This is a genomic window from Flavobacterium sp. 11 (assembly GCF_002754315.1).
GTDB lineage: Bacteria > Bacteroidota > Bacteroidia > Flavobacteriales > Flavobacteriaceae > Flavobacterium > Flavobacterium algoritolerans.
In genome coordinates this window covers 2,652,887-2,710,557 of sequence record NZ_PEFE01000001.1, presented here as the reverse complement: position 1 = coordinate 2,710,557, position 57,671 = coordinate 2,652,887, and the positions used below count along the sequence as shown (strand labels likewise).

The 57,671-nt window shown below is 33.1% G+C and carries 62 protein-coding genes, 1 tRNA gene and 2 pseudogenes (2 of these 65 running past the window's edge); 44 read left to right on the top strand and 21 right to left on the bottom strand.

Annotated features, from left to right (window positions below):
* The 4 genes in view from CLV00_RS11825 to CLV00_RS11810 are tightly spaced (at most 29 nt apart) and all read right to left on the bottom strand, a layout consistent with a single transcriptional unit that may run on beyond the window.
* On the bottom strand, positions 1–164 hold the beginning of the coding sequence (locus CLV00_RS11825) for a hypothetical protein (RefSeq protein ID WP_099715385.1). The gene continues 643 nt to the left of window position 1, outside the view; 164 of the gene's 807 nt are visible here — the first part of the coding sequence; its start codon is at positions 162–164; its stop codon lies off the left edge, out of view.
* Between the two features lie 2 nt (positions 165–166).
* Positions 167–694 carry a heavy-metal-associated domain-containing protein gene (locus CLV00_RS11820; protein ID WP_233206898.1) on the bottom strand — a complete coding sequence of 176 codons (528 nt, stop codon included), beginning with the start codon at positions 692–694 and terminating at the stop codon, positions 167–169.
* 1 nt (position 695) lies between these two features.
* Positions 696–1,184, bottom strand: coding sequence for a TlpA disulfide reductase family protein (locus CLV00_RS11815; protein WP_099715383.1), 489 nt, complete (start codon positions 1,182–1,184; stop codon positions 696–698).
* Between the two features lie 29 nt (positions 1,185–1,213).
* On the bottom strand, positions 1,214–1,576 hold the full coding sequence (locus tag CLV00_RS11810) for a heavy-metal-associated domain-containing protein (RefSeq protein ID WP_086452991.1): 363 nt from the start codon (positions 1,574–1,576) through the stop codon (positions 1,214–1,216).
* Positions 1,577–2,827: 1,251 nt separating this feature from the next.
* Here CLV00_RS11810 and CLV00_RS11800 point away from each other — a divergent pair.
* From CLV00_RS11800 to CLV00_RS11695, 23 genes are all read left to right on the top strand, one after another.
* Positions 2,828–3,196, top strand: coding sequence for a hypothetical protein (locus CLV00_RS11800; RefSeq protein ID WP_086452989.1), 369 nt, complete (start codon positions 2,828–2,830; stop codon positions 3,194–3,196).
* Between the two features lie 153 nt (positions 3,197–3,349).
* Positions 3,350–4,195, top strand: coding sequence for a DUF3347 domain-containing protein (locus CLV00_RS11795; RefSeq protein ID WP_099715381.1), 846 nt, complete (start codon positions 3,350–3,352; stop codon positions 4,193–4,195).
* A gap of 28 nt (positions 4,196–4,223) precedes the next feature.
* Positions 4,224–5,276, top strand: coding sequence for a YncE family protein (locus tag CLV00_RS11790; protein ID WP_099715380.1), 1,053 nt, complete (start codon positions 4,224–4,226; stop codon positions 5,274–5,276).
* A 103-nt stretch (positions 5,277–5,379) separates the two neighbouring features.
* Positions 5,380–6,006 carry a heavy metal-binding domain-containing protein gene (locus CLV00_RS11785; RefSeq protein ID WP_099715379.1) on the top strand — a complete coding sequence of 209 codons (627 nt, stop codon included), beginning with the start codon at positions 5,380–5,382 and terminating at the stop codon, positions 6,004–6,006.
* 190 nt (positions 6,007–6,196) lie between these two features.
* Positions 6,197–6,931 (top strand): DUF3347 domain-containing protein, encoded by a 735-nt coding sequence (locus CLV00_RS11780; RefSeq protein ID WP_099716324.1) that lies wholly within the window; start codon positions 6,197–6,199, stop codon positions 6,929–6,931.
* A gap of 1 nt (position 6,932) precedes the next feature.
* Positions 6,933–7,403, top strand: a complete 471-nt coding sequence (locus CLV00_RS11775) for a heme-binding domain-containing protein (RefSeq protein ID WP_086452985.1) — start codon at positions 6,933–6,935, stop codon at positions 7,401–7,403.
* A 5-nt stretch (positions 7,404–7,408) separates the two neighbouring features.
* Positions 7,409–8,707 (top strand): efflux RND transporter permease subunit, encoded by a 1,299-nt coding sequence (locus CLV00_RS11770; RefSeq protein ID WP_099715378.1) that lies wholly within the window; start codon positions 7,409–7,411, stop codon positions 8,705–8,707.
* Complete coding sequence (locus CLV00_RS11765) at positions 8,704–10,641, top strand: efflux RND transporter permease subunit (protein ID WP_099715377.1); 1,938 nt, start codon at positions 8,704–8,706, stop codon at positions 10,639–10,641. The genes CLV00_RS11770 and CLV00_RS11765 overlap by 4 nt, the downstream gene beginning before the upstream one ends.
* On the top strand, positions 10,628–11,881 hold the full coding sequence (locus CLV00_RS11760) for a TolC family protein (RefSeq protein ID WP_099715376.1): 1,254 nt from the start codon (positions 10,628–10,630) through the stop codon (positions 11,879–11,881). The genes CLV00_RS11765 and CLV00_RS11760 overlap by 14 nt, the downstream gene beginning before the upstream one ends.
* A gap of 2 nt (positions 11,882–11,883) precedes the next feature.
* On the top strand, positions 11,884–13,131 hold the full coding sequence (locus CLV00_RS11755) for an efflux RND transporter periplasmic adaptor subunit (protein WP_099715375.1): 1,248 nt from the start codon (positions 11,884–11,886) through the stop codon (positions 13,129–13,131).
* Positions 13,132–13,133: 2 nt separating this feature from the next.
* A complete protein-coding gene (locus tag CLV00_RS11750; protein ID WP_099715374.1) occupies positions 13,134–14,348 on the top strand; it encodes an efflux RND transporter periplasmic adaptor subunit in 1,215 nt (404 codons plus the stop codon).
* A gap of 187 nt (positions 14,349–14,535) precedes the next feature.
* Positions 14,536–15,075 carry an AAA family ATPase gene (locus tag CLV00_RS11745; protein ID WP_099716323.1) on the top strand — a complete coding sequence of 180 codons (540 nt, stop codon included), beginning with the start codon at positions 14,536–14,538 and terminating at the stop codon, positions 15,073–15,075.
* Entirely contained in the window at positions 15,072–17,609 is a 2,538-nt protein-coding gene (locus CLV00_RS11740; protein ID WP_099715373.1) for a heavy metal translocating P-type ATPase, read from the top strand. The genes CLV00_RS11745 and CLV00_RS11740 overlap by 4 nt, the downstream gene beginning before the upstream one ends.
* Before the next feature lie 34 nt (positions 17,610–17,643).
* Complete coding sequence (locus CLV00_RS11735; RefSeq protein ID WP_099715372.1) at positions 17,644–18,888, top strand: hypothetical protein; 1,245 nt, start codon at positions 17,644–17,646, stop codon at positions 18,886–18,888.
* An 11-nt stretch (positions 18,889–18,899) separates the two neighbouring features.
* Positions 18,900–19,964 (top strand): hypothetical protein, encoded by a 1,065-nt coding sequence (locus tag CLV00_RS11730; RefSeq protein ID WP_143394893.1) that lies wholly within the window; start codon positions 18,900–18,902, stop codon positions 19,962–19,964.
* A 112-nt stretch (positions 19,965–20,076) separates the two neighbouring features.
* Positions 20,077–20,787, top strand: coding sequence for a PepSY domain-containing protein (locus tag CLV00_RS11725; RefSeq protein WP_099715370.1), 711 nt, complete (start codon positions 20,077–20,079; stop codon positions 20,785–20,787).
* A gap of 78 nt (positions 20,788–20,865) precedes the next feature.
* Positions 20,866–21,735: a DUF2911 domain-containing protein gene (locus tag CLV00_RS11720; protein WP_099715369.1), complete on the top strand. Its 870-nt coding sequence runs from the start codon at positions 20,866–20,868 to the stop codon at positions 21,733–21,735.
* Between the two features lie 28 nt (positions 21,736–21,763).
* Positions 21,764–22,249, top strand: a complete 486-nt coding sequence (locus CLV00_RS11715; protein ID WP_233206897.1) for a DUF305 domain-containing protein — start codon at positions 21,764–21,766, stop codon at positions 22,247–22,249.
* A 115-nt stretch (positions 22,250–22,364) separates the two neighbouring features.
* Positions 22,365–25,172: a multicopper oxidase domain-containing protein gene (locus CLV00_RS11710; RefSeq protein ID WP_233206896.1), complete on the top strand. Its 2,808-nt coding sequence runs from the start codon at positions 22,365–22,367 to the stop codon at positions 25,170–25,172.
* 205 nt (positions 25,173–25,377) lie between these two features.
* Positions 25,378–25,725 (top strand): four-helix bundle copper-binding protein, encoded by a 348-nt coding sequence (locus CLV00_RS11705; RefSeq protein ID WP_099715367.1) that lies wholly within the window; start codon positions 25,378–25,380, stop codon positions 25,723–25,725.
* Positions 25,726–25,811: 86 nt separating this feature from the next.
* On the top strand, positions 25,812–26,234 hold the full coding sequence (locus CLV00_RS11700) for a membrane or secreted protein (RefSeq protein ID WP_099715366.1): 423 nt from the start codon (positions 25,812–25,814) through the stop codon (positions 26,232–26,234).
* A gap of 33 nt (positions 26,235–26,267) precedes the next feature.
* Positions 26,268–26,375: a heavy metal-binding domain-containing protein gene (locus CLV00_RS16640; protein ID WP_220485219.1), complete on the top strand. Its 108-nt coding sequence runs from the start codon at positions 26,268–26,270 to the stop codon at positions 26,373–26,375.
* The gene (locus CLV00_RS11695; RefSeq protein ID WP_158234602.1) at positions 26,372–26,815 is read left to right on the top strand and encodes a universal stress protein; all 444 of its coding nucleotides are present in this window, start codon (positions 26,372–26,374) and stop codon (positions 26,813–26,815) included. The genes CLV00_RS16640 and CLV00_RS11695 overlap by 4 nt, the downstream gene beginning before the upstream one ends.
* A 169-nt stretch (positions 26,816–26,984) precedes the next feature.
* On the opposite strand, the gene CLV00_RS11690 is transcribed toward CLV00_RS11695, so the two are convergent.
* The 4 genes from CLV00_RS11690 to CLV00_RS11675 form a co-directional block, all read right to left on the bottom strand.
* Positions 26,985–27,359 carry a DUF4136 domain-containing protein gene (locus CLV00_RS11690; protein ID WP_086452971.1) on the bottom strand — a complete coding sequence of 125 codons (375 nt, stop codon included), beginning with the start codon at positions 27,357–27,359 and terminating at the stop codon, positions 26,985–26,987.
* On the bottom strand, positions 27,346–27,618 hold the full coding sequence (locus CLV00_RS11685) for a DUF4136 domain-containing protein (RefSeq protein WP_086452970.1): 273 nt from the start codon (positions 27,616–27,618) through the stop codon (positions 27,346–27,348). The genes CLV00_RS11690 and CLV00_RS11685 overlap by 14 nt, the downstream gene beginning before the upstream one ends.
* Positions 27,619–27,683: 65 nt before the next feature.
* Positions 27,684–28,046, bottom strand: coding sequence for a hypothetical protein (locus CLV00_RS11680; RefSeq protein ID WP_225872941.1), 363 nt, complete (start codon positions 28,044–28,046; stop codon positions 27,684–27,686).
* 285 nt (positions 28,047–28,331) lie between these two features.
* Positions 28,332–28,940 carry a cytochrome c gene (locus CLV00_RS11675; protein WP_086452968.1) on the bottom strand — a complete coding sequence of 203 codons (609 nt, stop codon included), beginning with the start codon at positions 28,938–28,940 and terminating at the stop codon, positions 28,332–28,334.
* A 489-nt stretch (positions 28,941–29,429) separates the two neighbouring features.
* On the opposite strand from CLV00_RS11675, the gene CLV00_RS11670 reads away from it, so the two are divergent.
* From CLV00_RS11670 to CLV00_RS11635, 8 genes and pseudogenes are all read left to right on the top strand, one after another.
* Positions 29,430–29,810, top strand: a complete 381-nt coding sequence (locus tag CLV00_RS11670; protein ID WP_099715364.1) for a metalloregulator ArsR/SmtB family transcription factor — start codon at positions 29,430–29,432, stop codon at positions 29,808–29,810.
* Positions 29,807–30,439 carry a mercuric transport protein MerTP gene (merTP, locus tag CLV00_RS11665; RefSeq protein WP_099715363.1) on the top strand — a complete coding sequence of 211 codons (633 nt, stop codon included), beginning with the start codon at positions 29,807–29,809 and terminating at the stop codon, positions 30,437–30,439. Before CLV00_RS11670 ends, merTP begins: the two co-directional genes overlap by 4 nt.
* An 81-nt stretch (positions 30,440–30,520) precedes the next feature.
* On the top strand, positions 30,521–32,179 hold the full coding sequence (gene merA / locus CLV00_RS11660) for a mercury(II) reductase (RefSeq protein WP_099715362.1): 1,659 nt from the start codon (positions 30,521–30,523) through the stop codon (positions 32,177–32,179).
* A gap of 35 nt (positions 32,180–32,214) precedes the next feature.
* Positions 32,215–32,526: pseudogene (locus CLV00_RS11655) on the top strand (heavy metal translocating P-type ATPase); the annotation flags it as partial.
* Between the two features lie 314 nt (positions 32,527–32,840).
* Entirely contained in the window at positions 32,841–33,164 is a 324-nt protein-coding gene (locus CLV00_RS11650; RefSeq protein ID WP_099715361.1) for a helix-turn-helix domain-containing protein, read from the top strand.
* A gap of 534 nt (positions 33,165–33,698) precedes the next feature.
* Positions 33,699–34,181: a hypothetical protein gene (locus tag CLV00_RS11645; protein WP_099715360.1), complete on the top strand. Its 483-nt coding sequence runs from the start codon at positions 33,699–33,701 to the stop codon at positions 34,179–34,181.
* Between the two features lie 280 nt (positions 34,182–34,461).
* Complete coding sequence (locus tag CLV00_RS11640; RefSeq protein ID WP_099715359.1) at positions 34,462–35,604, top strand: saccharopine dehydrogenase family protein; 1,143 nt, start codon at positions 34,462–34,464, stop codon at positions 35,602–35,604.
* Between the two features lie 10 nt (positions 35,605–35,614).
* Complete coding sequence (locus CLV00_RS11635; protein WP_099715358.1) at positions 35,615–36,175, top strand: 2'-5' RNA ligase family protein; 561 nt, start codon at positions 35,615–35,617, stop codon at positions 36,173–36,175.
* Positions 36,176–36,180: 5 nt separating this feature from the next.
* Here the strand turns inward: CLV00_RS11635 and CLV00_RS11630 are convergent, their stop codons facing one another.
* From CLV00_RS11630 to CLV00_RS16475, 6 genes are all read right to left on the bottom strand, one after another.
* On the bottom strand, positions 36,181–36,774 hold the full coding sequence (locus CLV00_RS11630; protein ID WP_099715357.1) for a 2OG-Fe(II) oxygenase family protein: 594 nt from the start codon (positions 36,772–36,774) through the stop codon (positions 36,181–36,183).
* A 169-nt stretch (positions 36,775–36,943) separates the two neighbouring features.
* Positions 36,944–38,407, bottom strand: a complete 1,464-nt coding sequence (locus CLV00_RS11625; protein WP_099715356.1) for an AAA family ATPase — start codon at positions 38,405–38,407, stop codon at positions 36,944–36,946.
* A gap of 60 nt (positions 38,408–38,467) precedes the next feature.
* Positions 38,468–39,586, bottom strand: coding sequence for a VWA domain-containing protein (locus CLV00_RS11620; RefSeq protein WP_099715355.1), 1,119 nt, complete (start codon positions 39,584–39,586; stop codon positions 38,468–38,470).
* 106 nt (positions 39,587–39,692) lie between these two features.
* On the bottom strand, positions 39,693–40,076 hold the full coding sequence (locus tag CLV00_RS11615) for a YchJ family protein (protein WP_099715354.1): 384 nt from the start codon (positions 40,074–40,076) through the stop codon (positions 39,693–39,695).
* A 30-nt stretch (positions 40,077–40,106) separates the two neighbouring features.
* Positions 40,107–40,337: a hypothetical protein gene (locus tag CLV00_RS11610; protein WP_099715353.1), complete on the bottom strand. Its 231-nt coding sequence runs from the start codon at positions 40,335–40,337 to the stop codon at positions 40,107–40,109.
* Between the two features lie 2 nt (positions 40,338–40,339).
* Complete coding sequence (locus CLV00_RS16475) at positions 40,340–40,492, bottom strand: hypothetical protein (RefSeq protein ID WP_099715352.1); 153 nt, start codon at positions 40,490–40,492, stop codon at positions 40,340–40,342.
* A 368-nt stretch (positions 40,493–40,860) separates the two neighbouring features.
* On the opposite strand from CLV00_RS16475, the gene CLV00_RS11600 reads away from it, so the two are divergent.
* Both CLV00_RS11600 and CLV00_RS11595 read left to right on the top strand, forming a co-directional pair.
* The gene (locus tag CLV00_RS11600; protein ID WP_099715351.1) at positions 40,861–43,704 is read left to right on the top strand and encodes a PAS domain S-box protein; all 2,844 of its coding nucleotides are present in this window, start codon (positions 40,861–40,863) and stop codon (positions 43,702–43,704) included.
* Positions 43,701–44,108: a response regulator gene (locus CLV00_RS11595; RefSeq protein ID WP_099715350.1), complete on the top strand. Its 408-nt coding sequence runs from the start codon at positions 43,701–43,703 to the stop codon at positions 44,106–44,108. The genes CLV00_RS11600 and CLV00_RS11595 overlap by 4 nt, the downstream gene beginning before the upstream one ends.
* Positions 44,109–44,141: 33 nt before the next feature.
* Here CLV00_RS11595 and CLV00_RS11590 read toward each other — a convergent pair whose 3' ends face one another.
* Positions 44,142–44,687: a hypothetical protein gene (locus tag CLV00_RS11590; protein WP_099715349.1), complete on the bottom strand. Its 546-nt coding sequence runs from the start codon at positions 44,685–44,687 to the stop codon at positions 44,142–44,144.
* A 91-nt stretch (positions 44,688–44,778) separates the two neighbouring features.
* On the opposite strand from CLV00_RS11590, the gene CLV00_RS11585 reads away from it, so the two are divergent.
* The 5 genes and pseudogenes from CLV00_RS11585 to CLV00_RS11565 all read left to right on the top strand — a co-directional run bounded on the left by CLV00_RS11585 (position 44,779) and on the right by CLV00_RS11565 (position 47,372).
* Positions 44,779–45,024 carry a hypothetical protein gene (locus CLV00_RS11585; protein ID WP_035672083.1) on the top strand — a complete coding sequence of 82 codons (246 nt, stop codon included), beginning with the start codon at positions 44,779–44,781 and terminating at the stop codon, positions 45,022–45,024.
* A gap of 173 nt (positions 45,025–45,197) precedes the next feature.
* A complete protein-coding gene (locus CLV00_RS11580) occupies positions 45,198–45,638 on the top strand; it encodes a KTSC domain-containing protein (protein WP_099715348.1) in 441 nt (146 codons plus the stop codon).
* Positions 45,639–45,943: 305 nt separating this feature from the next.
* Complete coding sequence (locus tag CLV00_RS11575) at positions 45,944–46,711, top strand: DUF4369 domain-containing protein (protein ID WP_099715347.1); 768 nt, start codon at positions 45,944–45,946, stop codon at positions 46,709–46,711.
* Between the two features lie 18 nt (positions 46,712–46,729).
* Positions 46,730–47,116 (top strand): annotated as a pseudogene (locus tag CLV00_RS16675) (TlpA family protein disulfide reductase); the annotation flags it as partial.
* Between the two features lie 175 nt (positions 47,117–47,291).
* Positions 47,292–47,372 (top strand) — tRNA-Tyr (locus tag CLV00_RS11565).
* 307 nt (positions 47,373–47,679) lie between these two features.
* On the opposite strand, the gene CLV00_RS11560 is transcribed toward CLV00_RS11565, so the two are convergent.
* Entirely contained in the window at positions 47,680–48,369 is a 690-nt protein-coding gene (locus tag CLV00_RS11560; protein WP_099715346.1) for an SIMPL domain-containing protein, read from the bottom strand.
* A 50-nt stretch (positions 48,370–48,419) separates the two neighbouring features.
* Positions 48,420–49,058 (bottom strand): rhomboid family intramembrane serine protease, encoded by a 639-nt coding sequence (locus tag CLV00_RS11555; RefSeq protein WP_099715345.1) that lies wholly within the window; start codon positions 49,056–49,058, stop codon positions 48,420–48,422.
* Positions 49,059–49,173: 115 nt separating this feature from the next.
* Here CLV00_RS11555 and CLV00_RS11550 point away from each other — a divergent pair, with 115 nt between their 5' ends.
* Positions 49,174–50,043, top strand: a complete 870-nt coding sequence (locus tag CLV00_RS11550; RefSeq protein WP_099715344.1) for a lysophospholipid acyltransferase family protein — start codon at positions 49,174–49,176, stop codon at positions 50,041–50,043.
* Positions 50,044–50,136: 93 nt separating this feature from the next.
* Here CLV00_RS11550 and CLV00_RS11545 read toward each other — a convergent pair whose 3' ends face one another.
* Positions 50,137–51,624 (bottom strand): aminotransferase class V-fold PLP-dependent enzyme, encoded by a 1,488-nt coding sequence (locus tag CLV00_RS11545; protein WP_099715343.1) that lies wholly within the window; start codon positions 51,622–51,624, stop codon positions 50,137–50,139.
* A 174-nt stretch (positions 51,625–51,798) separates the two neighbouring features.
* Here CLV00_RS11545 and CLV00_RS11540 point away from each other — a divergent pair, with 174 nt between their 5' ends.
* Together CLV00_RS11540 and CLV00_RS11535 are read left to right on the top strand one after the other, a co-directional pair.
* On the top strand, positions 51,799–52,218 hold the full coding sequence (locus CLV00_RS11540; protein WP_099716320.1) for a DM13 domain-containing protein: 420 nt from the start codon (positions 51,799–51,801) through the stop codon (positions 52,216–52,218).
* 10 nt (positions 52,219–52,228) lie between these two features.
* Positions 52,229–53,125, top strand: coding sequence for a hypothetical protein (locus CLV00_RS11535; RefSeq protein WP_099715342.1), 897 nt, complete (start codon positions 52,229–52,231; stop codon positions 53,123–53,125).
* 90 nt (positions 53,126–53,215) lie between these two features.
* Here CLV00_RS11535 and CLV00_RS11530 read toward each other — a convergent pair whose 3' ends face one another.
* The 3 genes from CLV00_RS11530 to CLV00_RS11520 form a co-directional block, all read right to left on the bottom strand.
* Complete coding sequence (locus tag CLV00_RS11530; protein WP_099715341.1) at positions 53,216–53,797, bottom strand: porin family protein; 582 nt, start codon at positions 53,795–53,797, stop codon at positions 53,216–53,218.
* A gap of 32 nt (positions 53,798–53,829) precedes the next feature.
* Positions 53,830–54,606: a membrane metalloprotease gene (locus tag CLV00_RS11525; protein ID WP_099715340.1), complete on the bottom strand. Its 777-nt coding sequence runs from the start codon at positions 54,604–54,606 to the stop codon at positions 53,830–53,832.
* An 88-nt stretch (positions 54,607–54,694) separates the two neighbouring features.
* Positions 54,695–55,738 carry a hypothetical protein gene (locus CLV00_RS11520; RefSeq protein WP_099715339.1) on the bottom strand — a complete coding sequence of 348 codons (1,044 nt, stop codon included), beginning with the start codon at positions 55,736–55,738 and terminating at the stop codon, positions 54,695–54,697.
* Positions 55,739–55,995: 257 nt separating this feature from the next.
* Here CLV00_RS11520 and CLV00_RS11515 point away from each other — a divergent pair, with 257 nt between their 5' ends.
* From CLV00_RS11515 to CLV00_RS11505, 3 genes are all read left to right on the top strand, one after another.
* Positions 55,996–56,511 carry an RNA polymerase sigma factor gene (locus CLV00_RS11515; protein ID WP_099715338.1) on the top strand — a complete coding sequence of 172 codons (516 nt, stop codon included), beginning with the start codon at positions 55,996–55,998 and terminating at the stop codon, positions 56,509–56,511.
* Positions 56,512–56,572: 61 nt separating this feature from the next.
* The gene (locus CLV00_RS11510; protein WP_099715337.1) at positions 56,573–57,487 is read left to right on the top strand and encodes a FecR family protein; all 915 of its coding nucleotides are present in this window, start codon (positions 56,573–56,575) and stop codon (positions 57,485–57,487) included.
* Positions 57,474–57,671 carry the 5' end (the start) of a carboxypeptidase-like regulatory domain-containing protein gene (locus CLV00_RS11505; RefSeq protein ID WP_099715336.1) on the top strand. The gene runs 2,337 nt beyond the window's last position, so the window shows 198 of its 2,535 coding nt (coding positions 1–198); the start codon lies at positions 57,474–57,476; its stop codon lies beyond the right edge, outside the window. Before CLV00_RS11510 ends, CLV00_RS11505 begins: the two co-directional genes overlap by 14 nt.

Genomic DNA, 57,671 nt, shown 5'->3' with positions numbered 1-57,671 from the left:
TACATAGACCCACTTTCCAGTTGATTTTTCATAAGAGATTGACCAACCCGAACCCCAATAGAACCCGCCGGAACATTACTAGCGGGTTCGGTTACTACAAATAATTCCTGTGCATCTATTTTGAATGAAACAAGTAATAAGAAAACAATTGATAGATATTTCATTTTTATAGGGTCTTTAAATAATAATCATTTTCATTTTCCGTAGCATAACCAGGATATTTTGAATATGATTTAACTAGTTTTTTATACTCTTTTTGGGTTACAAAACCTTTATCCAGAACTCTGTATCTTGTTTCTGCATGAGCTACTGGGGTTTTAATATCAATGAAATTATAAGTTACATCATCAACTTTTAAGGTTGTATTATCCTCAATTGTTGGCGTATGAAACTTTGCAGTCAAAACCATAGAACCTACAAAGAAACCAGCTTTTTCAACAGCGTTTTTTAATACTTTAGGTTGTAATGAGTTATCTTTTTTAAAATAAACGGTAAACGTATTTGTGTTTAAATCAGTACCAATACTATCTACTTCGGTAAAAGATTTTAATTGTTTATTTATCGCATTAGAGCACATAGAACAAGTTAATCCCGTTGCCATTATTTTGACTTTAGTGATTTGAGAATATGATTTTACACCAGTTAATAATACTAAAAGTGCAGCGGCTACGAATTTTATATGTAATGTTTTCATTTTATTTTTTGTTTTTTTTGATTTGAGCAATTATTTGTGATTCGGTTGGGTTTATGGCAATCAGTTTTCCTGATGCATCAAAAAGATAGGTTGCAGGCAGTGCTTCAACTCCAAAAGCCACAGCCGTTTTGGCATCAAAACCTTTCGGGTCGATTAATTGCTGGTGTTTCATTTTGTCTTTTTCAATGGCTTTTAACCATTTTGATTTATCGATATCAATTGAAATTCCAACAATTTCAAAACTCTGACCTTTGTATTGGTCATACATTTTTACCAATTTTTTGTTAGCCATTCGGCAAGGTGCGCACCATGATGCCCAAAAATCTACCAAAACTGTTTTTCCTTTAAAAGTATTTAGTTTAACTGTAGCGTTCTTATTGTTTTGAAGCTGAACATCTGGAAAAGAATCTCCTATTTTTATTTGTGCACTTGCTATAGAAACAGTTGCTATCAGGGAGAGTAATGTGATTATATTTTTTATTTTGAACATGAAATTTAATTTAAATGATTTGATTATGATTACTCCGCTTTTTTAGGACTTGCTTCTCTATCATATTGGCAACATCCGTGCAATTCATCGTAAACAGCATTTGGGGCACTAAATTTTTCATTGTCATATCCAGCATCTGCAACACGTTTTAGTATGGCATCAAGATTGGTTTTCTTAGTATCGTAGGTAACTGTAGCGGTTTTGGTGTTCGTGTCCCAATTTACTTTGGCAACTTTATCAATGTTTGCAGCCGTTTCAATAGTTTTTTTGCACATGCCACAATTACCATTGATTTTTACGGTTTCAGTTGTTTTGTTTTTTATTTGCGCGCTGGCGAAAGTGACTGATAGCAATAGAGTCATTGCCATCAATAATTTTTTTATTGAGTTCATTGTTTTTATAATTTTGAATGAATTAATCCTAAAGCATGACAGAAGCATAGCAAATACAGCTATATCTGAAAATGAATCGGATTAAATATTTTAATAATTTTTAGCCTTAAATAGGCTTTGGAAGAGACAGACTTATGGATGTCAAAAAGGAATCTAGCTTAATTTAGGTGGAAGCCAGATAGAACGGAAATCTGAAGAAATAAAGATTTCTGAATAATAGTGATTTTGTTTTCTTTCAGAAAAACTAAAAAGTGAATTGTTTTCTGTTTGAAAATTAAGAATAGAGCTATAGCCACAGTAAGCAGTTGGGCAACCACAAGAATTACTTAAACAACTAGTATCGCAATTGTGTTCTCTCTTATTAGAATCTTTTTTCTTGCAACAGTCTTTTACTGTAAATTCTTTTTTACAACATGGCATTTCTTTTTTTGTCCCATGCGCATAAGTAAGCGTTGGTCCCAAAAGAAAACCAAGCGTAACGAGTAGCAATATGTAGAACTTTTTTGTCATACTGGGCACAAATCTACAATTTTATTAGCTGACTCGAATGTTAATTTTTTTGTAAATGTTCTATTATAATTGATTCTTCAATTATGTTTAGTGACACCCCGCTGAAATAAAAACAGTTTAATTAATTGATAATCAGTATTTTTGTTTTTAGGACTAAAAGATCGTTTTTAATTTACTGAACACTTGTAACATGTAGATTAGTAATTTTTACAAATTAAAAGAAATATAATTGTTGATTATGAAACCAGTTAATTGATAACGTATCCCAACTGAAGAACTGGAAATTCATCGCTTTTATTCCACAAACGGAAAGAATTGATAAAATTATCGATGGATTTGAATAGTCATATATCTTCCATGAAATCACATTAAAAGCTAGTGAATTCAAATTTCTAACTTTAGATTATGATGAGAAAACTCAAAATTTCGATATAATAGTTTTCCTGAAAAACTAAAATTTATATCAACTGGCTCAAATACCAGATTATAATGAGGAATTAATCCATTTATATGATTTAAAATTTTACATAGATGAGATTAACACTCATAACAAAGATTAAAGTAGTTTAGTCTTCATCTATTTGCTTCATCTATTTGCTTCATCTATTTGCTTCCCTAATAATACTTTTAATGAGAATATAAATCAAAACAAAATAGTAGTGATGAAATTTTTTTAACAAGTCTTTATTGAAAATTAAGATTATTTCTCTAACTTTGTTCAATATTAGATTTTCTATACAAATGAAAAAGTTTCACATTTTATTAATCGTTGTACTTGGCTTCTTCTTGATGCCAATGGTAACTTTTGCGTGTGGAAACAATTCAGAAAAACAATCTTGCAAAAAAGAAATCTCTTCTAAAACAGATAAAAAAGATTGTTGCGAAGGTGATAATCATTCGAAGAATAAAAATCATAAAGGTTGTGGAGGAAAATGCAGCCATTCTAAATGTGGTTGTGCTTCTTCTTGCAACACATCTGTTTCTATTAATGAATTGAACTTTAATAAAAATATTTTTAATTTCTTTTCAGAAAAACAAAATTTTTACAATTACGAAACCTCCATTTCTTCTGGTTTCAATTCTTTATGGCTTATACCAAAAATAGGCTAAATTTTAAATTTGATAGCCATAATTGTGTCAAATCAAAAGCAATTATTGCTTTAAATCATTTACTTTCTCAGTTAATTTCATTTTCAAAAGGCTGGCTTTGTTGTGCTGTCATTTTGTTCTTGTTTAACTAATTCAATTTAAAATTATTTTACAATGAAATCACTAAAAAAAATAGTGATGGCAATAACTCTATTGCTATCATTCACAGTGTCTAATGCGCAAATCAAAAACGCTAAAACTGAAACCGTAAAAATATTCGGGAATTGTGGAATGTGCGAAACCACCATAGAAAAAGCAGGAAGTCTCAAGAAAATTGCCAATGTTGATTGGAATAAAGACACCAAAATGGCTACGCTTACTTATGATGCTAAAAAAACCAATCAGGATGAAATCTTAAAACGTATTGCACTTGCGGGTTATGATAGCGAAAAATTCCTTGCTCCAGATGCTGCATATTCAAAACTTCCGGGATGTTGTCAATACGATCGTGAAGCAAAAGTTGCAGTAAAAACGGAAACAAAATCCGAAGAAACTAAAATGGAAATGAACGACCATTCTACAATGACTGAAAACCAAGGAACAGACCAACTAAAACCAGTTTTCGATAATTATTTTTCATTGAAAGATGCCTTGGTAAAAACAGATAGTAAAACGGCTTCTGCAAAGTCAAAAGATTTTTTAACCGCAATCACTGTCGTAAAAATGGAAACATTGAAAATGGATGTACATATGACTTGGATGAAAGTTTATAAAGATTTAACTGCTGATGCAAAAAATATTTCTGAAACACAGGATATCAAAAAGCAAAGAGAACTTTTCAAATCATTATCTAAAAATACGTATGAGTTGATAAAAGTTTCAAAATTTACTGAACCGGTTTATTATCAATATTGCCCGATGCAAGATGCCAATTGGTTAAGTAAAGAAAATACAGTTAAAAATCCTTACTACGGATCACAAATGTTGAGTTGTGGTAAAACAGTAGAAACAATAAAATAATAAAATAATAAAATTAAAACTTTAAAAAATGAAGAATATATCTTTTACCGCATCAATAATTGGAGCAATACTTTTATCATCTTGTAATAAAGATGATAATATGGATATGACAAATGCAGCATTAAACGTTAATTATCCAGCAGCGTATGTTGTCAATGGTGAAGATGCAACAATTTCAGTAATCAAATTATCAACTAATGAAGTTACAGGAACTATTCCATTGATGGGAACCGGTACAGATATGATAATGTGGCCACACCATATTTCTTCACATTCAAATCATCTTGCAATTGGAGTTCCGGGAATGGATTTAAGCGCAGGACACGCAGTGACAGGAACTATGTCGGGTAAACTTGTTGTTATTGATGCAACAACTGGTTCAATTGTTAAAAAAATGGGTTTACCTGTAATGAACCACAATACTATTTATTCTCCAAATGGTGCAGAAATTTGGGTGCCTCAAATGGATATGAACGGAAAAGTATTGGTGTATGACGCTACAACTTATGCGTTGAAAAGTACAATTACTGTAGGTATGATGCCTGCAGAATTAACTTTCTCTTCGGACGGGACAAAAGCCTATGTTGCTAATGGCGATGATGATAACGTTTCAGTAATCAATGTAGCATCAAAATCAGTAGTTGCAACGGTTACAGTTGGTAACAATCCTGTTGGAGCTTGGACTGGTACAGATGGTAAAATGTATGTTGATAACGAAGACGGACAATCTATTTCTGTTATAAATGTAGCTACAAATGCCGTTGACCAAACTATTATTTTAGGATTTATGCCCGGAATTGCCTCACACAACGGAACAAAAAGCGAATTATGGGTTTCAGATCCAATGAATGGAAAAGTACATTATTGGACTTGGGATGCTGGTATGATGATGTGGATGCACGGTGGCGCTTTTAATACGGGTGCTGGTGCTCACGCAATTTCTTTCACTATGGACGGAAACACTGCCTATGTAACCAACCAAACAGCAAATACAGTTTCTGTTGTAAATGTTACCAATCATACCGTTACTAAAACAATCAATGTTGGTAAAAAACCAAATGGGGTTGTAATAAAAATGTAAACTATTAATTTCTAAAATATCAAATGTAAATTTGATAAACGATTAAAATGGCTTGCAATTGATCAGTGTTAATATTATAAACAATTAATTAAAACTGTAAAAAATGAAAAATCTAATTATCGTACTAAGCGTATTCTTAGCAGTTAGCACAGTAGCATCAGCTCAAGAAGCTACAAAATCTTCGCAAAAGGAAGCTCAAAAAACAACTTATACTTGCCCAATGCATCCAGAAGAAGTGAGTTTAATAGAAGGAAAATGTAGCAAATGTGGAATGACAATGGTAAAAACCACTGAAAAAATAGATACTCACGCTACAAAAGGCAGTCAACCTAAAACTAAAATTGTAACAAAATATGTTTGTCCAATGGACGGCTCAACTTCTGATACCGAAGGGAAATGTTCTAAATGTGGAACTAGGATGGTAAAAATTACCGAAAAGATAGATACTCACGCTACAAAAGGCAGTCAACCTAAAACTAAAATTGTAACAAAATATGTTTGTCCAATGGACGGCTCAACTTCTGATACCGAAGGGAAATGTTCTAAATGTGGAACTGGAATGGTAAAAATTACCGAAAAGATAGATACTCACGCTACAAAAGGCAGTCAACCTAAAACTAAAATTGTAACAAAATATGTTTGTCCAATGGATGGCTCAACTTCTGACAAACCGGGGGAATGTCCTAAATGTGGAATGGAAATGGCTAAAACGGAGGGTAAGAAAAAATAATCCAGTCGCATAAATTTTAAATTTCCTTTTAGTTTAATTCAATGCACATGATACCAATAATAAGGATGCAATGATTTTAATGACCCTATAAAATGAAAAAATTAATTTCTATATAAAAATGGGTTTTCAAAAAAATATTCATCAAAAAATGTTGCAAATACCAACAATATCAATTAAAAAAAATAATAAAATGAAAAATCTAATCCTTTCAGCCATAGCGATGGCATTTGTACTTGTTTCTTGTAATCAAAAAAATAAAGAAGCTGCAACAACTAATTCGGAAACAACAGAGAGTACCTCGCAATTATACGCGTGTCCAATGCACCCAGAGGTTACAGGAAAAAAAGGTGAAAAATGTTCAAAATGTGGAATGGAATTAACCGAACCAGTTGTACAAAATGAAGCAGCTCATGATCATACTGATGGTAGTCATAGTCATAATGATACAACAACAGTTGAAGTTAATACTGAAGCTACATCGGTTACCCAAACAACATTTTCAACAAGCGAAATAATCTCTGGTTATTTAAAACTCAAAAACGCACTCACAAAAGACGATACAAAAGGAGCAGCCAATGCGGGTAAAGCATTATATGCAACTTTCAATAAAGTCAATACTAATGCAATAGATCCAAAATTGAAAACAGAATATATTGATATTGCTGATGATGCTAAAGAACACGCAGAACACATTGGTGATAATGGTGGGAAAATTGACCACCAAAGAGAACATTTTGCGATGTTGAGTAAAGATGTGAATGATTTGATAAAAATATTTGGAGCAAAACAAAAACTATATCAAGATTTTTGTCCTATGTATAATGAAGGAAAAGGGGCTATTTGGATAAGTGAAAGCAAAGAAATAAAAAATCCTTACTACGGTTCGAAAATGCTTACTTGTGGTTCTATGAAAAAACAATTATAAAATGAAAAAAATCATCAAGAAAATACTCATAATCGGGTTTGTTATTTTTTTGTTGATGCAGTTATATCAACCTGCTCGTAATGAAAGTTATGAGCAGGAATTAACTGCAAATTTCACAAAAATGTACGATGTTCCTAAAAATGTTGAAACTATTTTACGGACATCTTGCTACGATTGTCACAGTAACAATACTAATTATCCATTATATTCTTACATTCAGCCAGCACGGTTTTTTATGGAAGAACACATTAAAGATGGTAAGAAGGATTTGAACTTTAATGAATTTGGAAAGTACTCCAAGCGAAAACAAGAAAACAAATTAGAAGCTATCATCAAACAAATAAAATCTGATGAAATGCCCTTAGCGTCCTACACGTTACTTCATAAAAATGCAATAGTAACACCTGCTCAAAAAGAGGAAGTAATCAATTGGATAAATAAAACAAAAGATAGTCTTTCATTAGAAAACTAAACATTATGGTAGAAAAATTAATATCATTTTCACTAAAAAATAGATTTGTTGTTCTTCTCGTCTCAGCTTGCTTATTAGCTTGGGGTATTTATAGCGTGCAACAAAATCCTATAGATGCCATTCCAGATTTATCCGAAAATCAAGTCATTGTCTTCACGGAATGGATGGGAAGAAGCCCGCAGGTTATAGAAGCACAAGTAACCTATCCTTTGGTCTCTAACCTACAAGGTATACCAAAAGTCAAAAATATTCGTGGTGCATCTATGTTTGGGATGAGCTTTGTATATATCATTTTTGAAGATGATGTAGATGTCTATTGGGCAAGAACTCGTGTATTGGAAAGATTAAATTATGCCCAACGATTACTACCTCAAAACGTAGTGCCGACATTAGGCCCAGATGGAACTGGAGTTGGTCACGTCTTTTGGTATCATTTAGAGGCTAACGGTATGGACTTGGGAGAACAAAGAGCTTTACAAGATTGGTACGTGAAATTTGCATTACAAACTGTTCCTGGCGTGGCTGAAGTAGCATCATTTGGTGGTTTTGAAAAACAGTACCAATTAGTGCTAGATCCCTTGAAAATGCAGTACTATAATGTGAGTATGATGGAAGTGATGAATGCAGTCAAAGCAAATAACAATGATGTTGGTGGTCGAAAATTTGAGATGAGTAATATGTCTTACATAGTAAGAGGTTTAGGGTACATAAAAAACATAAAAGATGTAGAAGATATTGCTATTAAAAATTATAATTCCGTTCCAGTAAAGGTAAAAGACATTGGTTCGATACAAATGGGTGGAGATTTACGCTTGGGAATTTTTGATGAAAATGGAACAGGTGAAGTTGTAGGAGGAATTGTAGTCATGCGTTATGGTGAAAATGCAGATAAAGTTATAAAAGCAGTAAAAGAAAAAATGAAAGAAGTTGAAAAAGGATTGCCTGAAGGCGTTTCTTTTAAAACGTCTTATGACCGAAGTGAATTGATAGAAAATGCAATCGCATCTGTTAAAGGAACTTTAATAGAAGAAATGATTGTTGTTTCAATTGTCATACTACTTTTTCTTTTTCATTGGCGAAGTGCTTTAATTATCTTAATACAATTGCCTATATCTGTGGCCATTGGCTTTATTTTGCTTGAAGCATTTGGTATATCATCTAATATCATGTCATTAACGGGTATTGCATTAGCTATAGGTGTTGTCGTCGATGACGGAATTGTAATGGTGGAAAATGCGTATAGGACAATTTCGGAGAAACAGGAAGAGATGGAGAGTAATCAAAATAATTCGGAAATAAAATGAAAGACAAAATAAAAAATATATTCAAAAAAGAACACGACCCGTTATCTTCTGAAGAAAAATTACAACTTATAGAAAGTTCTTCGAAATTAGTTGGCCCAGGTGTTTTTTATTCAACACTCATTGTAATAGCATCTTTTTTACCTGTATTTCTTCTCACAGGTATGGAAGGTAAATTATTCAGCCCATTGGCTTGGACAAAATCGTTTATACTTATAGTAGATGCTTTTTTAGCCATTACACTTACTCCAGTTCTAATTAGTTTTCTGCTTAAAGGTAAACTTCGTCCAGAAAACAAAAATCCAATTAATAAAAAACTGGAAAGCATATATACTCCTATTTTAATTTTTTGTTTAAAATGGAGGAAAACAGTATTAGGTATTAATATAATTGCGCTCCTGATTGGCGTTTTAATGTTTACCCGTTTAGGGACAGAATTTATGCCACCTTTAGATGAAGGTTCCGTGCTTTTTATGCCTGTAACATTGCCAGATGTATCCAATTCTGAAGTGAAACGAATTTTACAAGTGCAAGACAAATTGATAAAATCGATACCCGAAGTAGCACACGTATTGGGAAAAGCAGGAAGGGCTAATACTGCTACCGATAATAGTCCAATTAGCATGATTGAATCTATTGTTTTGCTGAAACCCCAAAACGAATGGAGAGAAGACAAAACGAAAGCCGATATTGTTAATGAAATAAATAATAAACTTCAAATTCCAGGAGTTACGAATGGTTTTACACAGCCCATCATTAATAGGATTAATATGCTTTCTACTGGTATTAGAACCGATGTAGGAATAAAGATTTACGGAGCAAGCTTAGACACTATCAATGTTTTATCTCAAAAAATAAAAAAAGCCCTTGAAGGTACTTCTGGCGTAAAAGATTTATATGCGGAACCGATTACTGGCGGAAAGTACATCGATATCGAGGCAAAAAGAGAGGCCATTGGCAGATACGGACTTACAATAGATGATATAAACAATGTGGTAGAAGCGTCTATTGGTGGAATGAAACTTACTACAACCATTGAGGGAAGACAACGATTTTCTGTAAATGCAAGATATGCTCAAGAATACAGAAATAGTATTGAGGCATTAAAAAAACTCCAAGTGCAAACAATGGAGTTTGGTCCTATTCCATTAGAAGCCGTTGCCGATGTAAAAATAAGCGATGGTCCTCCAATGATAAATAGCGAAAATGCAATGCTACGAGGCAGTGTCCTGTTTAATGTGCGAGAGCGTGATCTAGGAAGTACGGTAAAAGAAGCGCAAAAAAAATTGAATGCAATGATCACTAAAATGCCAAAAGGCTATTATGTGGAGTGGAGCGGACAATGGGAAAACCAAATCAGAGCCAATAAAACATTAAGCATGATTTTACCTATAGTTGTCATCATTATTTTCCTCATTCTGTACTTCACCTATCATTCTATGAAAGAAGCACTGATTACAATGATAACCGTACCGTTTGCTTTGATTGGAGGAATTTTTATGGTCTATTTTTATGGAATAAATTTATCCGTAGCCGTTGCAGTTGGTTTTATAGCATTGTTTGGAATGGCAATCGAAACCGCTATGTTAATGACTATTTATTTGAATGAAGCGATGAACAAAATGGTAGAAAAACACGGGAACAGTGCAGCAACAATCACAGAAGCAATTTTGAAACAGTACATTATTGACGGTTCTGCCAAAAGATTAAGACCAAAATTGATGACCGTTTCCGTTTCCCTATTTGGATTAATCCCTATCCTTTGGGCAACAGGAACTGGAGCCGATGTGATGTTGCCAATTACGGTTCCACTCATTGGGGGTACAATTACCTCAACAATTTATGTATTATTAGTAACTCCTATAGTTTTTGAGATGGTAAAACTTCGAGAATTAAAAACAAAAGGCAAAATAGAACTTATAGATGTTAAAGAATAACTGTTATATCGCAATAAGCTGTTTGATTTTAAGTACTGCTAATATGGCGGCGCAAACACTTTCGTTGGATGCTGTTTTGACGAATATCAAAACAAATAATCCACAACTAAAAATGTATGATGCTGATATTCAAAGTATGGATGCAGCAGCAAAAGGAGCAAAAAGTTGGATGCCTCCGCAAGTGGAAACGGGTTTTTTTATGACGCCTTACAATAGTAAATTATGGAAAGCCGATGAAATGGGGCCTGGTATGGGATCTTACATGGTTGGTGTTACACAAATGATACCGAATGCTAGAAAACTTAAGTCTGATTTCAATTACATGAATGCAATGTCATCTGTTGAAAAAGAGAATAAAGGTTATACAATTAATCAATTAAAGGCACTGGCAAAAACGAATTATTACCAATGGCTGGTATTAAATAAAAAAATAAAAATTGCGGATGATAATTTATTGCTCTTAGACTATATGATAAAAAGTATGGAAATACGCTATCAGTATAATATGGATAAATTGCCAACCTATTACAAAGCAAAATCGCAATACGGTGCATTACAAAGTATGATTGTAATGTTACAAAACGATATTTCCCAGAAGCGAATTATGCTAAATACCTTGATGGCTAGAGATAAAAACACTTTGTTTGAAATAGATGAAACCTATAAATTAAATGATTTTGATACCATAAAAGCAGATACAACCTCACTTTCCCAAAACCGAAGTGATGTTAAAGCTATTGAAAAAACAATGGTATTAAATCAATTAAAAATTGAAACCGAAAAAGCAAAATTATTACCAGAATTTGGTGTCAAATATGACCATATGTTTGCCTTTGGAGAACAGCCAAAACAATTCTCTTTAATGGGAATGATTACTATTCCCATGCCTTGGTCAACAAAAATGAATAAAGCCAATATCAACAGTTTTAAAATCAAGAATGAAGGTCTCAACTGGCAAAAGCAAATGATTTTGAATGAAGCAGCAGGAATGATTTCGGGTATGAATACAGAATTGATAAACCTAAAAAAACAATATGATATTGCTGAAAAAAATATCATTCCTGCCTTAAAACGAAACTATGATACTGCAATATTGGCTTGGCAGAATAATACGGGAGATTTATTTGTAGTATTGGATGCTTGGGAAGCGTTAAATATGGCACAAATTGATGCTCTGGATAAATTGCAAAATATTTTAAGCACACAAGTAGAAATCGAAAAACAACTAGAAATCAAATAATTATGAATAAATATTTAAAATATAGTTTGGTTTTAATCGTAATTTCTAGTATAGGATTTGCTATCTATTTCTTTCCAATAAAATCAGACAATCACTTGGAGAATTTACATCAAAAAGAAGTATACACCTGTTCTATGCATCCCCAAATTATTCGCGACAAACCTGGCAATTGTCCTATTTGCGGAATGACTTTGATAAAAAAAATAACAGAAAGCCAAGCTGAGGAAGACAATTCTATTGATAATCTTTTGAAACCTACTGATAATTTTATCGTCGGGAATTATCAAACTACAACAGCTAAAGACACGACATTAAGCAGTGAGGTAGACTTACCTGGAATAGTGTCTTATGATCCAAATTCATCAGTAAATATTGCTGCTCGAATAAGTGGAAGAATAGAAAAAATGTATGTCAATTATAAGTACCAAAAAGTAGCTAAAGGACAGAAATTATTTGATTTATACAGCCCTGAATTATTGACAGAACAGCAAAATTTTATTTATTTAGTTTCCAATGATTCCGATAATACCTCAATTATTAAAGCCTCAAAGCAAAAATTATTGCTTTATGGAATGACTAAAAATCAGATAAATTCATTGTCTTCCTCCAAAAAAGTAAATCCTCAAGTTTCAATTTACAGTCCAGCTTCTGGAATTATTCAAGGAACAGAAAAAATGGATAATACAAGCAATTCGACGATGCAAAGTACAAGTAATAATACAGAAATATTAAACATAAAGGAAGGTAACTACATAAAAAAGGGAGAAGTCGTTTTTAAATTAGTAAATACAGATAAAGTATGGGGTATCTTTAATGTTAGTCAAGGGTACAATAGTCTAATCAAAACCAATCAAGCTATCAAAATTGCTACAGAATTAGACAAAAATGAATTCATGGATGCAAAAATAAATTTTATTGAAACTCAATTTAATCCAGCAGATAAATCCAATAGAATTAGGGTATACCTAAACAACATTAAACTAAAATTCCCAATAGGTCTGCGATTACAAGGAATTGTGAAAACAAATTCAGTACAAGGGGTTTGGCTGCAAAAACAAGCATTAGTGAGTATTGGCAACAAGAGAATAGTTTTTATAAAAAAGAATAATGGCTTTAAAGCAACTGCAATAAAAGCAGGAATTGAAATAGATGATTTTATTCAAATTATCAGTGGAATTTCCGTTGAGGATACTATTGCTAAAAATGCACAATATTTAATTGATAGCGAAAGCTTTATTAAAACCGAATAATTATGAAAACGATAAATATAATAGGAATTCTATCAATACTACTTACTGTATGTATAGCTTGTAATACTAAAAACAAAGAAGACCATAGCGCACATAAAAGTAAAGAAACTGTTTTTTACACTTGTTCTATGGATCCTCAAGTAAAGGAGGATAAGCCTGGGAAATGTCCCATTTGCCACATGGAGTTAACTCCAATAAAAAGTGACGACACAGCTGCAAACGAGATAAGCTTGAGTAAACAGCAGCTCCAATTGGGGAACATCATCACGCAAACTGTCGCAACAACTCAAAGCAGTTTAGAACAAAATTATACAGGGGTTTTAACAATTAATCAAGAAAAAATTAACACCATTTCTGCTAGAGCAATGGGGCGAATTGAAAAGTTATACTTCAAAACGGTCGGAGATTATGTTGCTAAAAACGAACCAGTATATCAATTGTATAGTGAAGATATTGCCATAGCCAAACAAGATTACTTCACAGCATACAAACAACTTACCATGCCAGGTGATTTTGGAAAAAATGCACGTACGATGCTCATTGCTGCCAAACAAAAACTATTATTCTTTGGTTTATCCAATGCCCAAATTGAAACTATAAAATCGAGTAAAGAGATTTCTCCGTACACTATTTTCTATAGTAATAGCAGTGGAACTATCTCGGAGATAATAGCAACAGAAGGCAGTTATGCAATGGAGGGTACTGGTATAATTAAATTGGCAAATTTAAATAGTCTTTGGCTCGAAACACAGGTGAATATAAATTATGCAAAAAGCATGCACCTTGGACAAAACGCCAAAGTTTCATTTACTGATTATCCTGATAAAACTATAATCGCAAAAATTTCATTTATAAATCCTGAAATAAATCCAGACACCAGACTGCTTTTAATTCGAATGGAAGTGCCCAATCAAAACTTGCTGTTGAAACCCGGAATGCAGGCAATTGCAAGATTGACACAATCCAATATAAAAGGAGTATTCATACCTACTGATGCTGTCATCAGGGAAGAAAATGCTTCTTACATCTGGATTGAAAAAAGACCAGGAGTATTTGAAAGCATAATGGTGGAAACAGGAGTAGAAACCAATGGGATGATTGAAATTAAATCAGAAATGGATCCATCTAAAAAAGTAGTCATTACTGGAGCGTATGCCATAAATAGCGAATATAAATTCCGAAAAGGAAATGATCCTATGGAGGGAATGAAAATGTAGTGTTTAGCAAGAAATGACACATACCTATAGTATTATTGAGACGGCACGTGTTCAAAAATAATATTATATTCGATCTGCGTGCTTTGCAAAAATCATAGCCAAAGGTTGAAAACCATAATAAATAGAAAACGAATTGAAACTAGTATGAATGAATTATGTTCTACTTGCAATTTTAAAAGTGATGAAAATGGACAATCAAAAAGTAGATACCAATTGGTATGTTATTACAGGTGGACCTAGTACAGGTAAAACAACAGTAATTGATATGTTATCGAAAAGGGGCTACAAAACAACTATTGAACACGCCAGACATTACATTGATAGCATGAGGGAAGAAGGTAAAAGTCTAGAAGAAATAAGAGAAAATAAAAGACAATTTCAATTAGCTGTGCTAGATATGCAAATTGAACAAGAAGCGGAATTATCACCTATTGAAACTGTTTTTCTTGACAGGGCTATTCCTGATGCGATGACCTATTATCAGTTTTTAAATCTTGATTATGACGAAAAATTACTTAATGCCATTAAGAGGGTGTCTTATAAAAAGATTTTTATTTTAGACCGATTACCTTTTACAAAAGACTATGCAAGAACAGAAGACGAAGAAGCACAAAAAACCATTCATAGATTAATTTTCGAGGTTTACAATTTATTAAGTTTTCCAGTCATTTTTGTTCCATTATTAACACCAAATGAAAGAGTAAATTTTATTTTAAAAAACATATGATACATACCTATAAAATTACCGGAATGACTTGCGATAGCTGTCGTTCTAAAGTGGAAAAAACATTGAATGCCATCGATGGAATTCAAGCAACGGTTACTTTGAATCCTCCAATTGCAACTATAACAATGGAAAAACACATTCCACTGGATCAATTTCAAGAGGCATTAACAACCGTTGGAAAGTACACTATAGAAATGAGTAGCGCTAACGATACAACTCACAAAACTGTCAATGAGCCAATAACAAAATCGTGTTGCAGTACTAAAACTAGTGATAACATGGATACAATACCTTCACTAAGTAATGCTCAAGGCAAATACTATTGTCCGATGCATTGTGAAGGAGACAAGGTTTACGATAAGCCCGGGAGTTGTCCAGTATGCGGAATGAATTTAGAAAAAGTTCATGAATTAAGTGCGGTTAAAAAATTATACACCTGTCCGATGCACCCGGAGGTAATCAAAGAAGAACCTGGCTCCTGCCCTATTTGCGGAATGGATTTAGTACCAATGGAACCTACAGATAGTGAAGACAAAAAGGTTTACAATGATTTGCTTAAGAAAATGAAAGTAGCAACAGCCTTTACAATTCCTGTTTTCGCAATAGCTACTATAGAAATGATGTCAAATAATCCGTTAGAAAAGATAATGGGCATTTCATACTGGAATTGGGTACAATTGATTTTGACGCTTCCCGTGGTTTTTTATGCGTGTTGGATGTTCTTTGTTCGCGCTTGGAAGTCAATTGTTACCTGGAATCTCAACATGTTTACGCTGATAGGAATTGGTACTGGAGTAGCTTTCTTGTTTAGTTTGGTTGGCATGTTTTTTCCTGATATTTTTCCAAATGAATTTAAAACCGAAAGCGGCACAGTGTTACTTTATTTTGAAGCAACAACGGTCATATTAACCTTGGTTTTGTTAGGCCAATTATTAGAAGCAAGAGCACACAGTCAAACTAGCGGTGCCATAAAAGAATTATTGAAATTAGCGCCCACCGAAGCGACTTTGGTTATCGAAGGAGGGGACAAAGTAATCTCGATTCACGACATCAAAAAAGGAGATTTATTACGAGTAAAACCGGGAGATAAAATTCCAGTAGATGGAAAAATTACTGATGGAGAAAGTACTATAGATGAATCTATGATTTCAGGAGAGCCTATTCCTGTTGATAAAAAGATTGATGATTCAGTTATAGCGGGAACCATAAACGGAAATAAATCCTTTGTTATGATTGCCGAGAAAGTTGGTTCGGAAACCTTGCTTTCGCAAATTGTTAAGATGGTAAATGATGCGAGCCGATCCAAAGCACCCATTCAAAAACTCGCGGATAGCATTGCAAAATATTTTGTACCGATTGTAGTTGTAGTTTCTGTCTTAACCTTTTTTGTTTGGGCAAAATTTGGACCGGAACCTGCCCTAGTCTATGGTTTTATCAATGCCATTGCAGTATTAATAATTGCCTGTCCTTGTGCTTTGGGATTAGCCACACCAATGTCGGTAATGGTCGGCGTAGGTAAAGGAGCACTATCAGGTGTTTTGATAAAAAATGCTGAAGCATTAGAGAATATGAACAAGGTAAATGTTCTGATAACTGATAAAACAGGTACCATTACCGAAGGAAAACCTTCTGTCGAAAAAGTGTTCTCCTTACAAAATGACGAAAATGGGCTATTGCAAAATATCGCTTCTTTAAATCAGTACAGCGAACACCCATTGGCGCAAGCCGTAGTCAATTTTGCAAAAGCAAAAAATATTTCATTAATCGAAGTCAACGATTTTGAAGCCATTGCTGGAAAAGGAGTTATTGGGACGGTAACCAATAAAAAAGTGGCCCTCGGAAATAAAAAACTAATGGAACAAGTGAACGCCACAGTTTCTGATGAATTGGAAAATAAAATTGTAGCCGAACAAAAACTAGGAAAAACAGTTTCTTATATTTCCATCGATGGGGTTGCTTTGGGTTTTGTAACCATTACAGACAAGATAAAAGAAACAAGCAAAGAAGCAATAAAAGAACTGATGCGTCAGGGTGTTGAAGTAATAATGATAACGGGCGACAATGAAAACACCGCAAAAGCCGTCGCTGCCGAACTCGATCTTAGTTCATTCATCGCAGGAGCCCTCCCCGAAGACAAACTAAATGAAATTAAGCGCCTCCAATCCCTCGGAAAAATTGTCGCGATGGCAGGAGACGGCATCAACGATGCCCCTGCATTAGCACAGTCAGACATCGGAATTGCCATGGGTACCGGAACTGACGTGGCGATAGAAAGTGCTAAAATAACTTTAGTAAAAGGCGATTTACAAGGTATTGTGAAAGCCAAAAAATTGAGCCACGCAGTAATGAGTAACATTAAACAAAATTTGTTTTTTGCCTTTTTCTACAATGTTTTAGGTGTGCCAATTGCAGCCGGAGTTTTATATCCATTTTTCGGGATTTTACTTTCTCCTATGATAGCAGCTTTGGCAATGAGTTTTAGTTCAGTATCCGTAATTGTAAATGCGTTAAGATTAAGACGTTTGAAACTTTAGAACATGTGAATAGAAATTTATATGGTAAATTAAAATGAATAACCTTACTCAAATAGTCCAACAATACAAAACCGATGCCGAAAGTGTTTATAATACTTGGTTTGTCGATAACGACCAAAGGCTAAAAGCATTTCGAACCATTCGTAGAGGAATTTTACAAGTCATTGACGATATCAAAGACAAGACTTTTCCAAATGATTTTAAAGGGAGTAGTTTAGAATTTGTGTTGAGTTGTATTGCAGAACAAAAACAAATTTTTGTAGGTGTGGCACATCCTTTTTATTGGAAACCAAAATTAAGAATTCCAGATATTTACGAAAATCCAAACAATAAAATTGCTTTCGGCCAATTTCTCGAAAACTGCATCAATGCCAAAACCGAAGAACAGATTATAAAAGAGATTGTTAAATTGGATGAGTTAAAAATAAAAGGTTTAGGTCCGGCGGTAGCCAGTATTTTATATTTCTTGCACCCCACTTGGTTTCCGCCATTCAATACGGCAATTCTCAACGGATTTAATTTTTTATTCAAAGACAAAAAGAAGTTAGGAAGTTGGACAGAATATTTAAAAATCCGAGAAACATTAATTGAAACTAACAGCAAACACAAAGCAGAATTATCTAACGATTTAGGAGCGATTGCCGGATTGTGTTTTGAGATTGGAACACAAAAAATGCTAATTGGTAACGATGAATATTTAAGCGAAGACGAACGCACAAAGTTCGAAAAGAATATACTAAAACGCCAAAAAGAAATTCAGGAAGAAAAATTAGCAGAAAACCTTCATAACGAAATGCAATACCATTTGTTAAAAATTGGCAGTTCATTAGGTTACGATGTTACTCCGGCCAGTAATGATAAAAGCAAAGCATTCAATGGTCAAAGTTTTTCGTTTATATCAATTAGTAAATTTCCTGAATTACCAACAGATAAGGACACCCAAAATACGATTAAACTCATTGATGTACTTTGGTTTAAAAAAGGAACAAACAAAATCATTGGAGCATTTGAAGTAGAAAAAAGCACCAGTATTTATTCAGGTATTTTACGTTTATCCGACTTGTATTTTAGTATTTCCAATGGCGAAGAGGTATTTTATATCATCATTCCAAACAGTCGCGAAAAAGATGTGATACAACAATTGAATAGACCTGTTGTTAAAAATTCAAAAATGAATATCAAATACATACTATTTTCAGAATTGCGAAGTCAATGTGATGCGATTTGCAAGTTTGGTTCAGATTATTCCATTATGGAAAAAATAGCAAAATCAACTTAAATAATAAAAAAATGAAAAATCTTGTAGTACTCAAAAAATTTCAGATTATGGTAGTATTAGTAGTGGCTGGCTTAATAATTGGCAGCTGCAATAATCCTAAAAAAACAATGCAATTAGCAAAAGTATATGTAGCCAATGAGGATGGAGGTAGCATTTCTGTTATAAACCTTCAGGACAGCACAAAAAATACAGAAATATCAATTAGTGACTCTTCAGGAATGATGTTTATGGCTCATAACGTACAAGTTGCACCTGATGGGAAATCCGTTTGGGTGACGGCGATACCTATGGATAGTACAGCAACAAATCAATTGATAGTAATCGATCCAAACACTAATTCAATAAAAAAACGTATTGAACTTGGTAAGGATTTGCATCTGGCTCATGTAGTTTTAGATAATAAATCTGAATATGCTTATGCAACTGCAAATGAAACAAATCAGATATTTCAAGTCGATGCTAAAACATATAAAATAACTCAAAAATTTGAGTTAGGAAAAGGATATTTACCACATGGTTTTAGACATCAAAACGGAAAACTTTATGTTGCAAATATGGATGCAAAAAGTATGTCGATTATTACTATTTCTGATGGCACAATAACAGACATTCCACTGGGAGGAGTGGCTGTGCAAGTTGCAACTACACAAGATGAAAAATTTATTTTTGCGAGTTTGTATGATACTAAAGAAGTAGTAAACTATGATATTAAAAATGCTCAAATAACAAGAATAAAATTACCAAATGATGCGCAAGGTCCAATTCAATTATATGCCACGCCCGACAGTAAATTGTTATATGTAGCCGATCAAGGGGAAACAATGGGTAGACCTGTTTCAAATAAAGTTTTTGTAATTGACATAACCAGTAACAAAGTTATTAAAACTATAACCGTAGGTAATAAGGCACACGGTGTAGTGGTTAGTAAAGACGGAAAAACAGTTTATGTTACCAATAGTGGTGACAATACTGTTTCAGTAATAGATGTGACAACTCAAAAAGTAATTAATACAATTGCAGTAGGCAAAAAACCGAATGGAATAAGTTATTCGTCCGAAACTGGCGGAATGGAATAGAAAATTAGGCAATGAATATTCTAATATATTCTGTTTTATATAATTGCAATTTTAATGCGATTTTCAAAGTTGGTTCAGTTTATTTAACAATTTAAAAAAAATTAAAAGGTAAATGATTAAAGGAAAAAAAGTAAAATGGATTAGAAAATCTCACCGATATTTAGGAATATTTTTAGGTCTTCAATTCTTAATGTGGACCATTAGCGGTCTGTATTTTAGTTGGTCTAATATTGATGATATTCATGGAATTCAATTTCATAAAAAAGGAATTGTTGCCGAGTCGTTTTCAGGTTTAATAAGTCCTTCCCTACTTCATCCTTCGATAGCAATTCAATCTATAGAATTAAGGGTAATAAATAATCAACCTTTTTATTGGGTTAATGACAAGATGCTTTACAATGCCAAAACAGGAGACTTAAAAAAAGGAATCACTAAAGAAGAAGCATTAGCAACTGCGGATAAAAATATTGTATCAGGTTTAAAAGTAAAAGAAATACAACTTATTAAAGAAGTAGGGAAACACCATGAATATAGAGAGCATTTACTACCTGCCTATGTTATTTCATACCAAGAACCAAATAATTTAAAGGCTTATATTTCAGCAAATGATGGAGCTTTTCAAACGATTAGACACCGCGATTGGAGATGGTTTGATTTTTTATGGATGACCCATACCATGGATTATGAGGGTAGAGACAATATGAATAATATTGTTTTGCGACTATTTTCATTATTAGGGTTAATAACCGTTTTAAGTGGTTTTTTACTTTGGTATATCTCATCGCCTACTATTAGAAAAATTTGGAGGAAAATAAAAAAATAATTTAAAATAATAAAAAACAGTAAAATCAATTTAAAATCAATTTAAAATCAATTTAAAATCAATTTAAAATCAAAAACCATGAAAAAAATAATTCTAATACACTTCTTTATTTTACAAGCTTTAATAATTTCGGCACAAGAAAAAGTTCAAATAAAACTAACTTCTGCAAGTCCATCTGCATCATTTGAACAAGAATTGGGTAGCACAATAATCAAAGTTTCTTACAGCAGACCACTAGCAAGAGGCAGAAAAATATTTGGTGAATTAGTACCTTTTGAAAAACTCTGGCGAACTGGCGCTAGTGATTGTACTTCAATAACTACCAACGAAGATATTGTATTTGGAAATACTACTTTAAAAATGGGTAGTTACTCAATATTCACAATACCTTCTAAAAAGGAGTGGACAATAATTGTAAATACAGATACTACATTACATGGAGAAACCGGATACGATGCCAAAAAAGATGTTTTTCGTTTTACAGTTCCAGTAGAAAGCATACCCAATTTATATGAAACATTTACAATCGAAATAAATGATGTTAACAGTAAAGGGGAGGGATTTCTAAAAATAATATGGGAAAATTCGATGGTGAAAATTCCATTGAAAAGCAAAGCAGATGAAAATATTTTAGCAGTAATAGATAAAAACATCATTAAAGAAAAAACTCAAGATGCTAATTTATTATTTCAAGCAGCAAACTATTATTACAGTACAAACAGAGATTCCAAACAAGCAATAGCTTGGCTTATTGAAGCCGAAAAATTAGATCCACAAAATTTTTACTATCCTAATTTGAGACAAAAAATAGCAACGGAACTAAAAGACTATCCAAGTGCAATTGAAGCAGGTAAAAAAGCTTTATCAATAGCAGAATTAAAAAAAATGAAAAGTGTTGAATCACTTAAAAAACAAATTTTAGAGTTGGAGTTACTATTAAAAAAATAAATTAATTTTAAATCAAAAAATTATGGCAATGAAACACACAACAGAAGAGCATTCAAAAGAATTAAGTTTGACTATTTACAAGAAATTAGCGATTATGATAGTGTTATCATTTATAGCTATGTACATACTAATGTATGCAATGGTAGATGTTTTTGCCAATGTAATACCCAATATAAACCAATTTTACATGGCTGGACTGATGACCATGCCGATGCTCATAATTGAACTTCTAGTGATGGGTAGCATGTACGGAAATAAGAAATTAAATATTTCACTGGTTGTCACTGGATTTATTGCTTTGATTCTATTTTTTGCAGGCATTAGGCAACAGGCAGCGGTTGGAGATAAAGAATTTTTAAAATCAATGATACCACACCATGCTGCAGCAATATTAATGGGTAAAGAGTCATCGGTTACCGACCCTGAAATAAAGGAATTAATTAAAAATATCATTACCAGCCAACAGGCAGAGATTGACCAGATGAAAGCAAAGCTCAAAGAATTAGACAAATAATTCCATAAGAATTAGTAAATTAATTTTAAACTAAAAAAATGAAAAAATTATAGTATTAATATTCATTATGTCTATTAATTCCTTTGCCCAAGCACAGGATATGAAAGGTATGGATATGTCAAAAAAAGAAAAGGCGCAAAAGGTGCAGCCCACAACATACACCTGCCCAATGCATCCCGAAATTCACGCTAACAAGCCAGGGAAATGCCCTAAATGCGGAATGACGTTGATAAAGGAAAAAGCTAAAACGGTTAAAAAAACTGTGGTGAAGAAGCATGATGAAATGCAAATGCCCATGAAAAAGACTTCTAAAAAGAAGGACGACATGGACAATATGAAAACGGATAATAATAAGGTGGCATCCGTAACATACACCTGCCCAATGCATCCCGAGATTCACGCTGACAAGCCAGGGAAATGCCCTAAATGCGGAATGACTTTGGTAAAGGAAAAACCGAAAGCAGTTAAGAAATCGGTAGTGAAGAAGCATGATGAAATGCAAATGCCCATGAAAAAGAGTTCTGAAAAGAAAGACAACATGGACAACATGGACAATATGAAAATGGATAATAATGAGGCTCCTAAAAATCATGAGATGGGCAAAATGGATATGCCAAAAGCAAACTTAGGCTCCATAAAGACAATTGTAAACAACACACCGCCAAGGACAGTTCGATACGATTTATACGTGCGGGACACCATTGTAAATTTCACGGGTAAACCTAAAAGAGCCATTGCCGTAAACGGACAAATACCAATGCCACCACTAACGTTTACAGAAGGCGACACCGCAGAAATTTATGTGCACAATGAGCTGAACGAAGAAACATCGTTGCATTGGCACGGTTTGTTTTTACCCAACAAAGAAGATGGTGTGCCAAACCTTACACAAATGCCAATCAAACCACATACTACCCATTTGTATAAATTTCCAATTATTCAACACGGTACGCATTGGTATCATAGCCATACCGGATTGCAGGAACAAATAGGAATGTACGGTTCTTTTACTATGAATAAAAGAGAAGAGCTTGACATTCCCACCGTGCCCATAGTTTTGAGTGAGTGGACGGATCTGAATCCCAATAATGTACATCGAATGTTGCATAATGCTTCGGATTGGTTTGCTATTAAAAAAGGAACAACCCAAAGTTATGCAGAAGCCATAAGAAGCGGCTATTTTAAAACCAAACTTAATAACGAATGGAAGCGAATGAACGCTATGGATGTGAGCGATGTGTACTACGATAAATTCTTAATAAACGGAAAAAGTGAAAGCCAACTTTCACATTTTAAAGCAGGCGATAAAGTCCGATTACGAATTGCAAACGGCGGAGCCTCCACTTATTTTTGGCTTACTTATGCAGGAGGTAAAATGACTGTTGTAGCAAGCGATGGTAACGATGTAGAGCCCGTTGAAGTAGATCGATTAATCATTGCGGTTTCTGAGACCTACGATGTTATCGTTACCATTCCTGCTGATAAAACTGCGTATGAATTTTTAGTTACATCCGAAGATCGCACAAAATCAGCTTCCTTATATTTAGGTGATGGTATCAAGCAATTAACGGCTCCGCTACCCAAGTTAAAATATTTTGAAGGGATGAAGATGATGAACGGCATGATGAAAATGAACGGAGATTTAGACGATATGGGAATGCAAATGTCGCTTAACCAAATGGATATGAACGTAGTTATGTATCCGGAAATAACTGGTGAACTAAAGCGAAAAGGCGACGATAAAATGCAAGGCATGGATATGGAAGGAGATAAAATGAATGGAATGGACATGAACAAAAAGGGAATGAAAGATAAGGATACAGACAAGGAGAAAAAAGATGCTATGAATATGGGTGACCATAAAATGGAAGGTATGGACCATCAATATGATTCCAATGCCCTTTCTGATATCGTTACCTTGAACTATGCCATGTTGAAAGCTCCAATCAAGACAACCCTTCCTAAAGATGCACCAGTAAAAGAATTAAAGTTTGAACTTACCGGAAATATGAATCGTTATGTTTGGAGTCTGGATAACAAAGTAGTTTCAGAAAGTGATAAAATATTAATTAAAAAAGGAGAAATCGTACGCATGATACTTCACAACAATTCTATGATGCGCCATCCCATGCACTTGCACGGACATGATTTTAGGGTAATCAACGGACAAGAAGATTACGCTCCAATGAAAAACATCATTGACATCATGCCAATGGAAACCGATACGCTCGAATTTGCAGCCACCGAAAGCGGTGATTGGTTTTTTCATTGTCATATTTTATATCACATGATGAGCGGAATGGGCAGGGTTTTTAGTTATGAAAACTCCCCTGCAAATCCATTAATCCCAAACCCTAAATTGGCACAACGCAAATTGTTTGCTGATGATAGAGCATTTCATTTTATGGCAGAAAATGATTTTGCTACAAACGGAAACGATGGAGAAGCGATGTATCAAAGTACACGTTGGAGTATCGGCACCGAATGGCGATTGGGTTACAAAGAACACCACGGTTATGAAACCGAAACTCATATTGGAAGATACATTGGAAAAATGCAATGGTTAATGCCTTTTATAGGTTTTGATTGGAGATATAGAAAAGTGGGAATAGACAATCAAGAAAGAAATCTTTTTGGGCAAACCAATACCAAAGACAACAGAGCTGTTTTTAGTGCAGGGGTTAATTACACATTACCAATGCTTATAGTCGCTCAAGCCGAAGTTTTTACCGACGGAAATGTACGTTTACAGTTTGAACGAAAAGACATTCCAGTTTCAAAAAGACTACGAATGAATTTAATGTGGAATACCGACAAAGAATATATGGCAGGTTTACGCTACATTGTCAAAAGAAACTTTGGAATCACTACACACTATGATAGTGATATGGGAATGGGATTAGGTGCTACTTTTAATTATTAAGAAACTCAAATTTCAAATTTGTATGGAGGATGCTTGTTCTAAAAGACAAGCGTCCTTTTTTTGCAATTACATTTTTTACAAACCAATATACATTCCTGATAATGTGCGAATTATATAATTTTTATTAGAATTTCACAATACTTTTTCAAGTTAAAAAGCTACCTTTAAACTGCGAAAATTAATTCGCAATTTAAATTTAAAAAAGATGAGTCATCAAAAATTTAAAGATTGTATCGATGCATGTTCAGAATGTGCAGTAGAATGTTCGCATTGCGAAAGTGAATGCTTGAATGAGCAAGACGTAAAAATGTTAGCGCGTTGCATAAAACTAGATCATGATTGTGCAGCTATTTGTTTATTTGCAATGCAGGCTATGGCAAGCGGAAGTGAGTTTACGGAAAAAATCTGCAAATTATGCGCCGAAATTTGTACAGCTTGCGCCGAAGAATGTGAAAAACATGCACACATGGAGCATTGCAAAAATTGTGCGGAATCCTGTCGAAAATGTGCTGTTGAGTGCAGTAATATGAGTAAGTTAAGCACCGTAAAATGAGTAAAATGTGAGTATTTCAATCTCTTAAATAAAGTTTCGTTTAGAGGAATTATTTAAGAGATTTTAAACAATCAAAATTATAAACTATGAAAACATTACAAAAAATCACATTAATTATTGTATCGATTGGTTTGTTTACATCGTGCCAATCCAAAACTGATGTAAATCAAATTCTTTCAAATTCAGATACAAAAAAGGCAATTATGGATACTATTGCTAACAATAGCGATATGTCTAAAGATATGATGCAAGCAATGATGAACAGTAGTAAAGGAAAAATGATGATGACAAATCACGAAAATATGATGAAAATGATGAAGGATAATCCAGCTATGATGAAAGGAATGATGACCGAAATGATGGAAGCATCTAAAACAGATACTACGATGATGTCTGAAATGTGTAAATCGATGATGGATAATCCTAAAATGATGGATATGATGAATGATAAAAAAATGCAATCACACAAAATGACTGGAATGGATAAAAATATGGATATGTCCAAATAATACAAATACAAACAACATTAAAATATAAAAAAAATGGAAACTCAAAAAACGTATACCTGCCCCATGCACCCAGAAGTTACTTCGGATAAACCCGGAAAATGTCCCAAATGCGGAATGAATTTAATGGAGAAAAAAGAATGAAAATTCTACTAGCAACCGATGGTTCAAAATATAGTAAAACAGCAATTAATGAAATTGCCAACAGGCCATTTCCGCCCAAAACCGAAGTGTGCATTCTTGCCGCATATGAAATTACCTCCATTTTAAACACTTTAGAACCAATGGGTGTTTCTCACGAATACAATGCGAAATTTGATGAAAACGCATTTAAAAATGCAGAAAAAAATGCAAAAAGTGCAGCCGAAATTCTTGAAAATAAAAATCCAAATCTGTTAGTAACCACAAAAATAGTTGCAGGTTCACCAAAAAGTGTAATACTTAACGAAGCCGAAAAATTTAAAGCCGATTTGATTATAGTTGGTTCACACGGATATGGAGCAATCGAGCGTTTTGTTTTAGGCTCTGTTTCGCATTCAGTTGCGTTACATGCAAAATGTTCGGTAGAAATTGTTCGTAAATAAAAAACTTAACAATGGACAAACACATTTCCATTTTGTAGCACGGTATTATTGAACTTACTGTTAGATTTAAGAACCTAATGTAAGTTCGTTACTGAAAATATATTGTGAAAAAGATTTATATTCATTAATTTTTCTTGGTCTGTTGTTTAATTCATTACCAATAGAGAATCTAATTTTTTTTCGGACGCTTGTGTCCATTAATAGGTTTTATGGGATAATTATCAAGAATGTCATACACAGCAGGATGTAAGTTATCCCCAATATAAGATGGGTCATATAAATCCCCTTTAGCAGTTCCTGTCCATACAAGTTTATTCAGTTTCCTGTCAATTATATTCAGCGTGATTGCGCCTTCTGTATATTCGACCTTTTGGGTTACATAAGTGGTATAGTTGTAATTATAGTGATGGAGGTAATAGTGATTGCTGGGATAATGATAGTAATAGGGGTTGTGATAATACCAACCCGAAGGATAAGTGTAACCAGGAGTACTGACTGATTTCTCCTTTTTAACGGCAGTGATAACTAAGTCAAGAAAAAACATCCGGTGTATCAATGCTTATTTTGTATCCTCTCTCTCCCATGCAATGAGTGAAATAGTTGCGTGTATTGTTGCGAATAATCTGATTATTGTATTCGCCTTGAGCTGTGTCTTTATTCGGTAGCCACGCAAACGTTTTGTATTTTGTAAAATCAACACTGCGATCATAATCGGAAGTGATTTTCGTATAAACCCCGCATCCGGCAATAGCGAGGAAAAGAAGACCAATTAAATAGTTAAATAATTTTCTATGTGTTTTCATGTTTCTATTTTTTTATGCAACACTTTCTTAGTGAAGCTATTGTTATTTGATTTGAATGGATTTCATTAGTTTGATTTCTTAAGTACAGTCTGAAAAATTTGTATCGTTATTTCATTGTTCCATCCTTCTGGCAAATCGATCCCAAAATCACTTAAACGCAATTTAAAGTTGAGTGTAAGTAAACAGGAAATGGTTTCGTTACTTGCAATGTGTATAAGCAATCCGTTTATATATATTCTTTTCGCCTTTCCATTCAAATGCAACTCAGCTTCAAAATTTAGTTTGTGATCTGGATGTTGTAATGTCTCCACGTAAGGAATGTTCAGTTGTCCTTTCAGGACTACCTGCCCCATGTTTGAGTTGATAAGCTTCACATTCAATGAATCTGTTTTAGTACGTAAAATAGCTGGATTAAACGTTAGTTCCATTACAGCAGTTTCATAATTGATTAAAACAAACAAACGATTGCTATAGGCTATTATTATGGAATCTCTGTACGAGCCAATAACCTCTATACTTCCTTCCCGGGTTCGGTATCTTTGCTGTGCCTTAGCTGAAAAGCTCCATAGTAGTAATACTATAGTGCATATCCATACTGTTTTTAGAATTTTTGCCATTACTTTTTGCTTAATTGCGAAATATATTTGTATGTAATTGCTTTTCTGAATCGGTTATTATCATTTGAATTATTTATGTTTTTTTCATTCATTTTCCTAATGATTTTGCCCTTGGTGTTCCATCATTTCGCCTGAATTTTTCAGAGAATTTACATAAACATAAACCGAAAGGATTTCTTCTTCGCTTAAAATGTTTTCCCATGCTGCCATTGCAGTTCCCTTCATTCCTTTTTTTATGAGGTATATTCGCCCCTGATCTGAATAAAATGATGAATGTTCAGGGTCAGTAAAATCGGCTGGCTTTGGTTGTAATGTTGCTGCTCCAGGACCATCGCCTTTACCGCCACTTCCATGACAAGTAAGACAATATTTTGTGAATATGTCTTTACCTTGTGCAAGTTGTTCCTCTGTGCCGAGAGATACGGACTGATTATATTTTTCGCCCAATTCCTGTTTTAACCATTTGCGCGTTTCATTCATTTGTTGTGAATGCCCACTATGTCCATAGTTGTCATTTTCTTCTCCCTTTTGTTGAGGGTGGTTCTGTTCAATTTGTTCTTGGTTTTTTTCGGAATTTCGGCAAGAAGTAAGCATCAGCAGTGCATACATCAATGCGGTAATGATTACAAACTCGATTTTGGCAGTTCGGAGCAGTTTACACAGAGTGTGACTGAAGAACTCACCATATTGTTTAGATTTTTTCATAGTTCTGTTTTAGTTTTTAAATTAAACCATCAACGAAATACAAATTCTCGATACTTTTTACTAAAAAACACTTGAATTAGATGTAAAACACTATTCTTCAGTGATTTAATATAAATTTACGATTTATTTAAGTATGTAACTTGGAATTTTTTATTTTTTTATTTCCACAAATAAATAATATATATCATGCTGTAGGAATGATTAACTTCATAAAACGATTACGAGTTTTAGGATCTTTCCATCCTGCCATTACCGTCACCTCTCTCTAATAACACTTTGTCAATGCTTATAATGACTCAAGTCAAAGTATTTACCGATGGTAATTTGAGTACAGTTTGAATGAAAAGCAATACTAAATCATTTACTTTAAAAATTGAAGTATTCATTTCAAAGTAAAATGTTAAACTTATTTTTATTATTTAAGCATTTGCTTAAATAATAAAACAATTAACTACATTTGTTTAGTATTCAATTTAAACAATTACAACAATGGACAATAATCAAACGTGTATAAGAGTTTTGGCTGATAAAAATCAAATCAATACCTGTAAAAACAAATTAGAAAATAACAGCAACGCTTTTGAACAATTGAGTGGTTTATTAGCATTAGCTGGCAATGAAGTACGACTAAAAATAATGTTTCTTCTTGAAGAAGAAAATGAACTTTGTCCTTGCGACCTTGCCGATATTTTAGAAATGAGTATTCCTGCCGTTTCACAACATCTACGCAAAATGAAAGACGGAAATGTTATTGAAGCAAGACGGTCTGGCCAAACTATTTTTTATTCTCTAAAATCAGAACAATTACAAATACTTCGTCCCTTTTTTAAATACATTATTAGTCAAAATTCAAATTTAGAACTCATATGAACACAAATTCAAAATCAGGAAAACTTGCTGTAGCAAGTATTTTATCAGCAGTGACAGCATCACTTTGTTGCATAACGCCCGTTTTAGCTCTTATTTCTGGAGCTTCTGGCGTAGCATCAACGTTCTCGTGGTTAGAACCTTTTCGCCCTTACTTAATTGGAATAACTGTTTTGGTATTGGGCTTTGCTTGGACTCAAAAACTAAAACCACGAACGACCGAAGAAATACAATGTACTTGTGAAGAAGAGGATAAAATACCATTTGTGAAAACTAAAAAGTTTTTAGGCATTGTAACGGTGTTTACTTTTTTAATGATGGCTTTCCCATACTATGGACAAGTTTTTTATCCAAAAGCGGACAAACAGCTAATTGTTGTTTCTTCTGATAATATACAAGAAGTAAAATTTAATGTGAGTGGAATGACTTGTGCCAGTTGCGAAGATCACGTTAAAAATGAAATAAACAAATTACCGGGAATTGTAACCGTTTCTGCTAATAGCAACGAAGGAATCGCAGTTGTAAAATTTGACAATAGTAAAACGAACAAAGAGGCTATCATAAAAGCTATTAATACCACAGGTTACAAAGTATCAGGAGAAGTACCAACATCCGTAAATCCTCCACACTGACAAACTGGACACGTTTGTGGTCTAAACGGTTGCAAATAATTTTTTTGACTCTATTATTAAGCATTTAATTAAAATAAGAAAATGAAAACAGAAAATATAAAACTCGATATCGCAGGAATGACCTGCGACCATTGTGCCACAGGCATTGAAAAAATGCTTACCAAAAATGAAGGAGTAACAGAAGTAAAAGTGAGTTATCAAAACGGCAGTTGCGAATGTTCTTTCGACCCTTCTAAAACTAGTAAAGAAGAAATTATCAATACTATTAACAGCACAAAAAATTATAAAGTAGCTCATACTGCTGAAACTAAATGTTGTAATACAAACGCAAACCACTTCGATTTAATTATCATCGGTGGTGGTTCGGCGGCATTTTCGGCAGCTATAAAGGCCGAAAGTTTAGGATTATCGACCTTAATGGTAAACGGTGGTTTAGACTTTGGCGGAACTTGTGTAAACGTAGGTTGTGTCCCTTCTAAAACCCTTATTCGTGCAGCGGAAACAGCTTATCACGCAACACATTCCAATTTTTCGGGCATCAAACCCAAAGGTGTTGCTATAGATTTTGCTCAAGTAATTAAAGACAAAAAACAATTGGTAGCCACGCTCCAGAAGAAAAAATATATGGACGTGGTAAGTGATTTTCATAACCTGAAAATGCTAACGGGTTGGGCAGAATTTTTAGATACTAAAACCATTGTGGTCGATGGTAAAGTAAAATATACGGCTCTAAAATTTATCATTGCCACAGGAGCAACTACCAATATTCCAATTATTGAAGGGCTAAACGAAGTAGGTTTTCTTACCAACGTTTCGCTTTTTGATTTAGAAGAAAAACCCGAAAGCATGACCATTATGGGGGCTGGTTATATTGGTTTAGAAATTGCTATGGCTTACAATCGTTTGGGCGTAAAAGTGCGTATCATCGAGTTTACTGATCGTGTGTTGAGAACACAAACGCCCGACATCAGTGAAGCCTTGGAAACACAAATGCGTAACGAAGGTATAGAAATCCTGCCAAATTTTAGAGCAGTAAAATTTGATAAAAAAGGAAATGAAACCATTATCCATTGCAAATGCCCTGACGGTTCTTTTACACAAATTATCGAAAAAGGAAAAGTTGTAGTGGCATCTGGCACAACACCCAATATGCAAAAATTAGGATTGCAAAATATTGGTTTGGAACTTGCTAAAACAGGGCACATTTTGGTTAACGAAAAAATGGAAACCAATTTACCTAACATCTATGCAGTAGGCGATGTTACCAACACGCCTGCATTTGTTTACACGGCAGCCTTTGAAGGTAAAATTGCCGTAGAAAATGCTTTTACGGGAGCCAATAATGAAGCCGATTATTCTTCCTTGCCTTGGGTAGTTTTTACCGATCCACAAGTAGCAGGAGCAGGATTGGACGAAGCACAGGCAGAAGCCCAAAACATTCCTTTTGAAGTAAGCAAATTAGAATTAAATAACGTTCCAAGAGCTATTGCAGCCAATGACACAAGAGGATTTATCAAATTAATACGAAATACCGAAACCGATAAATTGATTGGTGCTAGAATTGTTGCTCCCGAAGGTGGCGAACTCATTCAGCAATTGAGTATGGCTATCAAGTATAATATAACCGTAAAAGAATTGGCAGAAAGTTTTTATCCTTATTTAACATTAGGCGAAGGCATAAAACTAGCAGCCATCACTTTCGGAAAAGATGTTGCCAAATTGAGCTGTTGTGCTAGTTAAATTTTAATATGAAAAACGCGACTACAATTCTATATGATGCACAAGTAATCGCTTTGGTCGATGCAGGAATTGCCAAGGGAGATTTAGGAAGCGATGCCACTATCGAAACTGCCGACATTGTTATTCAAAACGACCAGCCCACGAAAATTTTTACAGCAATAAATATTGGTAGAAAAACAAAACAAATCGTTTGGCAAAACATTGGGTTGGCATTCACAGTAAAAGCAATTGTAATGGTTCTTGGTGCCTGAGGTTTAGCCACCATGTGGGAAGCTGTTTTTGCCGATGTTGGTGTGGCTTTATTAGCTATTTTGAATGCAGTTAGAATACAGCGAATGAAGTTTTAATTTGGTATAGCTATTTTACAATTAATTATTAACATGAATCAAGGATTGAATCTATAACTTAAATTCGAAATACTTACTTGGAAATATTTTCTAATTTTTCCAAATCTTCAATAAAATAGTTCGACATTTGTTTGGACGGGGCTACTTGACCGAACAGTTCGAACCAACATTTCTCCTTAATGGATTAGATTTCTTATAGTCCTTTAACCAGTAATCATTGGAAATTAAAAGCCAAACTCCCCCTTTAAAGGACATGTATTATCTCCAATGTTGGTATTAAATACTTTTACATGAGATTTAAATAACAGATCGCCATGAAGCCATTTACTTTCGACCAAATACCCGTAATGATGAACAAAATTCATGATAAATTAGAGCATTTGGAAAAACTTATTATAAGAATCTCTAATGTAGAAGAAAATAAAGAAGAAGTTCTAAACATTCAAGAAGCATCAAAACTTTTAGATCTATCGGTATCAACAATCTATAGTAAAGTATGTAAAAGGGAAATCCCAGTTAATAAACAAGGTAAACGTATTTATTTTTATAGACATGAGTTAATGAAATGGATTAAGTCAGGTCGGGTAAAAACTTATTTAGAAATCCAAAATGATATTGAAAAAAGGTCAAAAATCTAATATTTAGATTTTTGACCTTTTACTTTTTAACCTCCATCTATAAGTACTCTAATCATACATCACTTAGTTTTTTTTTATGTCAGTGTTATAATCAATATTCAAAGTTTATAACTATTTTTGTATAAACAACTCCCATGAGTTATGTTATCTTGATAAGGATATCTTTGTTTTATTTTGCGATATTTTGCTTTAAATTGTACCATAATTGTACCACTGAAGTTTAAAACTCTATTAAAGTAAGGAAAGTTATTTTCTGCATCGGGAAGTAATTACCAAAATTTAAATAAATTCAGGAATAGTAATTTAGAAACCTTATTCGAAGCAAATGAGAAATCTTTAGAAAAAATCTTTTGACTGTAAAAAAAGATATTACAAATACTAAATATTTCTATAAAAAGGTATTAGATTGACCGAAAGAAATGAAAAATTAATATCATTCATTATTTAAATGCCATCAAATCTTTACTACTACAAGCTATTTATGCGTAAATTAGCAATCCTTATTACTTTTTTATAAACTAAACATTTACTATTATGAAAACTCCAGTTCTTTTTTGTTTGCTGTTTGCTTGTATAGGATTCCAAAGCTGTAAAAAAAATCAAAACGAAGAAGTCGTTAAGGCTAAACAAATCCTGGCTGAAAAACCGATAAGTGTCCAATGTTATAAAGCTTTGTATGAAAAGGATACTATAGATTTAAAAATGAATACTTTAAAAAACGGAAAAATAACCGGCGATATGGTGATGAAATTTTTTAACACACCCCAAAAAGTTGGCAAAATTGCAGGAGAATTCAGTGGAGATACATTATTTGCCAGCTATACCTTCATTCAGGGCGATAATAAAAAAGTAACATTTAAAAACCCAATGGCATTTCTAAAACGAGGTAACCAACTTATTTTAGGTAATGGAGAAATGCAAACCACTATGGGTGCAACTTATTTTGTCAAAGGCTCTCCTATAGATTTTGAACGTGTAAAATTTAAATTCACAACTATTGATTGTATCTCTGAATGATAAAACGGATAAGGGAATTCTATGTTTTTTCTGAAACAAATAATTAAACTAAACACATAAAAGTACTCTAGAAATAGAAAAAAGTTATAATTATACTTCTATTTAGTTTAGTATACAACTTATTATGTTTATTTTACTGTACTACCAGGCTATTCAATAAAAGGCCATACTCCTTTACGGGCTTTTCTTTACTATCCTTGACAGAGAAACTGCACACCCAAACAATCTGATTACCATAAAAATCAAATGATCAACCACGAAAAAACAGTATCTTTAGTATATGAAAAAACATCACACTATTATTATAGCCGGAGCCGGTGGAATTGCCGAAGCTGTAGGTCTATTATTGATGGAATGGAGCGAAGTAACTCCTAGTCTTTTTATTGGTGACAGAACCCATTCAAAAGCAAAAAAAGTTGCGCATTGGATTCAAGAAGGAACTACAAAATCGGGATTTATTCAAGATTTTCACCTTGCCGAAAAAGACCTTACGGATGAAATGATAGCAATCTTACGTCAAGGAGATATCATTCTAGACTGCTTACCGGGTAGCCAGGCACCACGAATAGCACAGTTTGCCAAAGATTATAAGCTTCATTACGCCAATCTGACGGAATATGTAGCAGAAACAGCAGAAATAATAGCTTTGGCAAAAGATGCCAACACCGGGTTTATACTTCAAACGGGTTTAGCTCCAGGTTATATAGATTTACTCGCAAATGGTCTTTTTCAACAGTTTTGCACTGACTTTGAAGTAGATAAAGTTGACAAATTGGAATTTAAAGTTGGCGCACTGACCAATCATGCCGTTGCACCACATTTTTACGGATTTACTTGGAGTCCTGTGGGCGTTGCTACCGAATATATGGAAGATACCATTGTACTTAGAAACTTTATTAAAACAACCTTACCTTCTTTATCCGAAAGAAAAAACATTATAATTGATGGAATCACCTACCAAGAAGACCTGACTTCAGGAGGAGCGGCAGATTTGCCAGATGCATTATCCGGAAAGGTTTGTTCACTTGATTACAAAACCTTACGACATCCGGGACATTATGCTTGGATACAAGAGCAAATTACTAATTTAGGAAATACTGCTGACGCAATTAAAGGTTTACAAGAAAAAATGGAAGCTGTAATTCCACATATTGAAGATGATAAAATTGTTTTGTATGTCGCCGTAGAAGGCAAAGATGCAACTGGAATTTTGCGCAGACGAGAAATTGCAAAATGCATACTTCCACAAAAAGTGGGAAAACATCAATTGAGAGCCATCCAAACAACAACCGCAGCACCACTAGCGCAAGCAGCACAATTATTACTCGAAACTCCTCATAGCGGAGTTATTTTGCAAAGCCAAATAGATTCAAAATCTTTTTTAAACGGGAATTATATTTTAAACGTTTACGGAAAAATATAAATGGTAAGGTATGGAAAAACAATATTCTGTTGCGATATATCCTTCGGAAGCAGTTATTGCTTTAGTTAAATCGGTGAAAGAACAATTGGCCGAGGAAGTGGGCTGGTTTAACAGTAAAAATTCTGTGGCTCATATTACGATTTGTGAATTCATAGCTACTGAAACTTCAATTGAAATTATCAAAAATAAACTAAACCTGTTATGTGATTCTTTTGAACCTTTTGAAGTTTACCTGAATGATTTTGATTCATATTCCAATGGCGCTTTTGTTATTACTCCCAATGAAGATTCCAAAATCAAGCTAAAAGTGATAATGAAAAAAGTTACTCAATCGCTTCGTTCCCTAAAAATGGAAAAAAGTAGTAATCCTCATATATCAATTGGCCGCAAACTTAAACCTGAAAATCTTGAAATAGCAAAACACTTATTTACGACAATAAACACTTCTTTTTTATGTGATACTATTGTTTTGCGAAAATTTGATGATACTATAAAACAGTTTGTAGTAACTGATTCCTTTAAATTCAACAACAATCCAAAAATCGAAGGTATACAGGGAACACTTTTTTAGGAAAATTAATCACTTTTCAACCAACCTGTAATACTCATTCTGGTATTTTGGGTTAGCAAAACTTCGTGAACCAGTTCATCACTTTTAAAGAAAACCGTTTTTCCTTGTGTAGGAGCAATTTTTTGATTGTTATCTGCTTGATGAATCAGCAATTCGCCACCGTCACTTTCTTGCCAATTGCTATTTAAATAACTAATCATAGAGTATTTTCGGCTGGGATTGTTTTTGAATTGATCCAAATGCTTTAAATAAAAATCACCCGATTCATACAACGAATAATGAAATTCATAACCCGTTATTCCGGCATAACAGCTTTGGTTCAGATAGATAATAAATGCTTCTATTTGCGCAAAAAATTCGTTTTCGAATGCGTTGTTGTGCTTTTTATCCAACCAATAAATAGAATCACTTCGTATCGCGCCATCATAAGAAACTTTCTCAGAATTACCGATTCCTGCTTCCATCAACAGACTCTTCTGATTCAAAACAATCAAATTTTGTTTTAGATTATTGGCCAAATTGGTACTCAAAAAATGTTCGGATATACCTACCTTATTTTCAATATAAGTAGCAATCAAAGCTTCAAAGCTATTTTCCATGTCTGTTTTATTGACTGCTTAGACGGCCAACGGGACAAGGTAGACTAATAAAAACCGTTAGAGACTGATTATGAAATAAATAAAATTATTTATTTCTAATTCATTCTTTTCATTGTAATAAATTATAAGAAAAAAGGGTTTAGAAATGAATCCAAACCCTTTTAAATACTTATAATTTACTGATAAAGCTTCCGTAAATATCCTTGAACTGATAGCCTTCGGAGAAACGGTCTTTGCTCAGTTTCTTGTATTCTACCAATCCCCAAAGAATAAATTCTTTCATGAAAAATTTATCTTCTTTTTCCAATTGCGGTTGGTATTTCTTGATTAAAACTTCAAGTGGCACAATACTTCCAAGGATTCTTTCATATTCCTCATCGGAACAATCATCCAATAATTCGAAACCACTTTCAGCAAAAAACCATTCAATGATATCTGTGTAAGGTGTTTTCTCGTCTTGTTTCTCTAATTTCTCAATTTTTGGAAAATAAGCAGGGAAAAAAGTATGAATGGCATCACCTAATAAATGCTGCGCCACAGCAGCCGCTCCTTCCTGCTCTCCTTCATAAACCAATTCTACTTTACCAGTAATGGCAGGAATAATTCCCATAAAATCAGACAAACGCAAAGTAGTTTTATCTGCTCCAGACTTCAAGGCTCTTCTTTCTGCTGTGCTTAATAAATTCTCAAAAGCCGTGATACTCAATCGGGCACTCACGCCACTTTTGTTATCAATATATTCGCTTTCTCTTGCTTCAAAACTGATTTGTTCCAATAAATCCCTTGCCAAAGAAGGAACGTAAACCATATCATTTTGTACTGCATCCAGTTTAGCTTCTTGCTCCGTAATAGTTCTCGCAATTTTTATTGTATCTGGATAATGCGTTAAGATTTGGGAACCTATTCTGTCTTTTAATGGTGTTACAATACTGCCACGATTGGTATAATCTTCCGGGTTTGCGGTGAAAACAAATTGCATGTCTAGTGGCATTCTTAATTTGAAACCACGAATTTGTATATCACCTTCCTGGAGAATATTAAACAACGCTACTTGGATTCTCGCCTGTAAATCCGGTAATTCATTGATTACAAAAATACAACGATTCGCTCTTGGAATCATCCCAAAATGAATCACACGATCATCAGCATAAGACAGTTTCAAATTTGCTGCTTTTATAGGATCGACATCACCTATTAAATCCGCAACGGTAACATCTGGTGTAGCTAATTTTTCAAAAAAACGATCGCTTCTGTGCAACCACGAAATTGGAGTTTCATCGCCTTTGATTTCAATTATATCTTTGGCAAAACGCGAAATTGGTTTTAAAGGATCATCATTAATTTCCGAACCAGTCACAAACGGAATGTATTCGTCGAGTAATTCAATCATTTTACGCGCCAGTCTGGTTTTGGCTTGACCGCGAAGTCCTAATAAATTAATATTATGTCTAGATAAAATCGCTCGTTCTAATTCTGGAATTACGGTATTTTCAAAACCGTGAACGCCTTCAAATGTTGGTTTTCCCGATTTTATTTTTTCTCTGAGGTTGGAACGCAATTCATCTTTAATGCCTTTACTTTCGTAACCTGATTTTTTTAATTCTCCGAGTGTTTTTATATTTTCTATTTTCATTTTTTTACTTTATTGTTATTTATGTGATCAACTGAACACTAAAATCTGAATACTGATCACTTATTTAATTCTCTTCTTTCGATTTGCTTCATAATCTTGAAAAATCATTTCTCCTAAGCCTTTCAATCCCGTGTAAAACGCTTTTCCTTGATTGGCTTCTGTAAAACGGTTGACAAATTGCTGTAAATACGGATCACTGGCAATCATAAAAGTAGTTATTGGAATGTGTAATTTTCGGGCTTGTTGCGCTTGAGTGTAGCATTTATCAACAATATATTCGTCAAGTCCATTGCTGTTCATATAATAGGAACCGTCTTTTTCGCGTACACAACTTGGTTTTCCATCCGTAATCATGAAAATTTGTTTGTTAGTGTTTCGTTTTCGGCGGAGTAAATCCATCGCCAGCTGCAAACCTGCTACCGTATTTGTGTGAAACGGACCAACTTTCAAATACGGTAAATCCCGAATTGCAATCGTCCAAGCGTCATTTCCAAAAACTAAAATATCTAAAGTATCTTTTGGATAACGGGTCGTAATCAATTCAGCCAGAGCCATTGCTACTTTTTTAGCTGGTGTAATTCTATCTTCGCCATACAAAATCATACTGTGGCTGATGTCAATCATCAAAACAGTACTCATTTGGGATTTGTACTGCGTTTCTTCAACAACCAAATCATTTTCGGTCAACATAAAATCTGCTACTCCATTATTGATTTGGGCGTTACGCAAACTTTCGGTCAACGAAATTCTTTCGAGTCCATCACCAAAATGAAATTCCCGAAATTCGCCAGTGTGTTCATCACCGTTTCCAGAATGTTTTGTTTTGTGATTGCCACTTCCAGAACGTTTTAAATTGCCAAAAATATTGTCTAAAGCTTGTTGCCGAATGGCGCGTTCTGTTTTCGCAGTAATGCCAATTCCAGAAGTTCCATCGTCTTTGAGTTCATCGCGTATGTAACCTTTTTTCTTTAAATCTTCAATAAAATCATCGATTGTGTAGTGTTCATCGGTGAGTTTATATTCTTTGTCTAATTCCCGCAACCAGTCGACTGCTTCATCAAAATCTCCTGAAGTGTGTGTAATTAACTCTTTGAAAATACCAAAGAGTTTATCAAACGGAGATTGAAATGGGGCTTCGTATTGCTTGAAATAAAATCCTTTTTTATTGTCATTTTTCATAGACTTTAAAATTACATCATTTTAAAATGTTGTCTATACAAACGTTTACTAATTTTTAGTTAAAACATAAAGACAAGATGTAAGCTGGATTTTATTAGAAAAGAAACTAATCAAAAAACTTTCCGTCGACATAAAACCAACTTCCGTTTTCGAGTTTGAAAGTAGAAAATTCGTGGTGAATTTGTTTTTGTAGTTTGTTGTCCAAAAAATAAGCTTTAAATTCTACTGTATTTTCTGTAGCCTCAATAATTTCTAATTGAAGCCATTGATTTGAAGTTGCCCAATTTAGAATTTCAGTTTTCGAATACTGTTTTCGCTCTGAAATATGGGTTGTTGCCAATAAATAATCAGCGGCATGAGTAACGTAAGCCGAGTAACGGGAACGCATTAGCTCTAAAGCTGTTGTTGCTTTTTCAGTTCCATTAATAAATAGTTCACAACATTCATCAAAGTTTTTTTGAGAACCACAATGGCATTTTATCTTTGTCATTTTATATCAAAAACTATTTAATGCTATACGTTACAATTGTCCGTCAAGTGCAATTATCTTTTGTTGCAATTGATTCAATAGTACCTGATATTTACTAATTTCAATTAGATCTTCATCTTCTTCTGCAAAGTCCAGCAATTCATCTAAATCTTCACTGACTTCGACTAATTTATTATTAGCCTCTTTACCATTTCTACTCGCAATCAAATCAATTATTTCCTGAACACCTTTTTTTAGATCCGCAAATTTATTGTTTTCCATCTTTAATTATTTTCTGAATCCTTAGTCTCGTTAAACTTTTTGGTGATTTGTTTTAGTTTTTCTTTGCGCAACATTTCTGCTTGTTTGACTTTGTCTTGCGCTTTATGCAACTTGTCATTGTGCTTTTTTATATTTCTTTCGTTATTTCTACCCATGTCATTTTTTTTAAAATTATCAAATTAAATATCTAATCTGAGAACTCCTGCAAAGTTCGGGTTATTTATTCAAATTCAAATTGTTTTTAATTGGAGAGTTTAACATTTTGAAAAACTTGATTTAATTCCCTTTTATACTTCTCTGATTATTTCAATTTTTTTAACAAGACATTGTACTTTTTGTTAAAAAAATTAGTTTTTATATAATTTTTGATACGACAATGAATATTAATAATCATTTAAGACATTTTAAAAGGCTAAAAACTAAGATTTTAACTATAATACTAAAAAATTATGGTGTTCTATTATTTTTATCTATATTTATTTATTAAAAAATTAAGCTTTCCCTATCTCTCCAACTAGCACAAATGGACAATAAAAAATACTCTAAATTTATCAGTTGGTTCTTAAATAAGCCCAAAATAACAGGCTTCATAACTTTCTTGTTTCTTAGCTATGTTGTAGGATTTCTAGTATATCAGCAATATCAGCTTATAAAAGAGGATGAGCAACGAGAAATGAATAATATAATGCATATTGTTAATCAAAATTTAGAGCAGTCGCTAAAAAATTGTTACACAACTACATTAACATTAGCATTAACCATTAATGATAAAGGTATCCCTGAAAACTTTGACTATGTAGGTAAGAAACTAATGGAATCAAATAACAGCATCAGTGCAGTGCAACTGGTTCCTAATGGAGTAATAAAATATATTTATCCATTAAAGGGTAACGAAGCAGCAATGAATTTAAATATCTTGACTACTCCTAATCTTAGAGAGGAAGCTTTGAAGTCTGTTGCCTCTCAAAAAATGTATTTTGCTGGTCCTTTAAAACTCAAACAAGGCGGAATGGGAATTGTTGGTAGATTTCCTGTTTTTCAGAATAATAAGTTTTGGGGATTTTCTGCTGTAGTTATTAAATTAGAAAATTTATTAAAATCTTCCGGAATTAATACTGTTGTTGATGATTCAAAATATTATTTTCAGTTTTCAAAGGAAAATATAGTCACCAAAAAGGAAGTTTTTTACTTGCCCAACAAAAGTGATTTTTCTAAAAAATACAATATCTCTACAACTATTCCTGATGGAGACTGGAAATTATACTTAATATCTAAACATCAGAATTATTTTTATGCCCAAATTATAATCCCCGGCATTATAGGTCTGATTTTAGCGGCACTTTTTGGTGTGTTAATTTATACTTTATTAAAAATCCCAGAAGAACTGCAATCTCTGGTAAACATTCAAGCCACAAAACTTTTTAATTCTGAAATAAAATTTGAGGCTATTTTTGATCAGGCAGCTGTAGGGATAGCGCATATCGATTCATTTACAGGTAATTTTATTGAGATAAATAACCAGTATTGTAAATTATTGGGGTATTCAGAGCAAGAAATGAAAGAGAGAAATTTTCAATCGATAACCCACCCAGAAGATTTAGAAGAAGATTTAATCAATTTAGAAAAACTGCGGGATGGAAAAATCGCAGCGTATTCTATAGAAAAACGATATTATACAAAAGCGGGTACAATTATCTGGATCAATCTTACCGTATCACCACTCTTTAAAAAAGATAAAAAAGTAACAACCCATATCTCCATTGTTGAAGATATTTCATTAAAAAAAGAAGCTCAAAAATTAATCAAAAAAAGTGAAACCCGTTTCCAAAGCCTATTTGAAGATTCACCAATCCCTTTGTGGGAAGAAGATTTTTCTAAAGTTAAAAATTATCTTCAAAAATTAAACCTTATCAATGAAACTCCTGAGACCGTTTCTCTTTATCTAAAAATGCATCCTAATGTAGTTCATGAATGTATTGCTCTGGTGAAAATCATTGATGTCAATACAATGTGCCTGCGCCTTCATAAAGTTAAAACTAAAGAAGAATTAATTTCTGATCTTTCGCAAATCATCGATAAAGATTCAATTCCCGATTTTACAAAACAACTGATTGCCATAACACAGGGTGAAAAACAATTAATTGTTGATACTAAAATAAAAAATAAAGATGGCGAATATCGTGACGTAAATTTACGATGGAATGTAATTCAGGGATATGAAAAATCATTGGAAAGAATCATAGTTTCCACAGAAGACATTACAGACCGAAAATTGTCCGAAAACATAATTCTTTCATCGCAACAAAGAATTGAGTCCTTAATAAATACTATTGATGGAATCGTTTGGGAATGTGATGCTAAAACATTTGCCTTTAATTTTATAAGTCAAAAAGCCGAAAAAATATTAGGCTATACCGCAGAAGAATGGCTGTCGAGTAAAACTTTTTGGTCAGACCATATTCATCCGGAAGACAGACAGTGGACAATCGATTATTGTACTTTAAAAACAAAAGAAAATTTAAATCATGATTTTGAATATCGGATGATTGCTAAAAATGGAGCTGTTGTCTGGTTAAGAGATATTGTAAATGTAATTTCCGAAAATGACCAAGCTCTAAGTTTGCGAGGTATAATGATTGATATTACAACTACAAAAGAAGCCGAGAAAGATTTAAATGACTCTTTCAATTTAGTAACCGAGCAAAACAAAAGACTGCTGAACTTTTCCTATATAGTATCTCACAATTTAAGATCGCATACCAGTAACATCGCATCTATTATGTCTCTCATAGAATCTTCGGAATCTGAAGAAGAAAAAGATGAAATGATTCAATTATTAAAATCTGTTTCGAATTCCTTAAACGAAACCATGATTCACCTAAACGAAGTCATTAATATAAGAACCAATATTGGTCTGGTGTCAGAATCATTAAACTTACAGCAATATTTAGAAACTGTTCAAAGAGTGCTTTCTGAACAAATAAGCTCAAAAGATGTTTCTATTTCTACTATTATGCCTGATGATGTCATGATAAATTATAATCCGGCATACCTTGAAAGTATCCTTTACAACATTATTTCTAACTCTATCAGATACAGTCATCCAGAACGAAAACCCACGATAATCATTAAGTGGATAACTGATGACGAAAACAAAATCCTTCAGATTTCAGACAATGGTGTTGGGATAGATCTTGTTAAGAATGCTGATAAAATTTTTGGAATGTATAAAACATTCACTAATAATGCCGATTCAAAAGGAATAGGATTATTTATTACAAAAAATCAAATTGATGCCATGGGCGGAAATATCACTGTGGAAAGTGAACCCAATATAGGAACAACATTTAAAATCTATATCCAATGACAAAAAAAGCAATCTGGGTAATCGACGATGATGCAATTTATCAAATCATCATCAATAAAATCATTCAAAGATCTGAAATGTTTTCAACCATTACTTCTTTCAAAAATGGAAAAGAAGCAATAGATGCTTTGCATGATACAGTACATAATAAACCGGATAATACTGACGTACTTCCAGACATAATCCTATTGGATATTAATATGCCAATTATGGATGGATGGGAATTCATGGAAAAAATGGGACTGCTAAAATCTAAATTCAGCAAAAACATCATCGTATATATTGTAAGTTCTTCTATTGCCACTGAGGACAAAAACAAATCAAAAACGTATTCTGATATTTTAGGTTACTTATCTAAACCGGTCACCATGAATGATTTAGAATTAATTACTTCGAATGATTAAAAGACAGCTATTTGAATAAATAATTACTCACCTTTATTTCAATTCTCTTTTTATTTCTTCCAATGATTTATTGGTAAAGATTAGTTTTTCTATGATTTTTTTTCTTAAAATATCCAAATTCTCATAATCAAAATACTTAGCCCAAGAAGTCAGCGTAAATAAATTACGAACTTGCTTAATTCTTTTTGTGGTTTCAAAACTAGTTCTAAGAATGGCTTTATTATCATAATTTGGATTCTTTTTATGCTGATAATTAACCGTTTTCTTTAGATAATTTGCCTCTAAATAATATAATTCATCGAGAGCATTGTCAGGATAAAAATTAGTCCAAGGTGCAAAACCTAACTTTATTTTAGAATCGGTTTCTGGTTCTAATGGTTCTAAACGCCATTTACTGTTCGCCAATCGTCCCCAATGATTTGACAATCGATACATTCCATCTTTAGTATAAAAATATTTACTTCCTGATTTGCTGTCATATTGAAGTTCTAATCCTTTTATGCTGTCCAAAGACGCTTCGTGAAAGACACAAAAAGTATTTTTGAATGAATTGGGGTTGGGACGAAATATTTTTTCCATTAAACAAAGGTAATCAGAAAGTCTAAAATTGAACAAGACAAGTAATATTTGATTAACTTTGCCAACTAGAATTAGTAAAAATAAATTGATTATGACCAAAGCTTCTGAAGAAAGAATGTTACAAAAAGGTGTTTACACCGGAATTATGGAAAAAGATGAGAATAACAACTTTTTTTGTGGTGAATATCTTTTAGACTATAAAATGGCACAAAAACATACTGTTGGTGATTGGATTACAATAAAATCAATAATTGAAAACCCAAGCGATATCAGTTATAACAAATATCCAAAAAAATCGAAAAACTTCGATAAAGCCAATAATAAACCACAGCAATAATATTTTTGCTTGCTACTTTTTTAAGCAAAAAATAGAAATAAAATTCTTTTTTTTGAATATTTTTTTGTCACAAACTAAAAATTTAAAAAAAAGTGTACCTTTGCAAAAAATTTGTCGATTTTGAAATCAAATTACATTGATTTAATAGTAAAAGACAAGTAGTTACCTTATTTATGAAAAAAATAGTTGAATACCGCAAACTGCTAAATGTAGATAAAACTGCAGAGCTGAAAGATTTGAAAACGATTTATCGTAACGCTATGAAAGAAGCGCATCCTGACAAATTTCAGGGCGATGAAGATGGATTGAAAGCTGCAGAAGAAAACAGTAAAAAAATCATTGAAGCATACCATTTCTTGGTAAGCATCAATCCTGAAACGATTAAACAAAATTTACCAGAATATACGGAGACGATCTCAACTTCTACCATTACAGATTATAAATTTGTTGAAGGTAGATTGATTATCAATTTTTCAAATGGTAGTGTTTACGAATACATTAGTGTGCCTAAAGCAACGTATGTAAAAATGGTAAATGCTGATTCTCCTGGAAGATTTGCAAAAAGACATATCCTAAATTCTTTTACTTGGAGAAAAACAATCAACCAAGACTAGTTTTTACAAAATCAAAAAAAACAATTAAGCATCCTTCATCAGGATGCTTTTTTTATTTCACAACTCTGAGTTATTTTAATTTAACTTACTCACAAATAAATAGTTAAAATAGCAAAATATACGTTTTGAATCAAAATTTAAAATAAAAGGAATCCTCATTTACTTTACAAAACACCTACAAATAAAATACACGATACCTTCTAATTAAGAATGAAAAATTATAACAAAAATTTAGGTTGCAAAATAATTTGTATTTTATATTTTTTAAATACTTTTGCAACCTTAACTTAATTAACTAATTAATAATGAAAAAAATAATTTTATTACTTTCGGCTGCTGTTGTTTTAATTTCTTGTAGCAAAGTTGGCAAAGATGAATACATCATTTCGGGGACTGCAACAGGAATTGAAAATGGTAAAACAATTATCTTGGAAACACAAGATGCGAGTGGAATGATGTTACCAAAAGATACTGTAAAGGTTGAAAATGGTAAATTCGAAATGAAAGGAACCATAACAGAACCTGCTTTCTACACAATTCAATTAGAAGGAGCACAAGTAAAAATACCTTTCATATTAGAAAATGCAGAAGTAACTATCGCCATTAACAAAGACAGTATCCAAAAATCTAAAGTTTCAGGAACTTATAACAATGACGAATACGTAGCATTCAATGAAGAAATCACTAAAGTTCAAAAGAAACTTATGGATTTCCAAAATAAGAACATGAAAGCTATGGAAACTGCTCAACAAACTAAAGATACAGTTGTTATCAATAAGTTGATGCAAGAATTTTCTAAAATTCAAGAAGAAGTTGGTGTAGCTTCAAAAGCTAAATATGTAACTTATGCTGAAACACATCCTAAAGCATTCATTTCTGCTTTGATTATCCAAGGTATGTTAAATGATCCAACTGCTGATGTTGCAAAATCTGAAAAATTATACAACAGCTTAGAAGAGTCATTGAAAAAAACAAAACCAGGTATTGCTATCAAAGCTAAACTTGCTGAATTGAAAACGCCAGCTGTAGGAGCTGCTCCAGTTGCACCAGCACCAGCTGCTGAAGCTAAATGAAGAACAGATTTTTCTGGTCCTAATCCTCAAGGGAAAACAATTTCTCTGAAAGAAAGTTTAGGAAAGGTTACAATCGTTGATTTTTGGGCTTCATGGTGTGGACCTTGTAGACAAGAAAATCCAAATGTTGTAGCAATTTACAAAGAGTTACACAGCAAAGGTCTTAACATAATTGGCGTATCTTTAGATAAGGATGCCAAAGCTTGGAAAGATGCTATTGCAAAAGATAAGCTAACTTGGAATCATGTTTCAAATTTAAAATTTTGGGACGAACCAATAGCTGCTCAATATAAAGTAGAATCAATACCGGCTACTTTTATTCTGGATGCGTCCGGAAATGTAGTCGCAAAAGATTTAAGAGGAGATGCGCTTAGAGCAAAAGTTATTGAACTTTTAGCAAAATAATTGCATTTATACCTATAAAATAAAAAATCTCCCTAGTGGAGATTTTTTTATTTTATTCAATACCAATGCATTAAAAATAATAGTAAAATTAAGTGTAAAATTAGTTTGCAGAAACCAAAACTGTTTCTATATTTGCAACCGCTTACAACAAATGAGTGTTGTACTCAAAGGCTTCGGGGAGATACTCAAGCGGCCAACGAGGGCAGACTGTAAATCTGCTGTGTAAACTTCGCAGGTTCGAATCCTGCTCTCCCCACTAAAACGTTTCAAGCAATTGAAACGTTTTTTTTTGCAAACAATTTAGTAGGTTCTCCCGAAGCTTCGGGACTGCTCTCCCCACTAAAACGTTTCAAGCAATTGAAACGTTTTTTTTTGCAAACAATTTAGCAGGTTCTCCCGAAGCTTCGGGACTGCTCTCCCCACGAAAACTCTTCAAGCAATTGAAGAGTTTTTTTATTTACACTAATTGATACTTTTATCACACTTAGGATATTATTAATTCAAAAAAAATCCCATCTCATTTTATCTGAGATGGGATTTCTAAAATATAATTTTTAGCTTCTTTATTCTAAAATAAAACTCACTGTCACATTAGCCGTAATATTGATCTCTCCTACCGCTAACGTTTCTCTTGGAGCACTAGCATCACTACTTTCCATTGTTTTCATTGCTGCATACATCGGTTGCGGATAATAGGTTTGTGAATTATCCGATATAGTCATTGCACGCCCTACTTTTTGTCCTAAAACAGAAACATAATCTTCGGCTTTCAATTTTGCATCCTTCATCGCTAATTTTCTAGCTTCAGATTGATATTGTGCTAATTTTGAAGATTGAAAAGTAACATTATCAATTCTATTAATTCCTTGGTCTACCAAACCTTCCATCAATTCATCATATTTAGATAAATCTCTCAATAGAATTTCAATTGTTTGAGTGGCATTATAACTGTGTTTCTTCTTTTCATAATCGTATTGTGGATTCAATGAAACACGTTGTGTCTTATAATCTGCCGGTGCCAAATTCATTTTTTTGATAAACTTTAGAACAGCATCTATCTTTTCATCATTTTGTTTTTTTACATCTTTGGCATTATTCCCTTTTGTTTCAACTGTTACTGCTATGGTAGCCTGATCCGGAATAACTTTTATTTTTCCTTCTCCACTTACATTTATTTGAGGAACTTGCTTAACTTCTTGTCCATAAGACATTGAAATAAATAGAACAGACAGAATTAATAGTGCTTTTTTCATTTTTATATAATTTAATTGTTTGTACTAATTCCTTTTCAAAAGTTGTGCCATTATAGTTTTCCCATTTTTTCCATCACGAAAAGAATGACTATTGGAATAGCTAATAATATCACCATTAAAGTATGATCTACTAACAAAGTAGGTTCTTTTAGTAAAGTAATCAAATAGCCTCCTACAGCGCCTCCAAAATGGGCAGTATGACCAATATTATCATTCTTAGCCTTCATTCCGTAAATAGAATACAATAAATAAAGGATTCCAAAAATGTATGCAGGCATTGGAATAACAAAAAAGATTCCCAACATCATGTCTGGCTGCAATAATATTGCCGAATATAAAACTCCCGTTACTGCTCCAGATGCTCCTACAGCTCTGTAACCATAATCATTTTTATGAAAAACCATCGTTAGTAAACTTCCAAAAATCAAACTCCCGAAATAAACCAATATAAAGGAAAAATCACCCAAATAACTTATGACAACCGGAGCAAAAAACCAAAGTGTCAGCATATTAAAAATCAAATGTGTCATATCTGCATGAAGAAAACCAGAGGATAACATCCTAATTTGTTCTCCTGAACGAATACTTCCAACATGGAATTCATATTTTCTAAAAAAAGAAAGGTCATTAAACCCTTTGTAACTAATTAAAACATTTACTACAATTATTGCTATTAAAACGGTATTCATAAAGTATATTTATTGTGAATTGTAAAGATAGTCATTCTCAAATACCGATACAGTAAGCTGTCAAAATTTATATCAGTCTATATTTTTGGCTTATATTTGCAAGAAAAATAACGGCATGCAATTTCTTGTTTTTATCTTAACTTTTCCGTTTTTATGGGTTATTTCCATTCTTCCATTCCGGATTTTCTATTGGTTTTCTGACTTCATCTATGTAATTGTTTATTATATCATTGGCTACCGCAAAAAAACTGTAAAGGAAAATTTAGCTCTGGCATTACCTCATCTTAGTGACAAGGAACGTCTTGTAATCGAGAAAAAATCGTACCACCATTTGTGTGATATGTTTTTGGAAATGATTAAAACGATGACTATTTCAGCTGATGAAATGAATAAAAGATTTGTGATTACCAATATCGAATTGGTAAAAGAATTCGAGAATAAAAACAAAAGCACCGTTTTATTAGCCTCTCATTATGCGAGTTGGGAGTGGTTATTATCTTTCAATGCAAAAACAAATTTTAAAGGAATTGGCGTTTATAAAAAAATTGCCAATAAATATTTTGATAAACTAATACGAGACATTCGATCCAAATACAACGCTGAATTAGTAGAAACTAAAAAAGCGATTCCGTTGATGGCCGAAAACCAAAAAAATGGAATTCTCAGCATGTACGGACTTGCCAGCGATCAATCTCCTAAATTAAATAGAGCTTTTCATTGGGATAAATTCATGGGTGTAGAAGTTCCCGTTCATACAGGTGCTGAAATGCTTGCCAAAAAATACGATTTGACTGTTCTTTTTGTAAAAGTAAAAAAAGTAAAAAGAGGTTTTTATGAAGCTACTTTTGTTCCCATTACAGATAATCCCAGATCAATTCCTGATTTTGAAATTACCAATACCTTTTTACGAGAAGTAGAAAAACAAATTCTGGAAGCTCCTGAATATTATTTCTGGACGCATAAAAGATGGAAACACAGGAGATAATAATTAGTGTTTTCAGTAAAAATAAAAATCCCACATTATAAATGCTATTGTTTATAATGTGGGATTTTTTAGTTTATTAAAGCTTCAAATCTCTTATACAGAAAACCAGTTTTTCACCAATTCATCCTCTAAAGGTTGCGCGTTCTTATTTACAAATTCATTAGTCGCCGAATTATAATCATAATCCAAAGCCCATGTTTTATGGTTTTCAGCCAATGCTTTTATTCCGTTACAAACAAATTCAATTTCAGCATTTGTAGTTGTAGGATGAATCGACATTCTAATCCAACCCGGTTTTCTGATTAAATCTCCAAGACTAATTTCATCAATTAATTTATGGGAGGTTTCCTGGTCTACGTGTAATAAAAAGTGACCGTAAGTTCCGGCACAACTACAACCGCCACGAGTTTGAATTCCGAATTTATCATTCAGTAATTTCACGCCTAAGTTAAAATGCAAATCTTCCACAAAGAAAGAAATCACTCCTAACCTATCATGATGCTGTCCGGCAAGAATTTTAATATTGGAAATAGTTCCTAATTCTGAGAAAATATAATCCACTATTTCGTGCTCTCTTTTCAAGATATTTTCAATTCCCATTTGCTCTTTCAACTGAATCGCCAATGCTGTTTTAATTACCTGAAGAAAACCCGGAGTACCGCCATCTTCCCTATCTTCGATATTATCAATGTATTTATGTTCTCCCCAAGGATTCGTCCAACTTACCGTTCCTCCACCCGGATTATCAGGAACTAAATTTTGATATAATTTTTTATTAAAAACTAAAACGCCACATGTCCCAGGTCCGCCAAGGAATTTATGCGGTGAAAAGAAAATGGCATCCAAATAACTTTCGGCATCTTCAGGATGCATATCAATTTTTACATAAGGACCTGAACAAGCAAAGTCTACGAAACAAAGTCCGTTGTTTTGATGCATTATTTTTGCCACTTCATGATACGGAGTTCTAATTCCCGTAACATTCGAACACGATGTAATCGAAGCAATTTTAAAAGGTCTTTCTTTATATTTTTCCAATAATAATTCCAGATTTTCTATGCTGAACAATCCATCTTCAGAAGAAGGAATAACCTCAACATCGGCAATAGTTTCTAGCCAAGACGTTTGATTAGAATGGTGTTCCATGTGCGAAATAAAAACAATTGGCTTCTTTTCGGCTGGAATAGTGATGAAATTTTTTAAGTTTTCGGGTACCTTTAAACCTAAGATTCGTTGGAATTTATTCACAACTCCAGTCATTCCTGTTCCATCGGTAATTAAAACATCGTCAGCACTTGCATTCACATGATGTTTAATAATGTGACGCGCCTGATGATACGCTTTAGTCATTGCAGTCCCGGAAACCGTAGTTTCTGTATGGGTATTGGCCACAAAAGGACCAAATTGATTCATTAATTTTTCTTCAATAGGACGATACAAGCGACCACTGGCTGTCCAATCCGTGTAAATAATTTGTTTATGACCGTAAGGAGATTCAAACCCTTGATCTATTCCGATTATGTTATCGCGAAACTGCTGAAAGTATTGCTCTAATTGTGTTGGCGCTTCTTTGGTAATCATTGTATGTCTAATTTGAGTTCAAAGATATTGATTTTTACTAAATAGTCTTTTTCAAATTTTGTTAATACTGATTTTTAAATAAATTTATAAACATGGTCCAAATGTAAAGTAGCTGACAAACTGTGATTTTCATTCGGTTTATATTTGATTAACGAATTAAAAAACATTTTAGCCATGAAAAAAATTTTTTTTCTACTACCGATTTTCTTGCTTTTTATTTCTTGTGAAGTTGAAGGCGATTTGACCCGTGATGCTGAGTTAAGCACTCCAATTCCTGATAATACTCCTCCTGTGGCTACCGGTAATTTCATGCCAACCTCAGGAATTAAAGTTACCGGTTCAGCTAAAATTTATTTGAATGGAAATCAAAATGAAGTTCGATTGGAAGATTTCAGTGTTTCCAGTGGTCCCGATTTGAAAGTATATCTGTCTAAAAATGCCACACCTACAGATTTTGTAAATCTGGGAAATTTGACATCTTCCACAGTGTATGCAATTCCAACTCAGGTTAATGTTTCTGCCTATAAATATGTACTGATTCACTGCCAACAATACAGTCATCTTTTTGCAGTGGCACAATTATCTCAAAATTAAAACCTGATTTATGAAAAAACTACTGCTAATCATCGCTATTGGAATATGCTCTAACTCGTTTGCACAAGGCTGCAGCGATGCCGGAATTTGTTCCATAGGAAACGGTTTTCAAACTACATATAAGGAATTAAAAAACGGAATTGAAGTAGGAAGTATTTTTGGTGCAGGCGAAGCTGATGTCACTTATTTTTCACCTTACATCACCTATATCAGAACTATAAACGAACGATTGGCGTTAAGTTCTAAAATCACATATTCCGTTGCCAGTGGAAGCTTTGGTCAACGAGGCGCTTTTGGTGATGCCTATTTGATAGGAAATTACAATTGGAAACCAAAAACAAATACACAATGGAGTTCACTTGTGGGTTTTAAAATACCTTTTACGAGTTCAAATCTTAAAATAAATGAGTTTTCTCTTCCTTTAGATTATCAATCCAGTTTAGGAACTTTTGATTTGATTGCAGGATTGAATCTTAACTATAAAAAATGGGATTTTAATACGGCAGTCCAAATTCCCGTTTTCAATAACAATAAAAATTCGTATTTCAAGGAGTTTTCTGATACGGATGATTTTCCTTCCACTAATTTATTCGAAAGAAAATCAGATGCTTTGTTTCGAACAACATATACGTTTCAAACCACTAACAAAAAATTCACTTTTAAACCCAATGTATTATTCATTTATCATCTAGGAGAAGATAGTTTTGAAAATGCTTTTGGAAATAGAGAAACGATAAAAAACTCTGATGGATTGACCATTAACGGAAATATAATTGGCGCGTATGCCATTAATACTAAAAACAGTATCGAATTATCTTTAGCCACACCGTTTGTAGTTCGAGAAGTTCGCCCAGACGGATTAACCAGGGAATTCACCGCAGGAATAATTTACAAAGTGTCTTTTTAAAAGATAAATCAGAAATTTCACTTTCGAAAACACATAAAAAAATGCCCAAGAAAATTTCTTGGGCATTCTGCTTTTGATAATTATTTAAGATTATAAATCAAATCCTAATGAGAATTGCAGCACTCTATTTTGAGCTTTGCCTTCATCGTATAAATCTCCTAAACCTAAATGATAGCGCACTCCTAAACTAATACCTGAATCCGTTTTAAATCCTCCTCCAAAGTTCATTCCCCAATCAAAATTATTAGGATCATATTCTTGTGAACCGCTAAAAAGTCCATCGTATTCTTCTTTGTGCGAAACTGCTAATCCAATTTGTGGACCCGCTTCCAAAAAGAAATTTTTAGAAGGATACGCTTTTAGCATTAATGGTAAGTTTATGTAATCTAATTTTTGGGTAAAAGTCCCACTGCTATTTGTTATTTCGTACCCTTGTTGCGAATACATTAATTCAGGTTGAATAGAAAAGCTTTCGCTAATAAAGGACTCGCCATAAACTCCTATATGAAAACCATGTCGTTGCTCCGTTTCTCCATCTCCGTCAAAACTTACGGCTGCTAAATTATAACCTCCTTTTATTCCTCCATTCGATTTAGGAATAGTATTGTCCTGTGCATTCATTGATGTTATTACACCAAAGAGTAAAGCTATTGTTATCTGTTTTATTTTCATCCTTTTTGTTTTTGATTATTCAAATTCTACTTTTATTTCCCTCCATTGGCACGAAGATCTGCAATACATTGCGCATCTAATTGTGGAGCTGCACCACCTGAAACCATATTAGAAATACCGCCTCCTGTTTCTGAAGACCAATACATTAAACAAGTTTTTTCAATACAATGTTTTGGATGTTCTGCATCTTCGTGATTGCTTTGCAAGGCTGTACCAAGATTTGTCAATCCTAATATATGTCCAAATTCATGGGTAATAACTGTTGTTTCTAATAAACTTCTGTTTGGTTCAAATGGACTGTCACTCAAACTATGAATAGTTTGTTCGTAAATAACAAAAGAAGTATTTCTATAAGCCGTTCCAAGAATAACCGATGTATCAGTGTCTTTTGAAGATTTCCCATCTGTAAAAAATGCCCAAACCGCTATTTGATCCGAAGTATTGTATTTTGTTCTGTTCGCATCTTCAATACTTACAATCTCCTCATTCGTATAAGGCGAAACTCCTGGAGATGGTATGGAACGTTTTATAACACTAATGCCGTTTGGTTTATACGTTCTTGCTGTAAGAAAGTTTACAAAATTATTGATAGCAGTACTGCTTGGCTCAAAACCCGCTACATACACCACTTCAATAACCATACTTTTGAACTTTTTATCAGATAACAAATCGTTCGAAGAACTTCCCGTTTGCTGTTTATTCGTGTTTGGATTTACTGCAACCGGATTATCTAAAGGATCGTCTTCTTTTGAACAGGATGCTACTGAGAGGAACAAACCAATCGTTAGTAGAGAAATTACTTTTTTCATTATTATATTTATTATTAAGTTTATTTATATAAGAACAGCTACACTATTTTAGGCAGCTGTTCTTACTAAACTACCAACTTAAATCCAGCTATATTTGTTTCAATACTAATGTTACTGCTGCATTAGTAGAGCTTTGTAATGTGATTGTCGAAGCAGTAAAACTTGTTACTTTCCATGAATTATTCAATAAAGTAAATGAAGCATTCCCTGAAAAATTTAGTTTTAGAAAAACATCTAATTCCGAGCTTACTGCATAAGTTCCATTTACAGTTGTATTCACAAGATTTACAGCAGTTATCGATAAATTATTTGCAAAATCAATCGTGAAATCTTTATAACTCGTTGCTGAATTTACTCCTGCATTTATATAGGAATCTACCTTAAACTTTCCGTTAACTAAAATAGTTTCCAACTTTTTTCCGTTTTGAACAGCTGCTGCTATCGCTGCTTCTGTTTTTAAAGATGCACTGATGGCTGCTTGCAATTCAGCGTCACTGGAAATCGTCATTTTTGTTCCGTCCGCAATTGTCACTGAAATTGGATAGTTTACTGAAAATAATTCCGTGCTGCTTACATTAGACATATACGCATATAATTGTTGTTCGGATGTGATGACAACACTTCCTGTTTGTTGTAAACTTAAATTATACGTTAAAATTGTAATTGGGAAGCTGATATTTACTGAAGAAATAGCATCTTGACTAGAAGCTTCTGCTGATGTACATGCATTAAGAATCGCATTATACTCCGTTTGATTATTAACAGTCACCTCTGTATAATTACTTAATTTAACTTTTAAAGGAAATTGTAATACAACAGTATCTTGATCATTGTTAAGCTGTCCAAAAATAGAAATAACTTGTTGGTAGTCTAATTGACTTAGAATAGAAACCTGTACACCGTTAACTTTTGCGGTAGCTGGCAATACAATAGAGGAACAAGATGCACCATCCAAGAAATCGTCAAATGAACCATCGTACATCGAAGTACGTTTCAGGTTAGTTGTTGTAGTTGAATTAGCTGAATTCGTATTTGGATTTTCTCCTTGTACGTCATCAATTTCACTTTGGCATGATGTAAAACCTAAGATAGCCATCAATGCAATTCCTGTAACAATTTTTAATTTTTTCATAATTTTCAAATTTAATGTATTTTTATATTTACAAGCGATGTTTTTAGCGCCTTTCTATTAGTAAGACAACTACGCTTATTTTTACCCTACGGAAATTTTAAAAAAAATATAAAATTTTACAAATTAATTTATAAAATACTACAAATCAATAAATTAAAATTTAAAATATTTTTCATAAAAAGCAATTATAATTAACACAACTGCTTTTTGAAAAAATAATTTACATTTACAACCTACAAAAAATGAATTAACACTCCATGAGCGACGAAAAAAGTACCCTTTGCGAAGAAAATCACTTTAGAGACTTTTACTTAAAGCACGTGCAATCAGCAAATAATTTTGCGTATTACAAATGTGGTGATGATGAAGCTGCATTAGATTTGGTTCAAGATGCGTTTACCAAAATTTGGGAGAATTGTTCCAAAATTGACTTTAGTAAAGTCAAAACCTATTTGTTTACCAGCATTAATAATTTATTCCTGAATAATATAAAGCATCAAAAAGTGGTATTGAGGTATGCTAAAGATGCACCTAACTTAGATACGAATAATCAAAGCCCCGAATATTTATTCGAAGAAGAAGAATTCAAACAAAAACTCACCAAAGCAATCGCATCATTAAGCGAAGTGCAACGGGAAGTCTTTTTATTGAATCGAATAGAAGGAAAAAAGTATCGGGAAATAGCTGAATTACTCGATATTTCTCAAAAGACGGTAGAAAAAAGAATGTCTGGAGCACTCCAAATTTTAAAAGCTCAAATAGAAAATATATAATTAATCATTTAGCTGTAGGGTAATTTAAAAGTTAGTTGTCTTATAAACATAGAGATATAAAATGAAAAACGAAAAAGAGATATTAAAATGGTTAAATAATGAGCTTTCAAGCCAAGAAATTGAAGATTTAAAACAATCTGAAGATTTACAAACACTTGAAAAAATTGCTCATTATGCATCACAACTGGAAGCTCCAAAAGTAGATGCGCACGCTGCTTTGGAAGCTTTTAAAGCCCGAAACCATTCTAAAAAGAAAACAAAAGTAAGAACTTTAAACTTCAAAACATTTTACAGAGTAGCTGCAGTTCTTGCCGTTATGTTAACCTCTGCTTATTTCATGTTTTTTAATAACATTACCTCTTTTGAAACCCAAATAGCGCAAACAAAATCAGTAACGTTACCAGATAATTCTGAAGTAATATTAAACTCTGCTTCAAAATTAAGTTTTAACGAAAAAAAATGGGCTGACAAAAGAGCTTTAACGTTAGAAGGAGAAGCTTTTTTCAAAGTTCAGAAAGGGCAAACTTTTAGTGTAAACACAACTGCGGGAGTTGTTACCGTTTTAGGGACGCAATTTAACGTAAAAGAACGCAAAAACTATTTTGAAGTAAATTGTTACGAAGGTTTAGTGAGTGTAACATATAATAACGAAACCATTAAACTACCTCCCGGAAAAACCTTCCGAGTTATAAATGGAATTATCGAAAATGTTGAAGATTTTAACGTCCAAAATCCTTCGTGGATTCAACAAGAATCAAGCTTTAATAAGATTCCTTTGGATCAGGTTATTGCAGAATTAGAACGTCAATACGATATAAAAATTAAAGTGGAAGGTGTCGATACTTCAAAACTATTTACGGGAAGTTTTACACATACTGATAAAGAAATAGCACTTCAAGCAGTAACAATTCCGCTTAAATTAAGTTACAAGATTCAAGGCAAAACCATTATATTTTACAACTATGGTGTTAAATAAATGGCTGATTTCTCTGTTACTTTGTATTGGCAGTATTTGTTACGGACAAAATACAACTAAAAAAACACCTTTAAGTGCCGTTATTATTTCCCTCGAAAAACAATTTAATATTAAGTTTTCGTACGCAGTTGAAGATGTAGCCACAATTAAAATTGACAAACCGAATGCTGCTTTTACATTACAA

Excerpts from the sequence above, each read along its gene's own strand:
- CLV00_RS11510 (WP_099715337.1), top strand. The coding sequence starts at position 56,573 with ATGAAAAACGAAAAAGAGATATTAAAATGGTTAAATAATGAGCTTTCA.
- CLV00_RS11540 (WP_099716320.1), top strand. The coding sequence starts at position 51,799 with ATGAAAAAAATTTTTTTTCTACTACCGATTTTCTTGCTTTTTATTTCT.
- CLV00_RS11520 (WP_099715339.1), bottom strand. The coding sequence starts at position 55,738 with ATGAAAAAATTAAAAATTGTTACAGGAATTGCATTGATGGCTATCTTA.
- CLV00_RS11580 (WP_099715348.1), top strand. The coding sequence starts at position 45,198 with ATGAAAAAAATAGTTGAATACCGCAAACTGCTAAATGTAGATAAAACT.
- CLV00_RS11680 (WP_225872941.1), bottom strand. The coding sequence starts at position 28,046 with ATGGAACTAACGTTTAATCCAGCTATTTTACGTACTAAAACAGATTCA.
- CLV00_RS11715 (WP_233206897.1), top strand. The coding sequence starts at position 21,764 with ATGAAACACACAACAGAAGAGCATTCAAAAGAATTAAGTTTGACTATT.
- CLV00_RS11685 (WP_086452970.1), bottom strand. The coding sequence starts at position 27,618 with ATGAAAACACATAGAAAATTATTTAACTATTTAATTGGTCTTCTTTTC.
- CLV00_RS11775 (WP_086452985.1), top strand. The coding sequence starts at position 6,933 with ATGAAAAAAATCATCAAGAAAATACTCATAATCGGGTTTGTTATTTTT.
- CLV00_RS11600 (WP_099715351.1), top strand. The coding sequence starts at position 40,861 with ATGGACAATAAAAAATACTCTAAATTTATCAGTTGGTTCTTAAATAAG.
- CLV00_RS11700 (WP_099715366.1), top strand. The coding sequence starts at position 25,812 with ATGAAAACATTACAAAAAATCACATTAATTATTGTATCGATTGGTTTG.
- CLV00_RS11765 (WP_099715377.1), top strand. The coding sequence starts at position 8,704 with ATGAAAGACAAAATAAAAAATATATTCAAAAAAGAACACGACCCGTTA.
- CLV00_RS11710 (WP_233206896.1), top strand. The coding sequence starts at position 22,365 with ATGTCAAAAAAAGAAAAGGCGCAAAAGGTGCAGCCCACAACATACACC.
- CLV00_RS11670 (WP_099715364.1), top strand. The coding sequence starts at position 29,430 with ATGGACAATAATCAAACGTGTATAAGAGTTTTGGCTGATAAAAATCAA.
- CLV00_RS11770 (WP_099715378.1), top strand. The coding sequence starts at position 7,409 with ATGGTAGAAAAATTAATATCATTTTCACTAAAAAATAGATTTGTTGTT.
- CLV00_RS11535 (WP_099715342.1), top strand. The coding sequence starts at position 52,229 with ATGAAAAAACTACTGCTAATCATCGCTATTGGAATATGCTCTAACTCG.
- merA (WP_099715362.1), top strand. The coding sequence starts at position 30,521 with ATGAAAACAGAAAATATAAAACTCGATATCGCAGGAATGACCTGCGAC.
- CLV00_RS11705 (WP_099715367.1), top strand. The coding sequence starts at position 25,378 with ATGAGTCATCAAAAATTTAAAGATTGTATCGATGCATGTTCAGAATGT.
- CLV00_RS11675 (WP_086452968.1), bottom strand. The coding sequence starts at position 28,940 with ATGAAAAAATCTAAACAATATGGTGAGTTCTTCAGTCACACTCTGTGT.
- CLV00_RS11595 (WP_099715350.1), top strand. The coding sequence starts at position 43,701 with ATGACAAAAAAAGCAATCTGGGTAATCGACGATGATGCAATTTATCAA.
- CLV00_RS11720 (WP_099715369.1), top strand. The coding sequence starts at position 20,866 with ATGAAAAAAATAATTCTAATACACTTCTTTATTTTACAAGCTTTAATA.
- CLV00_RS11610 (WP_099715353.1), bottom strand. The coding sequence starts at position 40,337 with ATGGAAAACAATAAATTTGCGGATCTAAAAAAAGGTGTTCAGGAAATA.
- CLV00_RS11760 (WP_099715376.1), top strand. The coding sequence starts at position 10,628 with ATGTTAAAGAATAACTGTTATATCGCAATAAGCTGTTTGATTTTAAGT.
- CLV00_RS11515 (WP_099715338.1), top strand. The coding sequence starts at position 55,996 with ATGAGCGACGAAAAAAGTACCCTTTGCGAAGAAAATCACTTTAGAGAC.
- CLV00_RS11630 (WP_099715357.1), bottom strand. The coding sequence starts at position 36,774 with ATGGAAAATAGCTTTGAAGCTTTGATTGCTACTTATATTGAAAATAAG.
- CLV00_RS11790 (WP_099715380.1), top strand. The coding sequence starts at position 4,224 with ATGAAGAATATATCTTTTACCGCATCAATAATTGGAGCAATACTTTTA.
- CLV00_RS11795 (WP_099715381.1), top strand. The coding sequence starts at position 3,350 with ATGAAATCACTAAAAAAAATAGTGATGGCAATAACTCTATTGCTATCA.
- CLV00_RS11785 (WP_099715379.1), top strand. The coding sequence starts at position 5,380 with ATGAAAAATCTAATTATCGTACTAAGCGTATTCTTAGCAGTTAGCACA.
- CLV00_RS11550 (WP_099715344.1), top strand. The coding sequence starts at position 49,174 with ATGCAATTTCTTGTTTTTATCTTAACTTTTCCGTTTTTATGGGTTATT.
- CLV00_RS11560 (WP_099715346.1), bottom strand. The coding sequence starts at position 48,369 with ATGAAAAAAGCACTATTAATTCTGTCTGTTCTATTTATTTCAATGTCT.
- CLV00_RS11800 (WP_086452989.1), top strand. The coding sequence starts at position 2,828 with ATGAAAAAGTTTCACATTTTATTAATCGTTGTACTTGGCTTCTTCTTG.
- CLV00_RS11815 (WP_099715383.1), bottom strand. The coding sequence starts at position 1,184 with ATGTTCAAAATAAAAAATATAATCACATTACTCTCCCTGATAGCAACT.
- CLV00_RS11545 (WP_099715343.1), bottom strand. The coding sequence starts at position 51,624 with ATGATTACCAAAGAAGCGCCAACACAATTAGAGCAATACTTTCAGCAG.
- CLV00_RS11625 (WP_099715356.1), bottom strand. The coding sequence starts at position 38,407 with ATGAAAATAGAAAATATAAAAACACTCGGAGAATTAAAAAAATCAGGT.
- CLV00_RS11755 (WP_099715375.1), top strand. The coding sequence starts at position 11,884 with ATGAATAAATATTTAAAATATAGTTTGGTTTTAATCGTAATTTCTAGT.
- CLV00_RS11780 (WP_099716324.1), top strand. The coding sequence starts at position 6,197 with ATGAAAAATCTAATCCTTTCAGCCATAGCGATGGCATTTGTACTTGTT.
- CLV00_RS11690 (WP_086452971.1), bottom strand. The coding sequence starts at position 27,359 with ATGTTTTTTCTTGACTTAGTTATCACTGCCGTTAAAAAGGAGAAATCA.
- CLV00_RS11745 (WP_099716323.1), top strand. The coding sequence starts at position 14,536 with ATGGACAATCAAAAAGTAGATACCAATTGGTATGTTATTACAGGTGGA.
- CLV00_RS11750 (WP_099715374.1), top strand. The coding sequence starts at position 13,134 with ATGAAAACGATAAATATAATAGGAATTCTATCAATACTACTTACTGTA.
- CLV00_RS11820 (WP_233206898.1), bottom strand. The coding sequence starts at position 694 with ATGAAAACATTACATATAAAATTCGTAGCCGCTGCACTTTTAGTATTA.
- CLV00_RS16640 (WP_220485219.1), top strand. The coding sequence starts at position 26,268 with ATGGAAACTCAAAAAACGTATACCTGCCCCATGCACCCAGAAGTTACT.
- CLV00_RS11650 (WP_099715361.1), top strand. The coding sequence starts at position 32,841 with ATGAAGCCATTTACTTTCGACCAAATACCCGTAATGATGAACAAAATT.
- CLV00_RS11725 (WP_099715370.1), top strand. The coding sequence starts at position 20,077 with ATGATTAAAGGAAAAAAAGTAAAATGGATTAGAAAATCTCACCGATAT.
- CLV00_RS11730 (WP_143394893.1), top strand. The coding sequence starts at position 18,900 with ATGAAAAATCTTGTAGTACTCAAAAAATTTCAGATTATGGTAGTATTA.
- merTP (WP_099715363.1), top strand. The coding sequence starts at position 29,807 with ATGAACACAAATTCAAAATCAGGAAAACTTGCTGTAGCAAGTATTTTA.
- CLV00_RS11525 (WP_099715340.1), bottom strand. The coding sequence starts at position 54,606 with ATGAAAAAAGTAATTTCTCTACTAACGATTGGTTTGTTCCTCTCAGTA.
- CLV00_RS11585 (WP_035672083.1), top strand. The coding sequence starts at position 44,779 with ATGACCAAAGCTTCTGAAGAAAGAATGTTACAAAAAGGTGTTTACACC.
- CLV00_RS11590 (WP_099715349.1), bottom strand. The coding sequence starts at position 44,687 with ATGGAAAAAATATTTCGTCCCAACCCCAATTCATTCAAAAATACTTTT.
- CLV00_RS11575 (WP_099715347.1), top strand. The coding sequence starts at position 45,944 with ATGAAAAAAATAATTTTATTACTTTCGGCTGCTGTTGTTTTAATTTCT.
- CLV00_RS11555 (WP_099715345.1), bottom strand. The coding sequence starts at position 49,058 with ATGAATACCGTTTTAATAGCAATAATTGTAGTAAATGTTTTAATTAGT.
- CLV00_RS11615 (WP_099715354.1), bottom strand. The coding sequence starts at position 40,076 with ATGACAAAGATAAAATGCCATTGTGGTTCTCAAAAAAACTTTGATGAA.
- CLV00_RS11640 (WP_099715359.1), top strand. The coding sequence starts at position 34,462 with ATGAAAAAACATCACACTATTATTATAGCCGGAGCCGGTGGAATTGCC.
- CLV00_RS11695 (WP_158234602.1), top strand. The coding sequence starts at position 26,372 with ATGAAAATTCTACTAGCAACCGATGGTTCAAAATATAGTAAAACAGCA.
- CLV00_RS11645 (WP_099715360.1), top strand. The coding sequence starts at position 33,699 with ATGAAAACTCCAGTTCTTTTTTGTTTGCTGTTTGCTTGTATAGGATTC.
- CLV00_RS11530 (WP_099715341.1), bottom strand. The coding sequence starts at position 53,797 with ATGAAAATAAAACAGATAACAATAGCTTTACTCTTTGGTGTAATAACA.
- CLV00_RS11735 (WP_099715372.1), top strand. The coding sequence starts at position 17,644 with ATGAATAACCTTACTCAAATAGTCCAACAATACAAAACCGATGCCGAA.
- CLV00_RS11620 (WP_099715355.1), bottom strand. The coding sequence starts at position 39,586 with ATGAAAAATGACAATAAAAAAGGATTTTATTTCAAGCAATACGAAGCC.
- CLV00_RS11810 (WP_086452991.1), bottom strand. The coding sequence starts at position 1,576 with ATGAACTCAATAAAAAAATTATTGATGGCAATGACTCTATTGCTATCA.
- CLV00_RS11635 (WP_099715358.1), top strand. The coding sequence starts at position 35,615 with ATGGAAAAACAATATTCTGTTGCGATATATCCTTCGGAAGCAGTTATT.
- CLV00_RS11740 (WP_099715373.1), top strand. The coding sequence starts at position 15,072 with ATGATACATACCTATAAAATTACCGGAATGACTTGCGATAGCTGTCGT.
- CLV00_RS16475 (WP_099715352.1), bottom strand. The coding sequence starts at position 40,492 with ATGGGTAGAAATAACGAAAGAAATATAAAAAAGCACAATGACAAGTTG.